Origin of the sequence: Enterobacteriaceae endosymbiont of Donacia cincticornis, from assembly GCF_012568845.1 — a bacterium.
GTDB lineage: Bacteria > Pseudomonadota > Gammaproteobacteria > Enterobacterales > Enterobacteriaceae.
Genome location: NZ_CP046194.1, coordinates 241,728 through 299,398, shown reverse-complemented (window position 1 = coordinate 299,398; position 57,671 = coordinate 241,728). Strand labels below are relative to the sequence as shown.

The following is a 57,671-nucleotide window of genomic DNA, read 5'->3' as shown; positions in this document are numbered from 1 at the left end:
AAAGATGCATTTAAATTACTAAAATCTTTTATTAACAATAAATTTATTATAAGTTTATTGTTAAAAACATTTAAAAATGGGAAATGGGAATTTAATTTACCTATTTTAAAAAATGAATATAATAATATATTAGATTGGGATCCAATTAATTTTATATGGAAAGGAAATATTTTTTTTTTAAAAGGAGAAAAATCAAATTATATAAATACAATTTACTATAAAAATATATTTTCTCAATTTCCTAATGCTAAAATATATAATATTCCTAATGTTGGTCATTTGTTACATATTGAAAATATAAAATTAATATTTAATTTAATTAAAAAATTATGTTATAAATAATATTTTTAGATAAAATAAAAATGTCAAAAATAGGTATTTTTTTTGGTAGTGATACAGGAAATACTGAAAATGTTGCTTTTAATATACAAAAACAATTAGGTAATAATATTACTTCAGTATTTGATATTGCTAAAGTAGAAAAAAAAGATATTGAACAATATAATACACTTATATTTGGAGTTCCTACATGGTATTATGGCGAAGTTCAATGTGATTGGGATGATTTTTTACCTACTTTACAAAAAATTAATTTTAAAAATAAGAATTTAGCTTTATTTGGTTGTGGAGATCAAGAAGATTATGGTGAATATTTTTGTGATGCTATAAGTATTATTTATAATATAGTTAAAACTAATAAAGGAAATATTGTAGGATATTGGCCAACAAAAGGTTATTATTTTTCCAATACAAAAAGTTTAAAAAATAAAGATTATTTTTTAGGATTAACTATAGATGAAGATAGACAACCAGAATTAACTAATTCTCGTATTATAACTTGGACTAAAAAAATTTCTATTGAATTAAATCTTTAATTATTTAAAATCAATTATATTATTATTAATATAATTGATTTAAAATAGATTATTATCTCATTGATAATATTTGATTAAAAATTATTTTTTTTTTATTAGAATTTTTTTTATCAAAATAAAAATATCCTTCTCTTTCAAATTGAAAATGTTGTTGTTTTTGATCTTGTAATAATTTTTTTTCTATAAAACCATTATATATTAATAATGATTTTTTATTTACATAAGATAAAATATTATTTATATTGTTAATTTTTTTTTTTCTAAATAAATTATTATATAAATAGAATAAAACTGGTTGAGTACTAGAACAAGATATCCAATGAATTATTCCTTTTATTTTTGGATCTTTTTTATTAATTTTAAGTCCTAATGTTTTTTGATAATATATACAGTGTATACAAATAATATTTCCATTATTATCCTTTATAACTTTATTTGCTTTAATTACAAATGAATATCTTAATTTTATTTTTTTCCCTAAAATTAATCTTGTATAATTTTTTTTTTCTTTTTCTGAAAAATCTAAAACATCTATATATATCTCTTTTGTAAAATAAATAATTTTATAACCCATATTTTTATTAGACGGATGATTAGGAATTTTTAATTTTATTTTTTTTGTAATAGGAAAATTATCAATAATAATTTTTAAAGGTCTAAGTATTGCCATTGTTCTTGGAGCAATTTTATTTAATTCTTTTTTTATGAAAGATTCTAAATAAGATAGTTGTATAATATTATTTTGTTTTGTTACACCTATATGATAACAAAAATTTCTTAATGATGAAGCTGTATATCCTTTTCTACGCAAACCAGAAATAGTTAATAAACGGGGATCATCCCATCCTTTAACTATTTTTTTTTTAATTAATAATCTAATAATTCTTTTTGAAGTTATTCCATATTCAATTTGTAATTTTGAAAATTCATATTGTTTAGGATGATTTTTAATACTAATATTATTAAGTATCCAATTATATAATATTTTATTATCTTGAAATTCTAAAGTACATAGAGAATGTGTTATTCCTTCTATTGCATCAGATATACAATGACAAAAATCATAAGTGGGATATATACACCATTTCCCACCTGTTTGATGATGTTTTTGAAATTTAATTCTATATAAAACAGGATCTCTCATTATAATTATTTTGGATTTCATATCTATCTTTGCACGTAAAGACATACTTCCTTCAGGAAATTTACCTAAACGCATATTATGAAATAATTTTAAATTTTCTTTTATTGAACGATCTCTATAAGGACTATTTTTACCAGGTAATAATAAAGTACCTCTATAGGATTTAATTTCTTGTGTATTTAATTCATCGACATAAGCTAAATTTTTATTAATTAATTCTATCGCATATTCGTATATTATATCAAAATAATTTGATGAATATTTTACTTTTTCATCCCATTGAAACCCTAACCATATTAAATCTTTTTTTATAGAATTAATATATTTAATATTTTCAGTTGTTGGATTAGTATCATCAATTCTTAAAAAAAAATTTCCTTTATAAAATTTTGCTATAAAAAAATTTAAACATATAGATTTAATATGTCCTATATGTAAATAACCATTAGGTTCTGGTGGAAATCTAGTACATATAAAATTATATTTTTTATTTTTTAAATCATTTTGAATAATCTTAAAAATAAAATTTTTTTTATAAAAATTATTGTTATTGTACATATTTATTTTACTCTTTTCGTAAGTTTAATTTTAAATTTATATTTAATTAACAAACTAGTTGACGTTATACTTTATTATAATACATAATACAAACATAACTGCTAGAGCTACGTAGCTTAGTTTGGTTAGAGCACAGCACTCATAACGCTGAGGTCATGGGTTCAATTCCCATCGTAGCTAAAATAATTAGCGGAAGTGGCGGAATTTGGTAGACGCACCAGATTTAGGTTCTGGTTATAAAAATAAAATATAGTACGAGTTCAAGTCTCGTCTTCCGCATAAAAAAAATATGGGGTATAGCCAAGTGGTAAGGCACCGGTTTTTGATACCGGCATCCCTGGTTCAAATCCAGGTACCCCAGTTTTTTTCATTTTTCTAAAAATTAAAAATAAAAAAATTATTTTATTTAGAACATTATGTTAAAAAATAAATTATATATTAAAACTTGGGGCTGTCAAATGAATGAATATGATTCTTCTAAGATAGCTGATATTATGAAAAATGAATTAAATTGTAAAATTACTACATCAGTAACAAATGCCAATATTTTAATATTAAATACTTGTTCTATTCGAGAAAAAGCACAAGAAAAACTTTTTCATCAATTAGGAAGATGGAAAAATTTAAAAAAAAAAAATCCTAATATTATTATAGGTGTAGGTGGATGTGTTGCTTCACAAGAAGGTAAAAAAATTTTAGAAAGAGCATATTATATAGATATTATTTTTGGTCCTCAAACATTTCATAGATTACCTAAAATGATATATAAAGTACGTCAATTTAAAAAATATTTAATTGATATTAGTTTTCCTAAAATTGAAAAATTTAAATTTTTTCCTTTAAGTAAAATAAATACAGTAAGTTCTTTTGTTACTATTATAGAAGGATGTAATAAATATTGTACTTATTGTATAGTACCTTATACAAGAGGAAAAGAAATAAGTAGACCTTATAAAGATATTATTTTAGAAATTAAATATTTAGCTACTCAAGGAGTAAGAGAGATATATTTATTAGGACAAAATGTTAATGCTTATAAATATTTTGATAAAGAAAAGAAAGAATATTATACATTTGTAAAATTATTAAAATTAATTACAAAAATAAAAAATATAAAAAGAATTAGATTTACTACAAATCATCCAAAACATTTTTCTGATGAATTAATAAATATATATAAAAAAATTCCTCAATTAGTAAATTTTATACATTTACCAGTACAAAGTGGTTCTGATAAAATTTTATATCTTATGAAAAGACAATATAATATTGAAGAATATACACAAATTATACATAAATTAAGAAATGTTAGACCATTAATACAAATTAGTTCAGATTTTATTGTTGGTTTTCCAGGGGAAAATAAAGAAGATTTTAATAAAACTATTTCTTTAATATTAGATCTAGATTTAGACATGAGTTTTAGTTTTATTTATTCTTCTAGACCTGGAACTCCAGCAAGTAAAATGAAAGATAATGTGAGTATTATAGAAAAGAAAAAAAGGTTATATTTACTTCAATACTATATTAGACAACAAACTAAAAAATTTAGTTTAAAAATGATTAATACTATTCAAATAATTTTAGTTGAAGGTGTATCTTCGCAAAATTATAAATATTTTGGAAAAACTGAAAATAATAGAATAGTTTTTTTTACAAGTTCTAAAAATTATATTGGCAAATTTGTTAAAATAAAAATTATTGATTCAAATATCTATTCTTTATATGGAAAATTTATATCCATATATGATATATAATGTTGTAATTATTTATAATTTATGAAATTAAATATTCTTTTGAATTATTATAATTTTTGTAAAAATTGTTATCGAATACCATATAAAAATGATATTTTATATTGGTTAAGTATAATATTTCTGAAAACTAAGATAAAAAAAATTGAAATTACTATTTCTATAGTAGAAAAATATTATATCCAACAACTTAATAAAAAACATTTTCAAATTTCTAAACCTACAAATGTTTTATCTTTTTTAGAAAAAAACAATTCTTTTGAAAAAAAATTATCAGGAGAAATAATTTTATGTAAAGAAATTATTGAATATGAATCTTTTTTACAAAAAAGATCATTAAATGCTCATTGGGCTCATATGATTATACATGCATGTTTACATTTATTAAAATATGATCATAAAAATATTCAAGAAGCATGTATAATGCAAATAAAAGAAATTAACATACTTAATTTACTGGGTTATAAAAATCCATATTATTAGTTATAATTAATATAAAATATTATATTTATAACGAAATTTTTTTAAAATATATTCAGGAATTATCTTGATATGAAAAAAGAATATTCTCCTAAAAAAATAGAATCTTATGTACAAAAAAAATGGCATTTAGAAAAAACTTTTAAAGTAACTGAAGATCATAACAAACCTAAATTTTATTGTCTTTCTATGTTGCCTTATCCGTCAGGAAAATTACATATGGGTCATGTGCGTAACTATACAATAGGAGATGTTATAGCAAGATATCAACGTATGCAAGGAAAAAATGTTTTACATCCAATTGGTTGGGATTCTTTTGGATTACCGGCTGAAATAGCAGCAAATGAAAAAAATATTTCTCCTTATTTATGGACTAAAAACAATATCATAGATATGAAAAAACAATTAAAATTATTAGGATTTAGTTTTGATTGGGATAGAGAAATTACAACATGTGATCCCAATTATTATTGTTGGGAACAATGGTTTTTTCTAAAATTATACAAATTAGGTTTAGCATATAAAAAAAATTCTTTAGTTAATTGGTGTAGTATAGATAAAACGATTTTAGCAAATGAACAAGTTATCAATAATTGTTGTTGGAGATGTAATAATATTGTACAAAAAAAATTAGTTAAACAATGGTTTTTAAAAATTACTAATTATGCTGAAGAATTACTTGATGATTTAAAAAAATTAAATGGATGGCCTAAAAAAGTAAAAGATATGCAAAAAAATTGGATTGGTAAAAAAGATGGTATAGATCTTTATTTTAAGATTGAAAATATTAATTATCAATTTAATGTTTTTATAGAAAAAAAATATATTAATTATATTAATAATATTGTTTTTATTAAAATTTTATATAATCATCCTATATGTAAAAAATTTATAAATGATATAAATATTAAAAATTTCATTACAAAATGTTCATTAAATAATCCTATTAAAAATAATAAATTTTCATCTATTATAATAAAAGATATTAATAGTAAATTATTTGCATATAATATTTTTATAAAAAAAAGAATACCAATAATAATTGTTAATTATTTAACAAATATTACAACAATTAAAGCAATAGCTGGGATACCAATATCTAATAAAAAAGATTTCATACTTATAAAAAAATATGATTTTTTTGTTTTTAAATTTAAAAAATTATTAAGTATTAAAAAAAATAATAAAGATAATAGTAAATTAATTGATAATTTAATTAAAAATAATGTTGCATGTTTTAAAAAACATTATCATTTGCAAGATTGGAGTATTTCTAGACAACGTTTATGGGGGACACCGATACCTATTATTATACAAAATAATAAAAAACTTTTACCTTTTGAGAAAAGTGATTTACCTTTAGTTTTTCCTAAAAAATTTTTTAATGAAGATATAAATAAAAGTTATAATCAAAAAATTAAAAAAAATTTAAAATGGTTTTCTTACCATAAAAATGGTATAAAAGGACAAATAGAAACTGATACATTTGATACATTTATTGAATCTTCATGGTATTATGCAAGATATACTTCAAATAATGAAAAAAATAGTATGTTAAATAAAAAAAAGGCTAAATATTGGTTACCTGTTGATCAATATATTGGAGGTATAGAACATGCTATAATGCATTTAATGTATTTTCGTTTTTTTCATAAATTAATGAGAGATATTGGTTTATTACAGACTGATGAACCTGTAAAAAATTTATTGTGTCAAGGAATGGTTTTGTCTGATTCTTATTATTATATAGATGATAAAAAAAAATATCATTGGGTTAAATCAAAAGATGTTATTTTTGATAAAAAAAATAATATTTTTTTTAATAAAAAAGGAAAAAAATTAATTTATAATGGCATGATAAAAATGTCAAAATCTAAAAATAATGGTATTGATCCTCAAGATATAATTGAAAAATATGGAGCTGATACTTTACGTATGTTTATTATGTTTGCAGCACCTCCAACTATGAATTTAGAATGGAAAGAATCTGGGATAAAAGGAATGTATAGATTTTTAAATAAATTATGGAAATTTATTTATAAATATAATAAAATATATAAAAATTATCAAAAAATAGAAAAAAATCAAGAAATTTCCCAATATAATACACAACAATTAATTATTCAAAATGATATAAATAAAACAATTATTAATGTAACAAATAATTTTGAAAAATATCAGTCTTTTAATACTATAATTTCTTCTATAATAATTTTATTTAAAAAAATTATGAAATATAAAATATATAATAATATTGATTATATTATTATTTTTAATGGATTATTAATTGTATTAAAAATGTTATATCCTTTTGCACCTCATATTTGTTTTGTATTATGGAAATATATGGGGAAAGATAATAATATAGATTTTCAATCATGGCCAGTAATTAAAAATATTAATACAAAAATAGAACAAAATTTTAATATTATTATACAAATTAATGGAAAAAAAAAATATATTCTTCCAATTCCTGAAAAATATTATAACAAAAATAATAATATTAAAAAATATATATTATTACATGAAAAAATTTCTAATTTTTTAGTTAATCTTAAAATAATAAAAACAATATATATACCACATAAAATTTTTAATATAGTTACAAAAAATAAAAAAATTTATTTTACTAAATAAAATAAAATGAATAAAAAATTATTGAGTAGTTTTTATAAAGAAATTTATAATAAAAAATATTATTGCTATATTGTAGCTGGTAATGAATTTTTTTTTTTAAAAAAAAATTTACATTTATTATTTAATAAATTATTAAGTTTAAATTATATTAAAAATAATGTTATTATTATAGATAATGATACTAATTGGGAAAATATTTTTTTAAAATTTACTGTAAATGATTTTTTTTGTAAAAAAAAAGTAATACATTTACTTTTTTTAAAAAAAGATATTTTTTTACAATTTAGAAATTATATTTTATTTTTATTAAGATATATAGATATTAATAATATTCTTGTTTTAGAAATTCATGATAATATTAATTATAATATAGAAAAAATATTAAAAAATATTACTGATAATAATAATGGTTTTTTTTTAAAAAATATTAAATTAAATAGTAATCAATTATTAAATTGGATTTATTTACGTTTTAAAAAATTAAATTTATTTGTAGATAAAGAAATAATTTCTATATTAAAAAATTCTTATTCACAAAATTTAACTTTGTTAAATCAAGTAATTAATGATTTTTTTATACAAAAAAAGAATTATAATTGTAAAAATAATTTAATTTATAGATATGATTTTAATAATCTAATTATATTAAAAGAAAATAAATTTATTGATTTTATTTTATTAGGTGATTTAAAAAAGAGTCTCAAATTAATTATACAAATGAAAAATAATAAACAAAATATTTTTTTAATTTTAAATAAATTACAAAAAAATATTTTTTTAATTTTAGAATTATATAGAAATTATCAAAAAAAATCTATAAATTTAATTTTTAAAAAATTTTTAATACCTACGATAAGACAAAAAATTTTTATTAAAATATTAAATAGAATAAATTCTAAAAAATTATATTTAATCATTAAATTATTGTTAGAAATTGAAATAAATCTTAAAAGTTTTATAATAAAAAATTATATAGAAAAATATTGTTGGATAGATTTAGAAAGATTAATTTTATTAATGTCATAAAATATTTTTAATTATATAGGTATAAAATAACTATGAATTTAAATTATAATTTTTTAGATGATCATACAATAAAATCAAAAATTCTTTTAAAAAGAATTAAAATATTAATTAGAATATTTTCAATATTTATAGTTATTATAATATATAATTTATATTATTTACAAATCAAAAATTATAAAAAATATAAATTACAAGCTGAACAAAATTATATTAGATTTTTTTTTTTAAAACCTAATAGGGGATTAATATATGATAGAAATGGTATCGTTTTAGCTAAAAATAAAAATTTTTATCAAATTACAATTAAATATAATAATCTAAAAGATTTTTGTGCAAATTTTTTTATTTTTCAAAAAATACTAAGACTAGATATTAATCAATGTGATATTTTAAATTTTATAAAAAAACAAAAAAAAAACAATCCTTTAAAAAAAATTAAATTAAAAATTAATTTAGATAATGTACAAGTATCAAAATTTTTAGTAAATAAATTTAGATTTCCTAAAATATCATTAAAAATTTATCAAAAACGTTATTATCCTCAAAGTGATGTTTTTGCTCATATAATAGGTTATATTAATCTGATACATCATAAAAAAAAAATTATTTTTAAAAATAAAGAGGATGTAAAAAATTACAATGATATTTCAGGTAAAGGTATTAATGGTATCGAAAAATATTATGAAAATATATTATATGGTATTCCTGGTTATCAAAAAATTGCAGTAAATAATAAAGGTATATATTCATATGATATATATCAAAAAAAAGCTTATACAGGTAGTGATATTTATTTAACTATTGATTATTATTTACAAAATTATATTCACTCATTAATGAGTGATAAAAGAGGTGCTGTTATTATTAGTGATACAAGAAATGGAGAAATTTTAGCTATGGTATCAACTCCAAGTTTTGATCCTAATATTTTTGTAAATAATTCTGAAAAAAATAATATAACTTTTTTATTGAAAAGTAATGATGATCTTTTAATTAATCGAGCTATTCAAGGGATTTATCCACCTGCTTCTACTGTAAAACCATATATTGCTTTAGTAGCATTAAATTTAAATTTAATAAATGAACATACAATTTTATTTGATCCTGGATGGTGGAAAATTCCTAAATTAAATACAATTTATAAAGATTGGAAAAAATCTGGTCATGGATATTTAAATATTACTAAAGCATTACAAGAATCATCCGATTCTTTTTTTTATAAATTAGCTTATAATATTGGTATTAATAAAATACATAAGTGGATGACTAAATTTGGTTATGGTAAATTAACAAACGTTGATCTTTTTAATGAAAAAATCGGTAATATGCCTACAAAAAAATGGAAACTTAAAAATATACAAATACCCTGGTATATAGGAGATACTATTTCAGTAGGTATAGGACAAAGTTACTGGAATGCTACTCCTATACAAATACATAATGCATTAACTATATTAGTTAATAATGGTATTAGTGTTCCTTTACATCTTTTTAAAAAAAAAAAATTAAATAATATTTTTTCTTATTATTTATCACCAAAATATAAAAAAGTAATTAATTTTCCAATAAAATATTGGAATATAATAAAAAAAGGAATGTATAATGTAGTTAATAAAAAAAATGGGACTATTTATAATTATTTTTCTACAGCGATAAAATATCAAGTAGCTGCTAAAACAGGAACTGCACAAGTTTTTAATCTTAAAAAGAAAAAAAATTATAATATCAATACAATAGAAAAAAAATTAAGAGATCATAAACTTTTAATATCTTTTGCTCCGTTTAATAATCCTAAAATTGCTATGACAATAATTATCGAAAATAGTGATAATAGTATTTCAGTTGGAGAAATTTCAAGAAAAATTTGGGATTATATTTTTATACATAAAGAAAAATTTTTAAATTAAAACATTAAATTATATATTTTAATTATGAAAAAAAAAAATTTTAATTATTTTATTCATTCTATATTGCATTTAGATTTAATTTTATTAATATTAATAACAATTATTTTAATAATTAGTATATTTACAACATGGAGTTCAACAGGTATATATCATCATACTTTTATAAAACATAAATTAATACAAATTTTTATAGGTTTTATAACTATGTTTGTTGCAGTACAAATACCTCCAGATATTTATAAAAAATATTCTTTTTTATTTTATTGGCTTTGTGTTATTTTATTAATTGCTGTAGAATTTAATGGATATATTACAAAAGGTGCACAAAGATGGTTAAATGTATATTTTATTAAATTTCAACCATCTGAAATAGCAAAAATAGCTGTTCCTTTAGTAATCGCTAATATTATTAATAAAACTAAATATCCTATTAATATAAAAACATTTTTAAAAATTATGGTACTTATATTAATACCTACAATATTAGTAGCAAAACAACCAGATTTAGGTACTGCAATATTAATTAGTTTATCTGGACTGATGATTTTATTTTTATCTGGATTATCTTGGAAAATAATCATAAATAGTACTATTGTATTTATAATGTTTCTTCCTTTCGCCTGGATATTTTTATTACATGATTATCAAAGAGAAAGAATGTCAATGTTATTAAGATCACATTATGACCTATTAAGAGTAGGGTATCATATTTTCCAATCGAAAACTACAATTAGTTCTGGAGGTTTATTAGGTAAAGGATGGTTACATGGGACACAAACACAATTAAATTTTTTACCAGAAAAACATACTGATTTTATATTTTCTGTATTAGCAGAAGAATTTGGTTTTATAGGTATATTATTAATTATTTTTTTATATTTATTAATAATAGGAAGAAGTTTATATTTATCTTTTCAATGTTATCATTTTTTTAATAGATTAATAATTAGTGGAATAACATTTATGTTATTTTTATCCATTTTTATTAATATAAGTATGGTAAGCGGACTATTACCAATAGTAGGGATTCCTTTACCATTACTTAGTTATGGTGGCACATCTCTTGTAGTTATTATGGCTAATTTTGGAATTATAATGTCTATGTATACTCATAATAGTAAAATATAATTTGAATAAAATTTTTATTTTTAATAAATTAAATTAAGGATTATAAATATGAAAAAAATATTTAATTTTAGTCCTGGACCTGCTACTTTACCATATGAAGTTTTAAAACAAGCACAAAATGAATTAATAAATTGGAATAATTTAAATGTTTCAGTTATGGAAATTAGTCATCGTAGTAACGATTTTATAAATTTACTGGAAAATCTTAAACAAGATTTACGTGAATTAATTAATATTCCATCACAATATGATATATTATTTTGTCAAGGAGGAGCTAGAACACAATTTGCAGCAATACCTATGAATTTATTATTCTATAATGAAATAGCTGATTATGTAAATATTGGTCATTGGTCTTTACAAGCGATAAAAGAAGCAAAAAAATATTGTGTACCTAATATTATTAATCCATTAAAAAAAAAAAATGGTATTTTTTATATAAAAAAAATGGAAAATTGGTCTTTAAATAAAAATTCAAAATATGTACATTATTGTCCTAATGAAACTATAGAAGGTATCGCAATTAATGAAGAACCTATGTTAAAAAATAAAATTATTATAGCAGATTTATCATCTTTAATTCTTGCAAAAAAAATAAAAGTAGAAAATTACGGATTAATATATGCCAGTACGCAAAAAAATATTGGTATTGCTGGATTAACTCTAATAATTATAAGAAAAGATTTAATATTTAATAATAATAAAAAACGTCAAGAAATACCTTCAGTATTAGATTATAAAATAATTTCTCAACATAATTCAATGTTTAATACACCTCCTACATTTACATTATATTTATCTGGATTAATCTTAAAATGGTTAAAAAAAATAGGTGGAATAAAATATATTAGTAAAATTAATAAAAAAAAAGCAAAATTACTCTATTCTACTATAGACAATAGTAATTTTTATATAAATAAAATAAAACCTTGTAATAGATCTATAACAAATATTACTTTTTTTTTGAAGGATAAAAAAAAAGAAAATCTTTTTTTACAAAAAGCTAAAAAACATGGATTATATTATTTAAAAGGACATAAAATTATAGGAGGTATGAGAGCATCTATATATAATGCTATGCCTATAGAAGGCGTAAAAATATTAATAAATTTTATGAATGATTTTGAAAAAAATTATATATAAATGTTATGATTATTTTTAAATTTAATTAATTAATTAATATATTATGAAAAATATTTTAATTTTAAAATCAGTACATAAAATTCAAGGTTCTATCACTTTACCAGGATCAAAAAGTATTTCTAATAGAGTATTATTATTATCTGCTATAGCAAAAGGAAATACTAAATTAGTAAATTTATTAAATAGTGATGATGTAACATATATGTTAAAAACATTACAACAATTAGGAATTAATTATAAATTATCAAATAATAGAACACGTTGTTTAATCATCGGTAATAATGGACATTTTAAACCTAAAAAAAAAATAAAATTATTTTTAGGAAATGCAGGAACTGTAATGAGACCATTAACAGCATTATTATCATTAAATGATAAATGTAATGTTATCTTAACTGGAGAACCTCGAATGAAAGAACGACCTATTAAACATCTTGTAGATACATTAAAAAGTGGAGGTGCTAAAATTAAATATTTAGAAAAAAAATATTTTCCACCTATAAATCTGAAAGGAGGTTTCCAAAATTATTTTAATAATAACCTTATAATAGATGGATCTATTTCTAGCCAATTTTTAACTTCTTTATTAATAATAAGTCCATTATTACATAATGATACATTAATTAATGTTAAAGGTAATTTAGTATCTAAACCATATATAGATTTAACTATTAAATTAATGAAAATTTTTGGTATTAATGTACATAATAAAAATTATAAACAATTTAAAATTATTGGAAAACAAACATATCTTTCGCCAAAAGAATATATTATAGAAGGAGATGCATCTTCCGCATCATATTTTTTAGCTGCAGCTGCAATAAAAGGAGGTACAGTAAGATTAAATAACATAAATAAAAATAGTATTCAGGGAGATATAAAATATGTTAATATTTTAAAAAAAATGGGTGCCATAATATTTTATGGTTCAAACTATATTAGTTGTACAAAAAATACTTTAAAATCCATTAATATGGATTTAAATGATATTCCAGATGTAGCTATGACACTAGCTGTAGTTAGTTTATTTGCTAAAGGAACTACAACTATTAAAAATATATATAATTGGAGAGTAAAAGAAACTGATCGTCTAGTAGCTATGTATAATGAATTAAAAAAAACTGGAGCTCATGTTATTATAGGTAAAGATTTTATCAAAATTACACCTCCTAAATATATTAAAAAAGTTATTATTGAAACTTATAATGATCATCGTATAGCTATGTGTTTTTCACTATTATCATTATCTAATAATTCTGTAGGTATTATAAATCCTGAATGTACTACTAAAACATATCCAAATTTTTTTACAGAATTTAAAAAAATTAGTATTTATAATTAATATAATAATTTTTCATTAAATATTTTAGAATATTTAAAATAACAATATATTATATATATAGTTGCAGAAAAAAAATATTAATGTTATATACATATATATTATGTATATAATATCTCATTTTCTCATAAAAGGAATATATGAGTTTTCTAATAAATAATACTTAATATGATTTAAGATAATATTTATTTTAATATATTTAAAAGTTGCTAATATGAATGAATGTTTTGCTGAATTATTTAAAAAATCCTCAAAAAATAAAATTATTAATTTAGGATCAATTGTTTCTGGAGTTGTTATTGCTATTGAAAAAGATATTGTTGTAGTTGATGCAGGATTAAAATCAGAATCTTATATTCCAATTACACAATTTAAAAATATAAAAGGTGAACTTGAAATTAAAATAGGAGATGTTGTAGATGTAGCACTAGATTCAATAGAAAATGGATTTGGTGAAACAATTTTATCTAGAGAAAAAGCAAAAAGACATGAAGCATGGTTATTTTTAGAACAAGCTAATATAAATAAAAATAATATTAAAGGTATTATCAATGGTAAAGTTAAGGGCGGATTTACAGTAGATTTGAATAGTATTAGAGCTTTTTTACCAGGTTCTTTAATTGATATCAGACCAATTAGAGATACTTCTCATTTAGAAGGTAAAGAATTAGATTTTAAAGTAATAAAATTAGATAAAAAAAGAAATAATGTAGTTGTATCTAGAAAAGCTGTAATAGAATCAGAACATAGTGTTGAAAGAAATTTATTACTTAATACTATTTATGAAGGAATGGAAATAGAGGGATTAGTAAAAAATCTTACTGACTATGGAGCTTTTGTTGATTTAGGTGGTGTTGATGGACTTTTACATATTACAGACATGGCATGGAAAAGAGTAAAACATCCTAGTGAAATTGTAAATATTGGAGATAATATTAAAGTTAAAATATTAAAATTTGATAAAGAAAAAATACGAGTTTCATTAGGATTAAAACAATTAGAAGAAGATCCATGGAAATCTATATCTAAACGTTATCCAGAAAATAGTAAATTAATAGGACGTGTAACTAATTTAACAGATTATGGATGTTTCGTAGAAATCGAAGAAGGTATTGAAGGATTAGTACATGTATCTGAAATGGATTGGACAAATAAGAATATACATCCTACTAAAATAGTATCTGTTAACAACAAAATTGAAGTTATGGTATTAGATATTGACGAAGCAAAAAGAAGAATTTCCTTAGGAATCAAACAATGTACTGTGAATCCTTGGTTAGAATTTGCAAAAAATTATAATAAAGGTGACCATGTTAATGGTAAAATTAAATCAATTACAGATTTTGGAATTTTTATCGGTTTAACTGGTGGTATAGATGGTTTAGTACATTTATCTGATTTATCATGGATAAATAATGGAGAAGATGAAATACAAAAATATAAAAAAAATGAAAATATTACTGCTATACTTTTACAAGTAGATCCAGAAAGAGAAAGAATTTCTTTAGGAATTAAACAATTGATAGAAGATCCTTTAAATTATTATTTTATAGAACATAAAAAAAATCATTTAGTTACAGGTACTATTACTAGTATAGATAATAAAAATATTAAATTAAAATTTAATAATGGAATATTAGGTAATATTAAATTAAATGAATATAAAAATCATAAAATTGAAAATATTATAAAATATTTTAAAATAGGACAGAAAATAGAAGGGAAAATTAGTAATATTGATCGTAAAAATAGAATTGTTAATATAATAATTAATATTAAATTAATAGAAAATAAAATTATAAAAAAAAATAAAAACAATAATAATTTTTCTAATGTTATGGCAGAAGCTTTTAAAGCAGCAAAAAAGTATGAGTAACATTACGAATATGAGATATAAAATTATTTCTGTTACAGATTTTTATCAAAATTGTTATTTAATATGGTGTAAAAAAACATTCGATGCAGCACTTGTTGATCCTGGAGGAGAATATCAAAAAATTTTAAATGTATTAAAAAAATATAAGTTAAAAATAAGAAAAATTTTAATTACTCATTGCCATCTAGACCATATTGGTGCAGCTTATATTTTATCTAAAATATTAAGTATACCTATTTTAGGACCTCATAAACATGATATTTTTTGGTTAAAAAATATAAAATTACAAAGTAAACTTTTTAATCTTCCATATTGTGTATATAAAAATAATATATGGTTGAAAAATAATCAAAATATTTCTATAGGAAAAATTAATTTTAAAATATATCATTGTCCCGGCCATACTCCAGGTCATATAGTTTTTTTTAATAGATTTGATAAAATGTTAATATCAGGTGATACTATTTTTAAAAATAGTATAGGCAGAACAGATTTACCAAAAAGTAATTTTTATATTTTAAAAAATTCTATAAAAAAAATATTCTTTTTTTTTAAAAAAAGAAATATTACTATATTGCCAGGTCATGGAGAAAAAACTACTTCTTATAGAGAGATAAAAAATAATATTTATTTAAAATAATAAATGAACTAACTATCTCTCTAGATTTTTTTTTAAAAAAAAATTTTAAAATTTAAGAAATAGCTAGCATTACATAAATTAAATATATTTTAATTAAAATTTATAAATTAGACCAATTCCAAATAAATTATGATGGAAAATATGATTTGTATTTACGTATCTATTATTTTTACTTAATAAATTAATACGATAGCTTATATAAGCGGATAAATTTTGATTAAATTCATATACTGTATCAATTGATACATACTTGATAAAATTTATATTTCCTCCAGTGAAATGTCTTCCAACAGGTATATTATTTCCTTCTGATTGAATATAAGATATTATAGTTTTTAATTCATTACTGAATTTATATTGGCCAACAATTTCTAAGTTTTTAATTTTATCAGCAAATAAATATTTATAATCAGAAAAATATATTAATGAATTTTGTGCTTCACTAAATACAACAGCTAAATAAATATTATTTTTTTCATATTTAGCTCCAATAGAAAAAGCTTTTACTGCATTATTTTTTTTAGAATTTTCTTGTTCATAATTAATATCTTTTTCTTTTACAAAAAGAATTTTATTATAACTTTTATTATTTATTTTTAAAGCATTAAAATAAGCACCTATAAAACTTATTCCAGAATCACCTAACTTATATTCAATAGAGGTTCCCCATCCTTGTCTATATTTTTCTTGATTTATAAACGAATTTTTTTCTGAATCTTCAGCATAATTATTATCTTTTATAGGTAAGAATAATCCTTTATATTGAAGAGCAAAATTTAGTCCTTTAATTAAATTAAAAAAATTTCTATTTCTATATGTTATTAAATTATTTGTTCTCCCAAACATAAATTTATCATTATTATTATACATAAAATCATCTGTAAAAAATAAACCTTTTTTTACATAAGAAGTTGCGTCATATAATATTCCATAATTTCTTCCAAAATCTATAGAATTATTATTATTATTAAAACTTAATCCTATTAGACCTAATCTTATTGATGGAAAAACATTATTATCTATTTCTTTTTGATTTATTGGTAAACTATATTCAAATTGAGTATAACCATAAATATTATTAAATATATTTGTTACTCCTTTAAATCCTAAAATAATATTTGATATAGTATTTTGATATTTTTTTAAAATATTTGCATTATTATTAGCATAAGTTTTAGTAATTTCTAAAGATCCATATAAATTTATTTTTTGTCTATTTTTATTATAATAAATGTCATTAGCATAAACAAAATTAATTGAAAATAATAAAAGCATTAAAATTTTAAATATATTACACTTCATAATTTTTTATCCTTATTAATAATAATTATTTATTGTAAATTCAGTTAGTAATAAAATTAATAAAAAATTATCTTATATCTTGTTAAAAATTTTAAAATTTTGCATTATATGGAGTTCTTGGAAATGGAATAACATCTTTTATATTATGTAAACCAGTCATATAAGATAATAATCTTTCGAAACCTAAACCAAATCCAGAATGAGGTACTGTACCATATTTTCTTAAATCACGATACCACCAATAATCATCTTTACTTAAATTTAATTCTTTTAATCTTTTATCTAAAAATTGTATTCTACTTTCTCTTTGTGAACCTCCTATAATTTCACCTATATCAGGTAATAATACATCCATAGATGCTACTGTTTGATTATCATTATTTAAATACATATAAAATGCTTTAATATTTTTAGGATAATTAAATATTATTACTGAATTATTAAAATAATTATTTGTTAAATATTTTTCATGTTCTAAAGAAAGATCATCACCCCATGTAATAAAATGTGAAAATTTTTCTTTACAATTTTTTAAAATATTAATAGCTTCAGTATATTCAATTATATCAAATTTATTTAATAAAACTTTTTCAATTTTATTAAATAAATTTTTTTCTATCTTATTAGATAAGAAAATAATTTCATCTTTATGAAAATTAAGAAAATATTCAAAAATTTTTTTTAACATTTTTTCAGCAAACTTCATAAGAGATTTTAAATTAGTAAATGCTATTTCTAATTCTAACATCCAAAATTCTGCTAAATGACGTGTAGTATTCGAATTTTCAGCTCTGAAAGTAGGACCAAATGTATAAACCTTAGACATAGAACAAGCATAAGTTTCTAAATTTAGTTGTCCTGAAACAGTTAAAAAAGATTCTTTACCAAAAAAATCTTTTTTAAAAAAATTTATATTTTTTTGATATCTAAAATTTTTCAAATCTAAAGTAGATACTCTAAACATTTTACCTGATCCTTCAGTATCTAAAGTTGTAATTAACGGAGTACTAATCCAAAAAAAATTTTTTTTATGTAAAAAATTTTGTATAAATAAAGCTATATTATGCCTAATTCTTGTTATACAATTAATGATTGTAGTTCTAGAACGTAAATGGCATACTTTCCTTAAGTATTTTAAACTATGTTTTTTAGGAGAAATAGGATATTCACCTGGGTTTTTAACCCAACCTAAAATTTTTATTTTTGTAGCATATATTTCATATTTTTGTATATTTTTAAGTGAAATTTTTAATTGTCCTTTAACAGTTAAAGAACATCCACTAGTAATAGATAAAATTTCATTTTTATAATTATCTAATTTATTATTAGCAATAATTTGTATATCATTTATACATGATCCATCATATAAATTAATAAAAGAAATACCTAATTTAGAATGTCTTCTATTACGTACCCATCCTCCTATAGATATTATTTTATTAACTTTAATTTTTCCAGTTATTAAATCTGATATACTAGCAATTAAACACATTATTATTTTCTCTTCACTTATATATTCTTTATAAAAATATATCTTAGATATTAAGATATTTATTTAGTATATTTTAGTTTATAAAAAATATAATTTCAATTATTTTTATTTAAATATAAAATATTTTCTATAATTGTTTTTATTTTAAAAAAAAAGATAACAAAATTTTTTTTATTTTTTAATAAATATTAGAAGATAATTTATATTTCTTTTTTAAAAATAAAGAACGAGATTTACTTTCAATAAAGTCTAAAATTTTAATTTCTAAAAAAATATTTTCATTTTATGATTTATTATAATCAAAAGATATATTAGTTATCATTTTTAAAATGATTATTAATTTTATTTACGACTTCAATACCCAAATTTTCAAAATTCTCAATTTGAGATATTATATTTCCTCTACCTATAAATAATTTTTTCATAACTGAATTATAATTTATTTGTAATTTATCCAAATTTTTTTTTAAAATATACATATCATCAATAAATAATCTAATTTTATTATACAATTTTGTTGTTTTATTAATAATTAATAAAGAATTTTTATTTTGTTTTTCTAAACGCCATAAGTTTTCTATAGTTCTTAAAGAAATTATTAGAGTTGTAGGGCTAACTAACATAATATTTAATTTTAAAGCTTCATATAATAAAGATGGTTTATAATTTATAGCTAGAGATAATGCAGATTCGATAGGAACAAACATTATAATATAATCTAAAGTTTTTAAATTAGACAAATAATGATATTGTTTATTACTTAATAATTTTAAATGATTACGAATAGCGATGATATGATCATTTAATGCTTTTTTTTGTTTTATTTTATTATCAGTATTAAAATAACGTTCATATGCTATCAAAGTCATTTTAGAATCTATAATAATTTTTTTGTTATAAGGTAAATTAATTATTACATCCGGTTGTATTTTTTCTGTACTATTTAATTCAATTTTTTTTTGTACTTCGTATTCATAACCATTTCTTAATCCAGAAGATTCTAAAATTTTATTTAATACTAGTTCTCCCCAAATTCCTTGAATTTTATTATTTCCTTTTAATGCATTTGTTAAATTAATAGCTTCTTTTGAAATATTGATGTTTAATTTTTGTAAATTTTTAATTTCATAAGTTAATATATTTCTTTCTAAAGATTCTTGATGTAAATTTTTTTGTAACTGATTTGTTAATGATTCTAATTTTTCATTAAAAGGATAAATAACATTTTTTAAATTTTGATTATTGTATTGATTAATTCTATTTTCACTTTTTTCTAAAATTTCATTAGCTAAATTTTCAAATTTTATATTTAAATAATTATTATTTTTAATAATTATTTTTTCTTTTTTTTGAAAAAAAATAATAGTATCATTTAATTTAACTTCTAATCCTTTAATTTTAATTTTTAAATCTAAAATTATCTCTAATTTATTTAAAATTATTTTATTTAAATTTTTATTTTCAATTTTTAATTTTTGTAAAAAATCTATTTTTTCATTTTTTTTTATTAATTCAAATTGTAATCTTTTATTTTCTTTTATTATTTTACTTAAATATTTTTTATTTTTTTTTTGTTTTTTTTTATATAAAAAAAATATTATCATAAATAAAAATAATATAGAAAAAAATATATAATTTTGATAAAAAAACATTTTTTGTTATTAACTCCTAAAATTTTTAGTTCAGTTTTGTAAAATTATTTTAATCTTTTAAAGAAAAAATTATATTTTAATTGACATTTATTTATAAATATGAATTAATTACAATATGTTTGTATCTTTTATATACAGGCTTGTAGCTCAGATGGTTAGAGCACACCCCTGATAAGGGTGAGGTCGGTGGTTCAATTCCACTCAAGCCTATTATAATAAAATGATAGGGGCTATAGCTCAGATGGTAGAGCGTCTGCTTTGCACGCAGATGGTCAGCGGTTCGATTCCGCTTAGCTCCATAAAATATTTTTTACTTATTTAAAAATAAAAAGTTAACCATTTTTTCTTTTAAAAAAGAAATATGTTTTTTATTAGTCATATTTAATTTTTTTTCATTAATAATTTTAGTTTGATATATTATCCATTTTTCCCAAGCATTTTTTGATATATGATTATATATAATATTTCCTATGTTACCTGGATATACTTTTTCATTTAATTTTTCTAACTTAGTTTTAAAATAAATACAAAATATTTTTTTTGCCATAGATTTTTCTTTGTATTTTAAATATTATATATAATAATATATTAATTAATAATTAATACATATATAAATTATATGAATTTTCATATTAGAAGTTTTAATTGTCGTTTTAGAAAATTAAAAAAATCTAAAAAAATATTTTTTGATCAATATTTTAATTATTTTAGTATTAATTATAAAAATAAATTAATAAATTTTAATAAAATATTTAATAATACATTACCAATAATAATTGATATTGGTTTTGGAATGGATAATAATATGATTGATATTGTTATGAATAATATTCAATATAATTTTATTGGAATAGAAGTATACTTACCAAGTATCGTTAAATGTTTAAAAAAAATTATTCAATATAAAATTAAAAATTTAAAATTAATTTATTATGATGTGTTTTTTGTATTAAAAAATATGATACCAAATTATTCAATTAAAATAATTCAATTATATTTTCCTGATCCATGGCCAAAAATAAAACATCAAAAAAGAAGATTATTAAAAAAAAATTTCTTAAAAATTATTTATTCAAAATTAATAGATAACGGTATATTATATATAGTCACCGATTGTGATAATTATAAAAAAAAAATTATTTCTGATATAGAAGATTTAAATAAAAATTATTTTTTTTTAAAAAAATCTAGTTGTTATAAACATATGTATAAGAATTTTAATTTATTTTCATTAACTACTAATTTTTCAAATAAAGCAAAAGAAAAGAAAAAAAATATTTACCACATAGAATATAAAAAAAAACTAATTTTTTAAATAAAAATTTCTAATAAATCATTTAAATATAAGTGACCTTTATTTGTTATATACCAAAAATTATCATCTTCTTTTAAATAAGAAAATTTTAATGCTTTATTAATTAAAGATGTAATATTTTTTATTTTTATACCAGTTAATTCTATAAATTCTTTTTTATAAATTTTTTTGTATAATCTAAAACGATTTAAAAAAAACTCAAATATTTTATCTTTATATAAGAGTGTATGTATAGAACTAATAAAATTTCCATTCATATATTGTTGAATATTATTATTTTTAATAATTCTAATAATTTTATTATTAAATAAAGTTATTTTACTATGTGCATTACATCCAATACCTAAATAATTACCAAAATACCAATAATTTAAATTATGTCTACATCTATATTTATCATCTTTTACAAAAGATGAAATTTCATATTGAAAATATTTATTTCGAGAAAAAATTTTTTTACCTTGCAAAAACATTTTCCATAAAATATCATTATTTAATAAATTTTTTGGTTTTTTTTTTTCAAAAATAGTATTTTTTTCAATAGTAAGTTGATACCATGAAATATGACTAGGTTTAAAAAAAATAGCTTTACATAAATCTTGATATGAATTATTTAATGATTGTCCTGGTATGCCATACATTATATCTATATTAAAATTAGAAATATTATTTTTTTTTAAAATATTAATAGCATTAATTGCTTCTTCTGAAGAATGTAATCTACCTAAATTTTTTAAATTTTTATTATTAAAACTTTGAACCCCAATAGAAAAACGATTAATACCATTATTTATATAATTGATAATTTTATTTTCCGAAATAGAATTTGGATTTATTTCAATAGTGATTTCAACTAATTTAGACATATAAACTTTTTTTCTTATTTCTTGTAAAAGAAAAGATATATATTTTTCATATATTAAACTAGGTGTACCCCCACCAAAAAAAATACTTTTAATATAAATTTTTTTTTTAAAAAAAGATAAAGTTTTTTCTAAATCTAATAATAAACTAGTAATATATTGAAATTGTATTTTTTTATTTTTTCTTAAAAAAATTTTAGAAAAAAAATCACAATAAGGACATTTTTTGAGACACCATGGTATATGAATATACAAACTATAATGTTTATTAAAATTTATCATATTTTAAATTAAAAACCAAAATTGCGGAAATAAATCCATTAATAAATTATTTAATAAATATAATATTATATTAATAATAAATAAAAAAATATTTAAATAATAAATATTAGGACATATTATTTTTATAAATAAATAGATTTGATTTATAAATATTTCTAAAATTTCATTAAGATTTTCAAATCTTAAATTAATAAAGTTTAATATTAAATATATAGTAATTATATAAAATAATAAAAATCCAATAATTTTAAATAAAGTTAATATACTAATAAATATATAAATAATTATATTTTTATGAAATAAATTTCTATGTTGTAAAAATATTAATATTGGATATTTAAAAAATAAAAAAAATAAAATAACTATTATAGTTAATAATTCATTATTTTGTTTTATAGGTAAAAATTTTTTAATATATTTTAATAATATATCTGTAAAAGTAACAATAAACCTTATAAAGGTATTATAGTAATTATTTATAGAATAAAAAATCCATAATCTTAACAAAAAAAACAATATTATAAGTTCCATTAAATGTTTACATAAACATATAATTTTAACCATAAAAACCTCAAATATATAAAGTATATTTATAAGAAAATTTTATTTAATTAGAATTTTTATTTATTATTTTCAAACCAACTTTGTAAAATAATTGATGCTGATAAAGAATTTATATCGCTTTTTTTTAATTTTTTCCAACCTCCTGTAGAAAATAAAATATATTTTGCTTCAATTGTACTTAATCTTTCATCATGAAATTCTATATTATTAATATTAAATTTTCTTCTTATATGAAAAGCAAATTTTTTAACTAATATAGTTATATATTGTTGACTACCATCCATTTGTAATGGTAAACCAATTATAATTTTTTTTGGTTTCCATTGATTAAATAAAACACTAAATTTAGTCCAATTAATAGCTCCTGATTTTTTATTTTTAATGGTTTTTAATGTGTGTGCTATACGTATAAAACTTTGACCTACTGCAACACCTATATTTTTAGTTCCATAATCAAAAGCTAATAGTGTCATATTATTAATATTCTTTTTATGTGTTAAATATATAAATTTTTATAAATAATATTATATTGTATAATTACTAAATTATAAATTATACTGAAATAAAATTTTATTTTAAATAGTTTTTTTTATTTTATAAATGAAAAATATTGCTTTATTTATACTTTATCAGTCATAATATAATTATTTTTGGTAACATCATAATAGGTTCTCTCAATATATATATTTTATAGAGAGTTATTTTAATATTTAAAATAGGAGATTCTGGTCTAATGCAGAACCAAAGGATCCGTATTCGTCTTAAAGCTTTTGATCATCGTTTAATTGATCAATCAACAGCGGAAATCGTTGAAACTGCTAAGCGTACTGGTGCTCAAGTTCGTGGTCCTATACCTTTACCTACTCGTAAAGAAAAATTTACAATATTGATTTCTCCTCATGTAGATAAAGATGCTAGAGATCAATATGAAATTCGTACTCATAAACGTTTAGTCGATATTATAGAACCCACAGAAAAAACTGTAGATGCATTAATGAGATTAGATTTAGCAGCTGGGGTTGATGTACAAATTAGTTTAGGTTAATAAAACATATTAAAACTATAATAATGGAGTGGAGTATATAATATATGATTGGATTAATGGGTAAAAAAATGGGAATGACTAGAATTTTTACTAAAGAAGGTTCATCTATTCCAATAACTGTTATACAATTTGAAAATATACGTGTAACTCAAATTAAAACTGTTTTAAATGATGGATATAATGCGATTCAAATGACTACAGGTTTTAAAAAAACTAGTCATGTTAAAAAATCTGAAATAGGACATTTTTTAAAAGCAAAAACTACAGCTGGTTCTATTTTATGGGAATATCATATTCAAGAATATAATATAAACAAATTTTTTGTAGGTCAAAATATTAATATTGATATTTTTAAACAAATAGTTAAAGTAGATGTTACTGGTATATCAAAAGGAAAAGGATTTTCAGGTACTGTTAAAAGATGGAATTTTAAAACACAAGATTCTAGCCACGGAAATTCTCTCTCACATAGAGTTCCTGGATCTATTGGACAAAATCAAACTCCAGGTAAAGTATTTAAGGGTAAAAAAATGGCGGGTCAATTAGGTAATAAAAAAATTACTATACAAAATCTACATATTATAAAATTAGATTTTATTAAAAACTTATTACTTATAAAAGGTGCTGTACCTGGTTACACTGGTAGTAATGTTATTGTAAAACCAGCAATAAAAACTTAATCAAATAATAAAATATATTAATTTTAGGATCAAAATGGAAATTATAACAGAAGATACAAAAGATACAGTTATAGTTTCAAATATTATTTTTAATAGGAATTATAACAAAACACTAATACATCAGGTTGTAGAATCTTATAGGACAATAGGTAGACAAGGTACTAAATCACAAAAAACAAAAGGAGAAGTTAAAGGATCTAATAAAAAACCATGGAAACAAAAAGGAACAGGAAAAGCAAGAGCAGGATCTGTAAAAAGTCCTATTTGGCGTTCTGGAGGTGTAACTTTTGCAGCAAAAAATAAAATTTATAATAAAAAAATTAATAAAAAAATGTTTCGTAATGCACTAAAAAGTATTTTTTCAAAATTAATTAAAGAAAATAGAATAATTTTAGTAAAAAATTTTCTTATAAAAGAACCGAAAACTAAAACTTTAATTGTGAAATTAAAAAAATATTCATCAAAAAAAATAATGATTATTACAACATTAATTAATCAAAATTTATTTTTAGCATCTCGTAATTTATATAATATTAAAATTACAAATTCAATTAATATTAGTCCTATTGATTTAATTAATTATCATAAAATAATTATAACTGTTAGTGCAATTAAACATATAGAAGAGATATTAAAATGAATTTAAAAGAATCTGATTTTAAAATTATTCAAGGACCATATACATCTGAAAAATCTTCTTTTATTGCAGAAAAAACAAATACAATAGTTATTAAAGTTTTAAAACAAGCAAATAAAATAGATATTAAAAAAGTAATACAAAAAATGTTTAATATAAAAGTAAAAAATATTAATACTTTAATTGTTAAAGGGAAAAGTAAAAAAAATAAAAAATATATATTTAAAAAAAAAAGTTGGAAAAAAGCATATATAATGTTAGAAAAAAATCAAAAAATTAATTTTAATACAAATAAAAATTTTTAAGGATTAAATTTTTAAAAAATGACAATTAAAAAATATAAACCTACATCTCCTGGTAGAAGACATATGGTTAAAGTTGTTAATAACCTTTTATATAAAGGAAAACCATTTTATCCTCAACTAGAAAAAAAATATAAATCAGGGGGAAGAAATAATAATGGTAGAATTACAACTCGTCATATTGGAGGAGGACATAAAAAATTATATCGTATTATAGATTTTAAAAGAAATAAAGATAATATTCCTGCTATAGTAGAACATATAGAATATGATCCAAATCGTTCTGCTAATATTGCGTTAATTAAATATAAAGATGGTGTAAGAAAATATATTTTATCTCCCAAAAATTTAAAAATTGGTGATATAGTCAAATCGGGAAAAAATATTAATATTAAAATAGGTAACACTTTACCTATGAAAAATATTCCAGTAGGTACTATTTTACATAATGTAGAAATGAAACCTGGAAAAGGTGGACAAATAGCTAGAGCTGCCGGAACATATGTACAATTAATAGCAAAAGAAAAATCTTATATAACTTTAAGATTAAAATCTGGAGAAATTCGTAAAATTAAATCTGATTGTCGAGCTACACTAGGTGAAATTGGTAATAATGAACATATGTTAAAATCATTTGGTAAAGCAGGAGCAAAACGTTGGAAAGGTATAAGACCTACAGTTAGAGGAACTGCAATGAATCCTATAGATCATCCCCACGGGGGGGGAGAAGGTAAAAATTTTGGTAAACATCCTGTTACTCCTTGGGGAGTTAAAACAAAAGGTAAAAAAACCAGAAAAAATAAAAGAACAAATAAATATATTATAAAACATCGTACTATTTAATATAAAAAAGGTAATCAGTAATGTCTCGTTCCTTGAAAAAAGGTCCTTTTATAGATAAACATTTATTTAAAAAAATTGAAAAAGCAATAATAAATAAAGATAAAAAACCATTAAAAACATGGTCTAGACGTTCCACTATATTTCCAAATATGATCGGATTAACTATAGCAGTACATAATGGTCGTCAACATATTCCAATATATATTACTAATGAGATGGTTGGCCATAAATTAGGTGAATTTTCTCCTACACGTACATATAGAGGACATACAGCTGATAAAAAAATAAAAAAAACTTTAAAAAAATAAAAATATAAATTTTGTTTATAAAATGAGTAAAAAAAATGGAAATTTTATCAAAATATAAATATGCTCCTTCTTCTGCACAAAAATTAAGACTTATAGCTAATCTTATTAGAGGAGAAAAAATATCTAAAGCTCTGGATATTTTAAATTTTTCAAATAAAAAATCTGCTTTTTTAATAAAAAAAACATTAAATTCAGCTATATCTAATGCCGAACATAATTATGGATTAGATATTGATAATTTATTTATAAAAAAAATATATATAGATTTAGGTACAAATATGAAACGTATTATGCCTAGAGCTAAAGGTAGATCAGATAGAATTTTAAAATACACAAGTCATATTACTATTATTTTAACAGATAATTCTTAATTAAGGAAAATATAAATGGGACAAAAAACACATCCTAATGGTTTAAGATTAGGAATAACAAAAATATGGAATTCTATTTGGTACGCCAATAAAAAAGATTATGCTAATTATTTATATAGTGATTTTCAAGTAAGAAAATTTTTAAAAAAAAAATTAGCAAAAGCATCTGTTTCTAAAATTATAATAGAAAGACCATCTAAAAGTATTAGAGTAAATATTCATACAGCACGTCCTGGAATAGTTATAGGAAAAAAAGGTGAAGATGTAGAAAAACTTAGGAAAATAATATATAAAATTACTAAAGTACCTGTGCAAGTGAATATAACAGAAGTTAGAAAACCAGAATTAGAAGCAAAATTAGTAGCTGATATTATATCTGCACAACTAGAAAAAAGAATTATGTTTAGAAGAGTTATGAAAAGAGCAGTACAAAATTCTATAAGATTAGGAGCAAAAGGTGTCAAAGTAGAAGTTAGTGGTCGTTTAGGAGGAACAGAAATCGCACGTACAGAATGGTATAGAGAAGGTAGAGTACCATTACATACTTTAAGAGCAGATATCGATTTTAGTTTATCAGAAGCACATACTACCTATGGTATAATAGGAGTAAAAGTTTGGATTTTTAAAGGAGAAATATTAGAAAATACTTTTAAAAAAAAAACAACTTTTACAAAAAGTATTACACATCATTCTTATAAAATACAAAAAAATAAGGGACGAAAATAAAAAAAGGAGATTAATATAATGTTACAACCAAAACGTACAAAATTTAGGAAAATGCAAAAGGGAAGAAATCGTGGAGTTATAAACATGAATATTCATTTTGGTATTTATGCTTTAAAAGCTATTGAAAGGGGGAGAATTACTTCTAAACAAATAGAATCTGCAAGAAGAGCTATTAGCCATGCTATGAAAAGACAAGGAAAAATATGGATTAGAATTTTTCCTGATAAACCTATTACAGAAAAACCTTTAGAAGTAAGAATGGGGAAAGGTAAAGGTAATGTCGAATATTGGGTAGCTTTAATTCAACCAGGAAGAATTTTATATGAAATTGACGGAATTACAGAAGAAATTGCACATAAAGCTTTAAGATTAGGTGCAGCAAAATTATCTGTTCAAACAATTTTTTTAAAAAAATAAAATATATATTATATGAAAATAAGTGATCTTTTAAAACTAAAAAATAAAGAATTAAAAAATGAACTATTAAGTTTATCTAGAGAACAATTTAATTTAAAAATACAATTAGCATCAAAAAACTTAAAACATACTCATTTATTAAAAAAATCAAGAAAAAATATTGCAAGAATAAAAACAATTCTATCACAAAGAAAAAAAGGATTAAAAATTTATGCAAAAAAGAATGAAAACCTTAAAAGGTAAGGTTATAAGTAATAAAATGCAAAAATCTATCGTTGTTCACATTACTAAATTAGTAAAACATCCTGTATATGGAAAATATATTAATCGTACTACAAAATTACATGTACATGATGAAAAAAACAAATGTAATATCGGAGATTTAGTTGAAATTAAAGAATCTCGTCCACTATCTAAAACCAAATCTTGGATTTTAATTAAAATTATTAAAAAATCTATAATTTGATTATAAAATTCTATTTTAAACAAATTTTTATAAAATTTATAATGTATATTATTGTAACAATTTCATAAAATTATTTACAGTAAAAAAAGATAAAAAATATATGATACAAGAACATACAATATTAAATGTTGCAGATAATTCTGGTGCTAAAAATGTTATGTGTATTAAAGTATTAGGTGGATCAAGACGTCGTTATGCTAATATTGGAGATATTATTAAAGTTACTATAAAAGATGCAATTCCTAGAGGTAAAGTAAAAAAAGGTGATGTATTAAAAGCAGTCATTGTTAGAACTAAAAAAGGCATAAGACGTTTTGATGGTTCAATAATACGTTTTGACCATAATTCATGTGTATTATTAAATGATACTAATGAACAATTAATTGGTACAAGAATTTTTGGTCCAATTACTAGAGAGTTAAGAAATGAAAAATTTATGAAAATTATTTCATTAGCTCCAGAAGTTATTTAAATCAATGAGTAAATATATGAATAAATTACATTGTAATGATGAAGTAGTTATTCTAAAAGGAAAAGATAAAGGGAAAAGAGGTTTAATTAAATGTTTTATAAAAAAAAAATTTGTAATAGTAAAAGGTATAAATATTATAAAAAAACATAGTAAACCTAATCCTGCAATATCACATACAGGTGGAATTATAGAAAAAGAAGCTGCAATTCATATTTCTAATATAGCTATTTTTAATATTGAAAAAAATAAAGCAGATAAAATAAAAATTAAATATGAAAAAGGGATTAAAAAGAGATTTTTTAAATCTAATAATAAAAATTTAAAATAAATTAAAGATGATATTAAATGTTAAAATTATATAGTTTTTATAAAAAAAAAATCATTAAAAAATTAATACTAGAATTTAAATATACTTCTGTTATGCAAGTTCCTTGTATAAAAAAAATTACTTTAAATATGGGAGTAGGTAAAGCTATTCTTGATAAAAAAAATTTAGATAATGCTATCAACGATTTAACACTTATTAGTGGACAAAAACCTATAATAACAAAAGCACGTAAATCTATAGCTAGTTTTAAAATAAGAAAAGGATATCCTATCGGATGTAAAGTTACGTTAAGAAAAAAAAAAATGTGGAGTTTTTTTGATCGTTTATTATTAATAGTTCTTCCTAGAATTAGAGATTTTAGAGGTTTATCTAAAAAATCTTTTGATAAAAATGGTAATTATAGTATTGGTATAAAAGAACAAATAATTTTCCCAGAAATTAATTTTGATAAAATAGATTATATTAGAGGTTTAGATATTACAATAACTACTAATAAAATTTCGAATCAAGAAAGTTATGCATTATTTAATGCATTTAATTTTCCATTTAAATTATAAATTAAGGATTTTAAATGACAAAAAAATCTATTCAAATGCGTGAATTAAAACGTATAAAATTAGGAAAGAAATTTTTTTTAAAAAGGCAAAAATTAAAAAAAATAATTTCTAATATAAATACATCTAATAAATCTCGTTTAGATGCTATTTTTAAACTACAATCTCTTCCTAGAGATTCTAGTTTATCAAGACAAAGAAATAGATGTAAATTAACTGGTCGTCCCCATGCATTTTTAAGAAAATTTGGATTGAGCAGAATTAAATTAAGAGAAGCTGCGATGAAAGGAGATATTCCAGGATTAAAAAAATCTAGTTGGTAATTTTATAATATTTTTAAAAACATAGGATTATATTAATATGAGTATACAAAATCCAGTAGCAGATATGTTTACACGTATACGTAATGGACAACTATCAAATAAATCTAAAATTATTATGCAATATTCAAAATTTAAAAATGCTATTGCCCAAATTTTAAAATCAGAAGGATATATAAAAAATCTTAGTATTATTAATAAAAATAATATTTTATTAGAAATTCATTTAAAATATTTCAAAGGAAAAGGTGTAATAGAAAAAATAAATTGCATTAGTCGTCCAGGATTAAGAATCTATAAAAAAAAAAGATTTTTACCTAAGGTAATAGCTGGTTTAGGTATTGCTATAGTTTCAACATCTAAAGGATTAATGACTGATTATTATGCAAGACAGTATGGATTAGGTGGTGAGATTATATGTTATGTTTCTTAAGAGGTATATGAAATAATGTCTAGAATAGCAAAAAAATTAATTATTATTCCAGATAATATAAAAATTATTGTGAATAAACAAACAGTAAGTGTATTAAGTAATAATAAAATATTAAAAAATACATTTAATAAAAATGTTAATATTATTTTAAATAATAATAAAATATCATTTAAACCAAAAATAAAATGTAAAAATGGATGGGCACAAGCAGGAACAGTTCGTTCTTTAGTAAATTCAATGATTATTGGAATTATAAAAGGTTTTCAAAAAAAATTAATATTATTTGGAGTAGGTTATAAATTTTCTCTTGAAAAAAATATATTACATTTAATGATAGGTTTTTCACATACAATATTGTATACCATACCTAATGGTATTATTGGCAAATGTTTAAATCAAAATGAAATTATTTTAAAAGGAATAGATAAACAATTATTAGGTCAAGTAGCAGCAAATATCAGGTCTTATCGTCCTCCAGAACCATATAAAGGAAAAGGTATTCGTTATAGTTATGAAATAATAAAAATAAAAGAAGCCAAAAAAAAATAATATTTAAAATAAGGTTTTTAAAATATAATTATGAATACAAAAAAAATTTCTCGTATGCGTAGAGCTACTAAATTTCGTAAAAATTTACAAAAATTTAAACATATACGTTTATCAGTACATCGTACTTCACGCCATATATATGCACAAATAATTTCTATAGATAATAAAATTTTAATAACAGCTTCAACATTAGAAAAAAAAATAAAAAAAAAATTAACTTATACTGGAAATATTAAAGCTGCAATTTTAATTGGGACCAAAATAGCAAAAAGATCTATTAAAAAAGGTATTTTAAGTGTATCATTTGATCGATCTGGATTTAAATATCACGGACGTATTAAAGCATTGGCAAATTCTGCACGTGATACAGGTTTAAATTTTTAATTAATTTTTAAAAGAAAAATATTTATGAATATTTATAATGATAAAAATAAAAATAATGAATTAAAAGAGAAATTAATTACTATTAATAGAGTTTCTAAAACTGTAAAAGGGGGACGTATTTTTTCTTTTACAGCTCTAACAGTAGTAGGTAATGGTAAAGGAAGAATTGGTTTTGGATATGGTAAAGCAAAAGAAGTACCTAGTGCGATACAAAAAGCTATGGAAAAAGCTAAAAAAAATATGATTAATATTTTTATAAAAAATAATACGATACAATATCCTATTAAAGGACATCATACTGGTTCATTTGTTTTTATACAACCTGCATCAGAAGGAACTGGTATTATAGCAGGAGGAGCAATGAGAGCAGTATTAGAAGTTGTAGGAATTTATAATGTTTTAGCTAAAGCATATGGATCAACTAATCCAATAAATATCGTTAAAGCAACAATTAAAGGTTTATCTAATATACATTCATTAAAAATGATTGCAGCTAAAAGAAATAAAACTATAGAAGAAATAAAAAGGAATATAAACAGTGTTAAAAAAAATTAAAATTATACAAATTAAAAGTGCTATAGGTAGATTACCTAAACATAAAGCAATTTTAATTAGTTTAGGACTAAAACATATTGGACATACTATTATAAAAAATAACACATCTAGTATTTTAGGTATGATTAAAAAAATTTCTTACATGATTAAGGTTATACATTAATATGTATTTAAATAATTTATTTTCTAAAATTAAAAATAATAAAAAAAGATTAGGAAGGGGAATAGGTTCAGGTAAAGGAAAAACTAGTGGAAGAGGTCATAAAGGACAAAAATCTCGTTCTGGTTATAATATTAATAAATCTTTTGAAGGAGGACAAACTCCATTACATAGAAGATTACCTAAATTTGGTTTTAGATCAAAAAAAAAAATTTTTTCTCAAGAAATTAGATTAAGTGATTTAAATAAAATAGATGGAAGTTATGTTGATTTAAATATTTTAAAATCAGCTAAAATAATTAAGAAAAAAATTAAATATATTAAAATTATTAATAAAGGAAATATAAATACTCCTAAAAAAATTATTAAATTAAATTGTACAAAAAATGTCAAAATAATTATTAAAAAATTAGGCGGAATAATTGAGGAATAAAAAGTAAATGATTAAATCATTTAATCAAATAAATTTCCAAAGTACTAAAAATGGTTTTATTGAATTAAGAAAAAGATTTATTTTTTTTATAAGTTCTATTATTATTTTCCGAATAGGTTCATTTATACCAATTCCAGGAATTAATACAAGTGTTTTACATGCACTAATTCTTAAACAACATGGTACTATTATTGATATGTTTAATATGTTCTCTGGTGGAGCATTAAGTAGAGCTTCAATTTTCGCTTTAGGAGTTATGCCTTATATATCTGCATCTATTATAATACAAATCCTAACATCAATTAATCCCTTTTTTATAGCTTTAAAAAAAGAAGGTGATGCTGGTAAAAAAAAAATTAATAAATATACCAAATATAGTACATTAATTTTATCTATAATTCAAGCAATTGGAATAACTATTGGATTATCTCATATTCCAGGTATGAATAATTTAGTAATACATATAGATTTTTATTTTTATATAATTTCTATTTTAAGTTTAATTACTGGTACTACATTTCTAATGTGGTTAGGTAGACAAATTACAAAAAGAGGTATTGGTAATGGAGTTTCCATTATCATAGTAGTAGGAATATTAGCTGCTTTACCTTCTACAGTAAATCAAATTATTTCACAAATAAAAATAGGAAATTTAAATTTTTTTACTATTTTAGTATTATTATTATTTATATTTTTTATTACTTTATTTATTGTTTTTATAGAAAAGGGACAAAGGAAAATAGTAGTACAATATGCTAGAAGATATTATGGAAGACAAATGTATAATACACAACAAAATACTCATTTACCATTAAAAATTAATATGTCTGGAGTAATACCTGCAATATTTTCTTCTAGTATTATTTTATTTATTTCTACAATATTTGCATGGTTTAGTAATATTACTGATTATAGTTGGATAAAAAATATTTCTATTTCTTTACAACCAAAACAACCTATTTATATGATATTATATATATCAGCAATTGTATTTTTTTGTTTTTTTTATACTCTTTTAGTTTTTAATCCTGAAGAAACTTCAGATAATTTAAAAAAATCAGGAGCTTATATTTCTGGTATTCGTCCAGGAAAACAAACGGCTAAATATATTAAAAAAATACTTATGCGATTAACATGCACTGGAAGTTTGTATATCACATTTATATGTCTCTTTCCTGAATTTTTACGTAGTATTATTACTATCCCGTTTTATTTTAGTGGCACATCATTACTTATAGTAATAGTTGTAATTATAGATTTTATAACACAAATTCAAACATTAATTATGTCTACTCAGTATGAGTCTATACTTAAAAAAATAAATTTTAAAAGTTAATTTTATAAAAAAAATATAATAATATTTTGGAAATATAATAAAATGAAAGTTCGTACTTCAATTAAAAAAATATGTCGTAATTGTAAAATTATTCGTAGAAAAAGAATAATACATGTTTTTTGTAAAACAGATCCTAAACATAAACAACGTCAAGGATAACTAAATCAATTTTATAATTTCATATATGTACAATAATTTATAATATTAAAGGATATAAAATGATTCGTATAGCTGGAGTTAATATTCCTGATAATAAACGCATAATAATTGCTTTAAAAAATATTTATGGTATTGGGACATCTAATGCGATTTATATATGTAAAATAACAAATATTTCTCAAAATATTAAAATTAATAATCTTACAAAAGAAAAAATAGATTTATTAAGAAATGCTATATCTAAATTTAAAATAGAAGGAGATCTAAGAAGAAGTATCAATTTAAATATTAAAAGATTAGTTGATCTAGGATGTTATAGAGGATTACGTCATAAAAAAGGATTACCTGTTCGAGGACAACGTACTAAAACTAATGCACGTACTAGAAAAAAGATACATAAATATATAAAAAAATAAAATTATTATAGGTATATACAATGAAAAAAAAAAATTTAAAAAAACAAATATTAGATGGTATAGCACATATACATGCTTCTTTTAACAATACTATTGTTACTATTACAGATAGAAAAGGTAATTCTTTAGGATGTGCTACAGCTGGAGGATCTGGTTTTAGAGGATCTAGAAAATCTACTCCTTTTGCAGCACAAGTAGCTGCAGAAAAATGTGCTGAAATTGTTAAAAATTATGGTATTAAAAATTTAGAAATTATAGTAAAAGGTCCTGGTCCAGGGAGAGAATCTACTATTAGAGCATTAAATAATGCTGGTTTTAAAATTACAAATATTACAGATGTTACACCTATACCACATAATGGATGTAGACCACCAAAAAAAAGAAGAGTATAAAATAACTTATTGTTTTATAATTACATTTTAAATTTAATTTAAATATTTTAGGAAAATATAATGGCTAAATATTTAGGACCAAAATTAAAATTATGTAGACGAGAAGGAACTGATTTATTTTTAAAATCTAATGCACGTTCTATTGATACTAAATGTAAATTAGAACAAGCTCCAGGACAACATGGTTTTAAAAAATCTAGATTATCTGATTATGGTATTCAATTAAGAGAAAAACAAAAATTACGTAGATTATATGGTATATTAGAACGTCAATTTCACAATTATTATAAAAAAGCATCAAGTATTAAAGGAAATACTGGATTTAATTTATTATGTTTACTAGAAAAAAGATTAGATAATGTAGTTTATAGAATGGGTTTTGGAGTAACAAGAGCTGAATCTAGACAATTAATTTCTCATAAATCTGTAAAAGTTAACGATAATATTGTTAATATAGCTTCTTATCAAGTATCTATTAATAATAAAATTTCTATATGTGAAAAATCTAAAAAACAATTAAGAATTAATGCATCATTAGATTTATTTTCTCAAAGAGAAAAATCTAGTTGGTTAGAAGTTAATAGTAAAAAAATGGAAGGAATTTTTAAACGTCTTCCTGAACGTTCTGATTTACCTGCAGATATTAATGAACATTTAATTATTGAATTATATTCAAAATAATTTTAAATAAGAGAAAGAGAGTATATAAATGGATCAAAATTCCGTAACAGAATTTTTAAAACCTAAATTAGTAGATATACAACATATTAACAAATCTACTGTAAGAATTATTTTAGAACCTTTAGAACGTGGTTTTGGTCATACATTAGGAAATGCATTAAGACGTATTTTATTATCTTCTATGCCTGGATATGCAATAACAGAAGTAGAGATAGAAGGAATATTACATGAATATAGTACTAAGGAAGGTATTAAAGAAGATATTATTGAAATATTATTGAATTTAAAACAATTAGCTTTTAAAATAGAAAATAATAAAAAAAAAGTAATTTTAACCTTAAATAAAACAGGTATTGGTGTAGTTAAAGCATCTGATATTGAATATGGTAGTGATATTAAAATTATTAATAAAAATCATATTATTTGTCATATTACTAATATAAATACGTCTCTGAATATAACAATGAAAATAGAATTAGGTAGAGGATATATAGCTGCTCATACAAGAATAGAGAATGATATTCAAAACAATACTAAAATAGGTAAATTATTGTTAGATGCATCATTTAGTCCTATCAAAAGAATAATATATAATGTAGAATCAGCAAGAGTAAAACAAAGAACTGATTTAGATAAGTTAATAATAGAAATAGAAACAAATGGAACTATAGATCCAGAACAAGCAATTAGAAAAGCAGCTACAATTTTAGCTAAACAATTAGAGTCTTTTGTAAACTTAGAAGATATTAAAAAAGAAAAAAAAATAAAAAAAGAAAAACCTAAATTTGATCCTATTTTATTACGTTCAGTAGATGATTTAGAATTAACAGTCCGTTCTGCAAATTGTTTAAAAACTGAATTTATTCATTTAATTGGTGATTTAGTACAAAAAACAGAAGTAGAATTATTAAAAACTCCAAATTTAGGTAAAAAATCTTTAACAGAAATAAAAGATATATTAGCTTCTAGAGGATTATCATTAGGAATGAGATTAGATAATTGGCCTCCAGAAAATACAAATAATAAATAATTAATTTAATTGGATGAAATAAATATGCGTCATCGTAAAACAGGTCGTTATTTTAATAGAAATAGTTCTCATCGTATTGCAATGCTATATAATATGACTAATTCATTAATTTACTATGAAATTATTAAAACAACTTTAAGTAAAGCTAAAGAACTTAGAAAAATTATAGAACCAATTATTACTATTGCGAAAAAAAATACTATTACTAGCAAACGATTAATACGTTCTAAATTAAATAATAAAAAAAACATTAATAAACTTTTTAAAGTTATTGTTCCTCAATTTTATAAAACATCAGGTGGTTACACACGTATTATTAAATGTGGTTTTCGTAATGGAGATAAAGCACCTATGGCTTATATAGAATTAACAATAAGAAAAATAATTATAAAAAATAAAAAAATTAAATAATGATATCATTTTTTATAAATAAATTTTTATATTGATTAAAATTTAAAAAATTTTGAATATTCATTTGTTTTTTACCACTAGGTTGAATGATTTGAATATTTAAAATTCCATTTATAGTATTTATTTGTATACCGTACCTATTTATTGATAAAATTGTTCCAGGTGTTTTATTAATATAATTATTATTAAAATTAGCAATAACTTCTGCTTGCCATACTTTAAATCTTTTATCTTTTACAAAGAAATATGTTCCCGGATAAGGATTAAACGCACGAATCATACATTCTAATTTTTTAGCTGGTAATAACCAATCTAATTTACATTCTTTTTTAGATATTTTTTCTGCATATGTAGGTTTTATTATATTAATATTTTGAGATTTAAATTTTATTTTTGTACCTTTTGCAATTTTATTTAAAATAAATAATACTCCTTGTAATCCAAGTATTGCTAATTTTTTATATAATGATCCATATGTATCATATAATAAAATATTATATTCTATTTGATAAATAATATCCCCCTGATCTAAAAAATTATTCATTTTGATAATACTAATACCTGTTTTTAAATCATTAGCTAATAATGCTCTTTGTATAGGAGCTGCACCTCTCCATCTAGGTAATAATGAAGCATGTACATTCATACAAAATAATTTAGGAATATTTAATATTGGATTAGGAATTAATAATCCATAATCTACAACAATAATTATATCACATTTATAATTTTTAATTTGCTTAATTAAAGATAAAGAACTTAAAGATTCTGGTTGTAAGATATCAATTCTATATTTTAAAGCTAATTTTTTTATAGGATTAAAAATTAACTTATGTCCTCTATTAGCACGAGTATCTGGTTTTGTAATAATACAAGATATTTTATGGATACTATTTATTAAACCTTTTAAATGATAAGCAGAAAATTTTGAAGTACCTATAAAAATAATTTTGATTTTTTTTTTATTCATTTTATATGATTATGTTTTTTTATAAATATTATTTTTTTATTAAGTTTTTTTATTTTATCATAAATTCTTTGATATTTTAAATTTGATAAATAATCAATAAATAAAATTCCATTTAAATGATCTATTTCATGTTGTATACAATAAGATAATAAATATTTTGCTTCTAATTCAATATTTTCATTCATTAAATTTTTAGCTTTAATTTTTATTTTTTTATATCTTAAAATAAAATATTGTTGTTTAATAGGTATAGAAAGACAACCTTCTTTATTACTAATTTTAGATTTATCAATTACTATAATTTTTGGATTAATTAATATTAAAGGATTATTTCTTTTTATGGTTATATCAATAACTATAATTTTTTTATTTATTCCTATTTGTGTAGCTGCTAATCCAATGCCATTGTAAAAGTACATTGTTTTAAGCATATTATTAACTAATAATTTAATGTTGTCATCTATTTTTTTTATAGATCTTGCTTTTTTTCTTAATTTTTTATTAGGAAAATATAATAATTTCATTATAGACATAGTAATAATTTTTTTATTATAAAATAATTATTTTTATAATATAACAGAAATTTTTAAAATTTTTTATAAATAAATTATTTATATATAATTTATTTATAATTTTATATAAAAATAAAAAAAGATTATGGATATTAAAATTTTATTAATGTATTTAAAATAGATAAAATTATAAAAAATTCTACTGAATCTTTATTTAATTTAGAATGATGTTATACAGATAATAAAAAAACGATATATAAATTTTTAATTATAAAAAAACATAATATAAAAAAAAGATTAATTTTAATTATTTTTAAATATAATTAATTATTAAATTATATAAATAAAAAAAATTATTTAATGTAGAAAAAAAAAATTTTATTTACTTAAAATATTATGGATTATGATGTCTATTAAAACTATATTGATTAAAAATTTTAATTTTATTACTGTATATGTAATTGTTACTAATTATTATTTAATACAAAAAATTTATAATTATTTTAAAAAATTTATTATTTCTATTAGTAAAAATATTTTATAGATGAAACTATGTCTACTTTTTTAAAAAAACATGTAATTTTTATAATATAAAAAAATATATTTTAATTTTACCTAGAAAAAAAGAAAGATATTCAAAACTTTCTAAAATTAAGGATAGTTTTATTAATTTAATTATTTGTAAAGGATAAATATGAAATTATTTGCAGTATTTGGAAATCCTATAAAACATAGTAAGTCTCCAATTATACATAAATTATTTGCTAAACAAACAGGAATATTACAGAATTATATAAAAATTAATGTACCAATAAATTTTTTTTCTAAATCTATTAGAAATTTTTTTCAAAATGGAGGTTTAGGAGCTAATATTACTATTCCTTTTAAAAAAGAAGCATATAAAATATGTGATATACTAACTAGTAGAGCAAAATATTCTGGAGTTGTTAATACGATAAAAATTACAAGTTCTAAAAAAATTTTAGGTGATAATACAGATGGAATAGGATTATTAAAAGATTTAAAAAATTTAAATTTTATTACTACTAAAAGTAATATACTATTACTAGGTGCTGGAGGTGCTGCACAAGGAGTTATATATTCATTAATTCATTTTGGTTGTAATATTACAATTGTAAATCGTACTTATCAACATGCTAAAGATATTGTTCGATATTTTAAAAATATTAAAAAAATAAATTATTTAAAAATTGAAGATTTATCATATCATTCAATAAATAATATAAATTATGATATAATTATTAATGCTACTTCTAGTAGCATGAAAAAAAAAATTCCTAATATTCCTTCATCTATTATTAAGCCAAATATTTTTTGTTATGATCTTTTTTATAATAAAGGCAACACACCATTTTTAAAATGGTGTGTTGAACATGGTGTTAAAAATGTATCAGATGGTACTGGAATGTTAATTGAACAAGCAGCATATTCTTTTTATTTATGGCACGGTATTATACCTAATACAAAAAAAATTATTAGAAAATATATTTAATATCAGCAATCTATCTTTTTAAAAAGGTTTATTATATGAATTATAAATTACCAAAATTATTATATAAATATTCTGATTTAGAACCATTTTTTGATACAAAAACAATGGAAATACATCATACTAAACATCATCAAAATTATATTAATAATACTAATTTAATACTTAAAAAAAATAATATTAAAATTTTAAAGATAAATGAATTAATATCTAATTTAGATAATCTTTTAATTCCTATATCACAAAAAACGTTATTACGTAATAATGCAGGAGGTCATGCTAATCATAGTTTTTTTTGGAAAATTTTAAAAAAAAATACTAAACCTAATAATATTATATTAAATATTTTAAAAGATGAGTTTTCTAATTTTGAAAATTTTAAAAAAATTTTTGAAGAAAAAGCTTTAAAATTTTTTGGTTCAGGATGGATATGGTTAGTTAAAAAACAAAATTCTTTAAAAATAGTTACTACAGTAAATCAAGATAATCCACTTATGTTATTAAATAATCAAAAAGAATCTTTAGGATATCCCCTTATAGGATTAGATTTATGGGAACATGCATACTATTTAAAATATCAAAATAATAGAAATTTATATATTCAATCTTTTTGGAATGTTTTAAATTGGGATAAAGTATTACAAATATTTTTAAATAAATAAAAATATGATGTATTTTATTTATATAAATAAAATACATCTATTTATAGATATTAAAATATTTTAAAAAATTATTTTATAATTTTTGTTTTTATAAGGAAAATATTATTATGTCTTATGCATTAGAAATTAAAAATTTATCTAAAAATTATCCAAATAATTTTAAAATTTTTGAAAATTTTAATTTAAATATAAAAAAAGGAGATTTTTATGCTCTATTAGGTCCTAATGGTGCTGGTAAAACAACAATTATTAATATAATTACTTCTTTAATAAGTAAATTTTCTGGAAAAATAAAAATTTTTGGATTAAATATTACAACAAATACTCTACAAGTAAAAAAAATAATAGGATTAGTACCACAAGAATTTAATTTCAATCCATTTGAAACAGTATTACAAATATTATTTAATCAAGCAGGGTATCATGGTCTAAATAAAAAAAAAGTTGTAAATAAAATTTTGGAATATTTAAAAATTATAAAATTATGGAAATTAAGAAATCAAAAAGCTAAAAATTTATCAGGTGGTATGAAACGATGTTTAATGATTATTCGATCATTAATTCATAATCCTAAATTATTAATTTTAGATGAACCTACTACAGGAATTGATATTGAATCACGTTATAATATGTGGAATTTTTTTAAAAAACTAAATAATAAAAAAGGGATAACTATTATTTTAACAACTCATTATTTAGAAGAAGCTGAATTTTTATGTAATCATATTGGAATTATTAATAATGGTAAATTAATAAAAAATTGTACTATAAATAATTTATTAAATAAATTAAAATTTGAAACATTTATATTAGAGTATATAAATTTAAATAAAATTTTTCCTAAAATTCATGGATATAAATATACTATTATTAATAGTTCTAAACTAGAAATTATAGTTTTTCAAAATCAAAATTTAAATAATATTTTTATACAATTAACAAAACAAAATATTCAAGTTATGAGTTTAAAAAACAAGTATAATAAATTAGAAAAATTATTTATAGATTTTATTTCTAATTAAATTTTAACTATAAAAAAATCATAACAATGATAATACATCCCTATTTAATCGCATTATATACTCTTATAAAAAAAGAAATAAATAGATTTATTCGTATTTGGATACAAACTTTAATACCTCCTATAATGACAATATTACTATATTTTATAATATTTGGTAATTTTATTAGTAATAATATTAATAAAATATCTGGTTTTAGTTATGTACAATTTATTACACCTGGTTTAATCATGATGAGTATTATTAATAACTCATATTCTAATGTCGCATCATCATTATTTAATGCTAAATTTAATCGTTCTATAGAAGAACTATTAATAGCACCAATACCTACTAATATTATTATTTTAGGATATATCAGTGGAGGTATTTTAAGAAGTATTATTATTTGTATTTTTTTAACTATTACTGCTACTTTTTTTATTTCTTTACATATATATTCATGGTTATTTTTTATAATTTTTATATTTTTAACATCTGTTTTATTTTCTTTATTAGGTTTATTAACTGCTATTTTTGCAAAAAATTTTGATGATATTAATTTTATTCCCACATTTATATTAACTCCGTTAACATATTTAGGAGGTGTTTTTTACACTACTAATATTTTATCTTCTTTTTGGCAAAAAATATTAAAAATAAATCCTATATATTATATTATTTCTGTTTTTCGTTATAGTTTTTTAGGTATACATACAGTATCTTTATTTTTAACTATAAAAATTTTATTTTTTTTTATTGTTATCTTATATCTATTAATTTTTATTTTAATTGAAAAAAAAATATGTTTATTATATTAATAAATATGAGTTATTTAATAATATTTTTTTATCCTGCAATTTGTTTAGCACGTATTTCTGCTAAAGTTTTACAATCAATACATAAATTTGCAGTAGGTTGTGCTTCTAATCTTTTTAATCCAATTTCAATTTCACAACAATCACAATAACCAAAATTTTTTGTATTAAATTTTTTTAATGTTATTTCAATTTTTTTAATTAATCTTCTTTCTCTATCTCTATTACGTAATTCTAAATTAAATTCCTCTTCTTGTGTCGCTCTATCTATAGGATCAGGGAAATTAGACGTTCCGTCTTTAATATAAGTAACTGTATTATTAATTTTTTTATTTATTTTTTTTTTCCATGATTCTAATATCTTTTTAAAATGTAATAATTGTTTTTTATTCATATATTTTTCATTAGGTTTTAATTTGTATGGAGATACTCCAGCAAAAGATAAAATATTTAAAGATGATAAAAAATTATTATTTTTTTTCATTATTTTTCCAATAATTTAATAAATATTTTTATTTAAAATTAAAATTTAATAAGTATATTATACTTGATATAAGTTATCAAATTTATTAACTTGTTACTATTAATTTTAAATATTATTTATTTTCTTGTAAAAAGAATATAATTATTATATAATAGTAAAAATTAAAATATAGTTAAATAAGTTTTTTATCAAATTCATTAAAATAATTTAAATAATATTTATTTATATAGGAATCTTAAATTTATGCAGTATAAGAATAATATTATAATAAATTTAAATGATAAAAATTTTCAACAAGAAATAAATAAAAATAATTTAGTTTTAGTTGATTTTTGGGCTGAATGGTGTAATCCATGTAAAATTTTTTCTAAAGTTTTAGAAGAAGTATCACTGGAATATAAAAATATTGTTTTTGCTAAATTAAATATTGAAAATTATAAAACTATAACAGAAAAATATAATATTCGTAGTGTACCTACAATTTTATTATTTAATAATGGAAATATTATTGACAAAATAATTGGTTCTATAACTAAAATACAATTAAAAAATTTTTTAAACAAAAATTTAAAATAATATTTTAAATGAGTTATAAAATTTTTTAAAGGAGATAATATTATTATGAGTATTTTATTAATTAATAATAAAATAATAAAGTAAAATTTTAATTAAAATATATAAATGTTGTAATTATAACAATTATTTAATTAAAATTTATTCGTGTTAGTATTTTATAAATAAATTTTATATAAAAATATTTAAGAACCACTAAAGTTAAGACCTCACCATTATGAATCTTACCGAATTAAAAAATAAACCTATATCTGATTTAATAGATTTAGGTGAAAGTATTTATCTAGAAAATTTAGCTAGAATGCGTAAACAAGATATTATTTTTACTATATTAAAACAACATTCCAAAAGTGGTGAAGATATTTTTGGTGATGGAGTATTAGAAATATTACAAGATGGGTTCGGATTTTTACGTTCTTCTGATAGTTCTTATTTAGCAGGTCCTGATGATATATATGTGTCTCCAAGTCAAATTAGACGTTTTAATTTACGTACAGGAGATACTATTTCAGGTAAAATTCGTCCTCCCAAAGAAGGAGAAAGATATTTTGCTTTATTAAAAGTTAATCAAGTAAATTTTGATAAACCTGAAAATGCTAGAAATAAAATTTTATTTGAAAATTTAACACCATTACATGCAAACTCTAGATTAAGTATGGAAAGAGGTAATGGTTCTACAGAAGATTTAACTGCTCGCGTATTAGATTTAGCTTCACCTATAGGAAGAGGACAAAGAGGTTTAATAGTAGCACCTCCAAAAGCTGGGAAAACTATGTTGTTACAAAACATAGCACAAAGTATTGCATATAATCATCCTGATTGTGTATTAATAGTTTTACTTATTGATGAACGTCCAGAAGAAGTTACAGAAATGCAAAGACTAGTAAAAGGTGAAGTAATTGCATCAACTTTTGATGAACCTCCTTCTCGACATGTTCAAGTCTCAGAAATGGTTATTGAAAAAGCAAAAAGATTAGTAGAACATAAAAAAGATGTTATTATTTTATTAGATTCTATGACTAGATTAGCAAGAGCATATAATACTGTTGCACCTGCATCTGGTAAAGTTTTAACAGGAGGAGTTGATGCAAATGCATTACATCGTCCTAAACGTTTTTTTGGAGCTGCAAGAAATGTTGAAGAAGGAGGAAGTTTAACAATTATAGCAACAGCATTAATTGATACAGGATCAAAAATGGATGATGTTATTTATGAAGAATTTAAAGGAACTGGTAATATGGAATTACATTTATCACGCAAAATAGCAGAAAAAAGAGTATTTCCTGCCATAGATTATAATAGATCTGGGACAAGAAAAGAAGAATTATTAAGTTCACCTAAAGAATTACAAAGAATGTGGATTTTAAGAAAAATAATTCATCCTATGAATGAAATAGATGCAATGGAATTTTTAATAAATAAATTATCAATGACAAAAACTAATCATGATTTTTTTAACATGATGAAAAGATCTTAAATTAATTATATTAATATTTTTTTATTAAAATTTTTTTAAAAAAAATTTTTTAATATTAACAAATATTTATTTAAATATATTAATTAAAAAATTTTTATAAAAAAAACTAGACATTTAAGAAATGAATTTGTAATATTAATGTAATATAAATTACACTCGTATTTAGTTACGATAAAATATTTTTTCTAAAAATAAAAATTTAAAGTCCTTATTTTTATTGAATATATAAATAAATTATTGATTTTTATATTAAAATTAAATGTGGTGGTTATAGCTCAGCTTGGTAGAGCACTGGATTGTGGTTCCGGTTGTCATGGGTTCAATTCCCATTAACCACCCAAAATTTTTACGGCGAGTAGCGCAGTTTGGTAGCGCAACTGGTTTGGGACCAGTGGGTCGGAGGTTCAAATCCTCTCTCGCCGATAAAAATAACTTTAGTTTTTATAAATTTTTACTTGAAAAATTGTTTTTCATAAAATATTGTTTTATATCATTAATTGTAATTACTATCATTTTATTTTTTTTTGCAAAAGATATAGTATCAAATTTATTTGCCATGGTACCGTTTTTATTAGTTAATTCACATAATACACCCACAAGTTGCATTTTTGCAATTTTTAATAAATCTATTGTTGCTTCAGTATGTCCTTGTCTTTTAAAAAGACCTCCATCTACAGCTCTTAATGGGAAAACATGTCCTGGTTTATTTAAGTCTGTAGGAATTACATTATCAGAAATAGCAGTTTTTATAGTTGTAAATCTATCTTTTGCAGAAACACCAGTAGAAATACCTTTAGCTGCTTCAATACTAACAGTAAATCCTGTTTTATAAAAATTAGTGTTTTTTTTTACCATCATAGGTAATTTTAATTTTTTACGTAAATACTCTGTAATGCATAAACAAATAATACCACTACCATATCTAATAGAAAAAGCAATATTTTCTATAGAAATATTTTCTGCTGCAAAAACAATATCACTTTCATTTTCTCTTTTTTCATCATCTAAAATTAAAATACCTTTTCCCTTTTTTAAGAAATTAATAGCATTTTTAATGCGTGTTTCAATATTACCAAATTCTATATCAAGTAAATTCATAAAATAATATTTAAATTATAATTTAATGATATTATATATTAATTTAGTAAAATAAAAAAAATAATATTTTATTTATAAAAAATAAATTTTTTATGTTTTAAAAAAAATTTAGGAGTAATAAATTGAAAATTTATTTAGTTGGTGGAGCTGTTCGCGATCATTTATTAAAAATAAATGTAAAAGATAAAGATTGGGTTGTTGTCGGAGCTGATATAAAATCTATGTTAAAATTAGGTTTTAAATTAGTTGGTAAAGATTTTCCTGTTTTTTTACATCCTAAAACATATGAAGAATATGCATTAGCTAGAACTGAATATAAATCAGGACATGGTTATAAAGGTTTTAAATATTATGTTACACCTAATATTACTTTAAAAGAAGATTTATTACGTAGAGATCTTACTATTAATGCTATTGCGCAAAATAATTTAGGAAAATTTTATGACCCGTATAATGGGTTGCAAGATATCAAAAATCGTATATTAAAACATGTATCTTCATCATTTAAAGATGATCCTTTAAGGGTTTTAAGAGTAGCTAGATTTGCTGCTAAATTAAACTATTTAAATTTTAAAATTCATGATAGTACATTACAATTAATGAAAATTATGAGTAATTCTGGAGAATTATTATATTTAAAACCTGAAAGAATTTGGAAAGAAACATACAGTGCACTTCAATCTAAAGATCCTCAAATATATTTTCAAATATTAAGAAAATGTAATGCTTTGTCTGTAATTTTTCCAGAAATAGATCAATTATATGGTATACCTGCACCAATAAAATGGCATCCAGAAATTGATACTGGAATACATACAATACTTACATTAAAAATTATTTCTAAACTTACAAAGAATGTATCAACAAGATTTGCAGCATTATGTCATGATTTAGGTAAAGGATTAACTCCAAAAAAATTATGGCCTAGACATCCAGGACATGGTATAGCTGGAATACCATTAATTAAAAAATTATGTAAAAAATTAAAAGTACCTAATAATATTAAAAAACTATCTATTTTAGCAGCTAAAGTACATGATATTATTCATGATATATATCATCAAACACCAGAAAACATATTGAATATATATAATATTATTGATGCTTGGCGCAAACCTGAAAGAGTAAAACAAATTGCTTTAATAAGTGAAGCCGATGCAAGAGGTAGATTAACGTTAGAATCAATTAAATATAAACAAGGTAAATATTTTATTAAAATGTATAAATTTATTTCTACATTAAATATTAAAAATATAATTAATAATATTAATTTAAAAGGAGTTAATATAAATAAAGAGATTCAAAAAGAAAGATTAAAATTATTAAAATATTTTTTAAAATTTAAATATTAATTATTTTTTATATTTTAATTAATAAATTAATAATAAAATTAATATTAAAAATATACGATATATACTAAACCATATTAAAGAAATATTATTTATTACATAAATAAATTTTTTTATTATAAATAAACTAATGATAAATGAAAGAAAAAATCCTATAAACAAGATTTTAAGATTATTGGAAGTTATAATTGAATAATTTTTATATAACGTTAATAAATTTGCTCCTAAAATTACAGGTATAGATATAATAAAACAAAAATCTATAGCAATAGAACGTTGTATTCCTAATAATAAACTTATAGATAATGTTGATCCTAATCTAGAAATACCCGGTAATAAGGCTAAACATTGGAAACATCCAATTATAAAATTGAAATAATATGAAATAAAATTAATATTTTTAATATATACTTTAGGTTTATATATTTCAGAAAATAATAATAATAATCCTCCGAAAAATAATCCATATTTAATAAATAATATATTATTAATTTTTATTATTTTATAAAAAAAAATTAACCCTATAAAAATTATTGGTGATGTAGATATTATTATATTAAATATATTAATTTTTTTTTTATTAAAAGAATTATAATAAATTGTATTTAATATAATTTTAATAATTTTTTTCCAATATATAATAAAAATTGCTAATGTTGATCCTAATTGTAGGATAACTTCGAAAATTTGTAAATTTTTATCATTAATAATATTTAGTATTTTAGAAAAAATAATTATATGAGCACTTGAAGATATTGGTAAAAATTCAGTTAAGCTTTGTATCATACTTAATATTATAATAGAAAAAAAATCTAATTTTATCATAAAAACCTCAAATATTAAAATTTTACAATAAAAAATTATCTTCTAAAGAAAGTTTAGAATTTACAACTATATTAGTTAATATATATTTTTTTTCTTTTTTAAGAAGTTTTTTTGATCCAATATAAGCAATCATTCCAGCATTATCTGTACATAATTTTTTATTACTATAAAATAATTTAATATTATACTTTTGAAAATTTTGATAAAAAATTTTTCTTAATTTTTTGTTTGCACTAACTCCTCCAGCAATAACTAATTGATTTATATGATATTTTTTTAAAGCCCATAAACTTTTTATATATAAAGTATCAATAATTGCATCTTCAAATGCAAGTGCAATATTTGCCCTAACTTGAAAATTTTTTAAATCTTGTTTTTTTATAAAATTTTGGATAAAAGTTTTTAATCCAGAAAAACTAAAATCTAAATTATTTTTTTTAGATGTCATTGGACGAGGAAAAATAAATTTTTTTGGTATACCGTATTTAGATAATTGAAATAAATTTTTACCTCCAGGATATTTTAATCCTAATAATTTAGATACTTTATCTAAAGTTTCACCTACAGCATTATCTATATGTTTTCCTAAAATTTTATATTTTCCAAATTTATATACATATATTAATTGTGTATGTCCACCAGAAATTAATAAACCAATAAAAGGAAAATATGGTTTTTTTTTTTGTAACATGATTGAAAATAAATGACCTTCCATATGATTTACTGGAATAATAGGAATGTTTAAGGCAAATGCTAAAGTATGTGAAACAGTAGCTCCTACTATTAAAGAGTTTATTTGTCCTGGCCCTGCAGTATAAGCTATAGCATCAATATTATTTAAATTTTTATTAATTTTTAATAAAGATTTTTTAATTAATGGGATAATTTTTTTTAAATGATTTCTAGCAGCTATTTCAGGTACTATACCTCCATATTTAGAATGAATTTTTTGTGTACAAACATTATTACATAATATACCTTTTTTATCATCATAAATAGATATTGATGTATCATCACATGATGTTTCTATACCCATAAAAAGCATATTTTTCCTTAAAATTATAATTTTTTTATGAATAAAATAAAAAATTATTTATATAATTTAAATATTATATTATAATATAATATATGATTATAATATAGTAAATATTATATATTCTAAACTAAAGGATATTATATGCCAATCATTAAAATACGTGATAATGAACCATTTGATTTAGCTTTAAGACGTTTTAAACGTTCATGTGAAAAAGCAGGAATTTTATCAGAAGTTAGACGTAGAGAATTTTACGAAAAACCAACAACAGCAAGAAAAAGAGCAAAAGCTTCTGCAAAAAAAAGACATATTAAAAAAATATTAAGAGAAAATTCTAAAAGAATTCGTTTATATTAAAAATTATCTTTTTTTATAAAAATAATAAATTCAAAAATTAATTTTATGATTAAATATGTATCTCGTATATTTATTAATAATTTATTAAATCAAGTTGACATTGTAAAATTAATTATAGATAAAATTAAATTAAAAAAAAAAGGTAAAAATTTTTTTGGAATTTGTCCTTTTCATATAGAAAAAAATCCTTCATTTGTTGTTAATTCTGAAAGACAATTATACCATTGTTTTGGTTGTGGTGCACATGGTAATATTATTGATTTTATTATAAATTATGAAAATTTATCTTTTCTTGAAAGTATAAAATTATTATCAAATATATTTAATATACCTATTGAAGATAATAATAAATCTTTTCTTTTTAGAAAGAGAATAAAAGATAATATTTATTATCAATTAATGTTTAATTTAAGTTTTTTTTATAAAAATTATTTATTTAAATCTTTAGGTAAAACGGCATTAAAATATTTATTAAACAGAGGATTTAATTTATATATTATAAAATATTTTTCTATTGGTTTTTCTCCCTTATATTGGGCTAATAAAAGATTCCGTAATACAAAAAATATAGAAATTTTACATAAAAAATTAAAAATTTTAAAATTAAATAAACATAACCATAATTATTATGATATTTTTTATAATCGTATCATATTTCCTATTAAGAATATACATGGATTTATAGTTGGTTTTGGAGGAAGAGTTTTTGATAATAAAGAACCTAAATATTTAAATTCTTCAGAAAATAATATTTTTTATAAAAGTAATGAATTATATGGATTATTCGAAATAAAAAAAGAAAATAATATTTTAAAAAAAATAATTGTAGTAGAAGGTTATATTGATGTAATTAGTTTATTCCAATTTAATATAAAATATGCAGTTGCTATACTAGGAACTGTTATAACTAGTGTTCATATAAAAAAGTTATTTAATATAACCAATAACATTATTTATTGTTTTGATGGAGATCAAGCAGGCATAGAAGCACAATGGAATTCGTTAAAAAAAAGTTTACCTTTTTTAGTAAAAGGAAAACAAATATTTTTCATGATTTTACCTAAAGGAGAAGATCCTGATAGTTTAATTAGAAAAGAAGGAAAAAATCTTTTTGAAAAAAGAATAAATAATACTTTATCATTTTCACATTTTTTTTTTAAAACATTATTTTTAAAAAATTTGTTTTCTTCTTGTGAAGAAAAAACTAATTTCATATACAAAGCTTTATCTTTTATAAAATTGATTCCTGATAATTTTTTTCAAATTAATTTAATACAAAAATTAGGAGAAAAAATAGGAATATTAAATTTTTTAGATATATATAATTTTTTATATAATCAAAAAGAAACTATTATAAATAATAGTTTTAAAAAAACTACTGTTCGTAGATTATTAAGTTTATTAATACAAAATCCTAAATTAATTAAATTAGTACCTAAATTTAAATATTTTAAAAATTCGAATATAAATGGTTTATTTTTTTTTATAAAATTTGTAAATTTTTATAAAAATAAACATATTACGACAGCTGAAATATTAAAACAATATAAAGGAACAAAGTTAAATAAAATCATTAAAATGTTAATTACATGGGATCATATGATTCCTGATCATCAAATAAAAACATTTTTTATATATTTAATAAACAAATTAAAAATAAATATATTGGAAAATAGACAAGATTATTTAATATCTTTAGATAGAAAACAAGGATTAAGTAATGAAAAAAAAAAAGAATTATGGTCTTTAAATAAAATTTTAATTAAAAAAAAAAATAATTTAAAAATTTAAATAAAAAATTATTAAAATATTATAAGTAATATATTTTTTAAATAAAAAATTTATTTAAATATTAATAAATAATATTATGGAACTATTTATGGATTATAACTCAAAATTACAGTTTAAACTTCTTGTAACTAAAGGTAAAGAACAAGGTTATTTAACTTTTTCAGAGATCAATGATCATTTACCTGATAATATAATTAATTCTGATCAATTAAAAAATATTATTCAAATGATAAATGATATGGGTATCCAAGTCATGGAAGAAGCTCCTGATGGTGATGATTTAATTTTAAATAATAATGAAAATAATACAACAGAAGCAGAAGACGCAGTACAAGTATTATCTAATGTAGAATTAGAAATGGGTAAAACTACAGATCCAGTAAGAATATACATGAGAGAAATGGGTACTGTAGAATTATTAACAAGAGAAGGAGAAATTAATATTGCGAAACGTATAGAAGAAGGTATTAATCAGATGCAATCTGCAATAGCTGAATATCCTAAATCAATTAAATATTTATTAGAAAAATATGAAAAAGTTAAATCTGGAAATATTCGTTTATCAGATTTAATACATGGTTTTATCAATAATAATTTTAAAGAAAATATCGTATTTTCTTCTAATGTTAACTTATCTAATAATATACAAATAGAAAATAATGAAAATATTATAGATTGTAAATTTGCTAAAAAAAAATTTTCAGAATTAAAAAAACAATATTATAAAACATTAGTCTTAGTAAAAAAAAATGGTAGATATCATAATAAGTCAATAAATGAAATTAAAAATCTTTCAAAAATTTTTAAACAATTTCGTTTAATATCTAAAGAATTTAATTATTTAGTAAAAAAAATGCGTTCTATAATATTTAAAATACATATAGAAGAACGTAATATTATGAATTTAATACTTAAAAATTATTATATATCAAAAAAAAAATTTATTTCAATTTTTTATGGTAATGAAACAAATAAAAAATTATTTTTAAATAAAATAAAATATTTTCAATATAAAAAAAAATATAATATATATGAAAAAAATTTATTTTTAAATCAATTTCATAATTATATAACTAAATTAATTAATATTGAAAAAAAAACTGGATTAACTATTTCACAAATTAAAAAAATTAATAAAAAAATTACTATAGGTGAAATAAAAGCTAAAAAAGCAAAAAAAGAAATGATTGAAGCTAATTTAAGATTAGTTATTTCTATAGCTAAAAAATATACAAATAGAGGATTACAATTTCTTGATTTAATTCAAGAAGGAAATATAGGCTTAATGAAAGCAGTTGATAAATTTGAATATAGAAGAGGTTATAAATTTTCTACATATGCCACATGGTGGATTAGACAAGCTATAACAAGATCAATTGCTGATCAAGCAAGAACTATAAGAATTCCTGTGCATATGATTGAAACTATTAACAAACTTAATCGAGTTTCTAGAAAAATATTACAAGAATTAGGTAGAGAACCTACACCAGAAGAATTATCAGAACATATGCTTCTTCCTGAAGATAAAATTAGAAAAGTATTAAAAATAGCAAAAGAACCTATTTCAATGGAAACTCCTATAGGAGATGATGAGGAATCACATTTAAGTGATTTTATTGAAGATAATAATTTAGAATTACCCTTAGATTCTGCAACTTCAGAAAGTTTAAAAGTAGCTACATATAATATTCTTTCTAGTTTAACACCAAGAGAAGCAAAAGTATTAAGAATGAGATTTGGTATTGATATGAATACAGATCATACTTTAGAAGAAGTAGGTAAACAATTTGATGTAACTAGAGAAAGAATTAGACAAATAGAAGCAAAAGCATTAAGAAAATTACGACATCCTAGTCGATCTGAAATATTAAAAAGCTTCTTAGATAATTAATTAATATTATTTAATATGATTAAGTAATTAATATTTTAATTACTTAATCATATCAAATTTATTTTTTTATAAATATATTTTCTTCTTTTCTAATAGTTAATACTTTACTCCCTCCATCAGTAATAAGTACTGTATGCTCATATTGAGCTGAATTAGTTTTATCTATAGTTTTTACAGTCCAATTATCATTCATTACATATACACCATGATGTCCTATATTAATCATAGGTTCAATTGTAAATATCATACCAGATTTTAAGATTATACCATAATCATATGATTTATAATGTAATATTTGAGGATCTTCATGAAAATTTTTACCTATACCGTGACCACAATAGTTTCTAACTACAGAAAAATTTTTAGATTCAACATATTTTTGTATTGTCTGCCCAATTTTATATAATCTTATACCAGGTTTTAAAATATTAATAGCTTTATATAAACTTTTTTGGGCAGTTAAACATAATAATTTAGATTTTTTAGAAACATTATTGCCTACTAAAAACATTTTTGATGTATCTCCATAATAATTTTTATATAATACTGTTACATCTATATTTACAATATCTCCATTTTTTAAAATTTCTTTTTTATTTGGTATTCCGTGACACACAACATCATTTATAGAAATACATACTGATTTTGGAAAACCTTTATATCCTAGAGTAGCTGATTTAGCTTTTTGAATATTTGTAATATAATTATGACATATATTATTTATCTCTTCAGTACTAATTCCCGGTATAATATAATTTTTAATCATTTCTAATACTTCAACTGCTAATTGACAAGATTTATAAATTTTTTTTATTTCTTTAGAATTTTTAATGAATATTTTCATTATTTTCTTTTTATAAAATATTAATTATATAATATATAATGTTATATTATATACATAATTTTAATAACTTTAAAAATAATTAAATTAAATTTATTTAAGAAAATTTTTGTATAAATATTAATTATATAATATGATTTTATTTATATATAAAATAAGGATAATATAATGTCTATATCTATTAATGAAATGTTTAAAGTAGGAGCTCATTTTGGACATCAAACACGTTATTGGAATCCAAAAATGAAAAGATTTATTTTTAATGATAAAAACAAAATACATATTATTAATTTAGATAAAACTATTCAAATGTTTAATATTGCATTAAAAGAATTAAAAAAAATTACTTCTCGTAAAGGGAAAATTTTATTTATTGGAACAAAGAAAGCAGCTTCTTCTCTTATAAAAGAAACAGCTATTAATTGTAATCAATTTTTTATTAATCATCGTTGGTTAGGAGGAATGTTAACTAATTGGAAAACTGTTAAAAAATCTATTAAAACATTAAATGAATTAGAATTACAAAGTAAAGATGGAACGTTCAAAAAGTTAATAAAAAAAGAAGCTTTAACACGTAATAGAAAATTATTAAAATTAGAAAAAAGTTTAGGTGGTATTAAAAATATGGGAGGATTACCTGATGCCATATTTGTAATAGACGCAAATCATGAAAAAATTGCAATAAGTGAAGCTCGAAAATTAAATATTCCTATTTTTGCAATAATAGATACTAATTCTAATCCTGAAGGTATTAATTTTGTTATCCCTGCTAATGATGATGCTGTCCGTGCTATAAAATTATATTTATATTATATAACTCAAACTATATCAAATAATAAACTTAAATTAAATAATAATTTAAATTAAAAAAAGGAGATAATATTGAAAATTAATATTAATAAAATTAAAGAATTGAGAAATATAACAGGTATTAGTATTATAAAATGTAAAAAAGCATTAAAAGCAACAAAAGGTAATATACAGAATGCAATAAGTTATATAAGAGAACATTTTGAAATAGAATCTATTAAAAAAGAAAATTGTGAAACAAAAGAAGGATTAATTTTTGATTATATAACAAAAGATTTCGGAATATTATTAGAAATAAATTGTCAAACTGATTTTGTTGCAAAATCAATGCATTTTATTAATTTTGGACATGAAATTTTAAAATATGTTATAAAAAATAATCAAAAAAATATAAATATAATAAAAGAAATTTTTAATCATAAAAGAATAGAACTAATTAGTCTTTTAAAAGAAAATATATTTATTCATCATCTAGAATATATTAAAGGTGAATTTATAGGAGAATATATACATCATAATAAGCATCTTGGTATTATTATTAAATCTAATATTAATAATCGATCATTAATGAAAAAAATTTCTATGCATATAGCTATGTTAAGGCCAAAATATATACAAGAAAAAAATATTCCTTCTATTATTATCAAAAAAGAATATGAATTACAAAAAAATATTGCAATTAAAGAAAATAAACCTAAAATTATTATAAAAAAAATTATAGAAGGACGTATAAAAAAATTTATAAATAATGTTACACTATATAATCAAAAATTTTTATTAAATAATAATAAAACAGTATTTGATATTTTAAGTGAAAATAAAATGAAAATTTTAAATTTTTTATGTTTAGAAATTGGTAGTAATATAATTAAAAATTAATTATTTTATTTATATAACTAATTAATTTTATATGTATAAAGTATATAAAAAATAAATATCTTATGAATAATACTACAAAAAAAACAGTTTATAATCGGATCATACTAAAAATTAGTGGAGAATTTTTGCAAGGTAAAAATCTATCTGGTATAGATAATAAATTATTAGATTATATTATACAAGAAATAAAAAGTATTTTACCTTTAGGTGTTGAAATCGGTATAGTAATAGGGGGTGGTAATTTATTTAGAGGTAGATATTGTAACAAAAATAATAATATAAAAAGAGTTTTAGGTGATCAAATTGGTATGATATCAACTATAATTAATGGTTTATTATTATATCATTCTATTAAAAATAAATTAATTAATGTATATTTAATGTCTTCTTTACCAATACAGG

Annotated in this window: 69 protein-coding genes and 7 tRNA genes (2 of these 76 cut by a window edge); 61 read left to right on the top strand and 15 right to left on the bottom strand. The window is 20.2% G+C overall.

The window, feature by feature from the left end:
- Positions 1 to 342: the 3' end of an alpha/beta fold hydrolase gene (locus GJT99_RS01500; protein WP_168893952.1), read on the top strand. 441 nt of this gene lie to the left of the window's left edge; the window shows 342 of its 783 coding nt (coding positions 442–783); the start codon falls outside the window, past its left edge; the stop codon is at positions 340 to 342.
- A 20-nt stretch (positions 343 to 362) separates the two neighbouring features.
- A complete protein-coding gene (gene fldA, locus GJT99_RS01495; RefSeq protein WP_168893951.1) occupies positions 363 to 875 on the top strand; it encodes a flavodoxin FldA in 513 nt (170 codons plus the stop codon).
- Between the two features lie 52 nt (positions 876 to 927).
- On the opposite strand, the gene glnS is transcribed toward fldA, so the two are convergent.
- Positions 928 to 2,577: a glutamine--tRNA ligase gene (gene glnS / locus GJT99_RS01490; protein ID WP_168893950.1), complete on the bottom strand. Its 1,650-nt coding sequence runs from the start codon at positions 2,575 to 2,577 to the stop codon at positions 928 to 930.
- Between the two features lie 105 nt (positions 2,578 to 2,682).
- Here glnS and GJT99_RS01485 point away from each other — a divergent pair.
- The 13 genes from GJT99_RS01485 (at position 2,683) to GJT99_RS01425 (ending at position 16,507) form a co-directional block, all read left to right on the top strand.
- A tRNA-Met gene (locus tag GJT99_RS01485) sits at positions 2,683 to 2,757 on the top strand.
- Between the two features lie 9 nt (positions 2,758 to 2,766).
- Positions 2,767 to 2,856 (top strand) — tRNA-Leu (locus GJT99_RS01480).
- Between the two features lie 11 nt (positions 2,857 to 2,867).
- A tRNA-Gln gene (locus GJT99_RS01475) sits at positions 2,868 to 2,938 on the top strand.
- Between the two features lie 55 nt (positions 2,939 to 2,993).
- Positions 2,994 to 4,334, top strand: a complete 1,341-nt coding sequence (gene miaB / locus GJT99_RS01470) for a tRNA (N6-isopentenyl adenosine(37)-C2)-methylthiotransferase MiaB (protein WP_168893949.1) — start codon at positions 2,994 to 2,996, stop codon at positions 4,332 to 4,334.
- Positions 4,335 to 4,355: 21 nt separating this feature from the next.
- The gene (gene ybeY / locus GJT99_RS01465) at positions 4,356 to 4,814 is read left to right on the top strand and encodes an rRNA maturation RNase YbeY (RefSeq protein WP_168893948.1); all 459 of its coding nucleotides are present in this window, start codon (positions 4,356 to 4,358) and stop codon (positions 4,812 to 4,814) included.
- Between the two features lie 69 nt (positions 4,815 to 4,883).
- The gene (gene leuS, locus GJT99_RS01460; protein ID WP_168893947.1) at positions 4,884 to 7,448 is read left to right on the top strand and encodes a leucine--tRNA ligase; all 2,565 of its coding nucleotides are present in this window, start codon (positions 4,884 to 4,886) and stop codon (positions 7,446 to 7,448) included.
- A 6-nt stretch (positions 7,449 to 7,454) separates the two neighbouring features.
- Positions 7,455 to 8,474: a DNA polymerase III subunit delta gene (locus tag GJT99_RS01455; protein WP_168893946.1), complete on the top strand. Its 1,020-nt coding sequence runs from the start codon at positions 7,455 to 7,457 to the stop codon at positions 8,472 to 8,474.
- Positions 8,475 to 8,506: 32 nt separating this feature from the next.
- Positions 8,507 to 10,381: a penicillin-binding protein 2 gene (gene mrdA, locus GJT99_RS01450; RefSeq protein ID WP_168893945.1), complete on the top strand. Its 1,875-nt coding sequence runs from the start codon at positions 8,507 to 8,509 to the stop codon at positions 10,379 to 10,381.
- A 24-nt stretch (positions 10,382 to 10,405) separates the two neighbouring features.
- Positions 10,406 to 11,509, top strand: coding sequence for a rod shape-determining protein RodA (gene rodA / locus GJT99_RS01445; protein ID WP_168893944.1), 1,104 nt, complete (start codon positions 10,406 to 10,408; stop codon positions 11,507 to 11,509).
- 48 nt (positions 11,510 to 11,557) lie between these two features.
- Positions 11,558 to 12,652, top strand: coding sequence for a 3-phosphoserine/phosphohydroxythreonine transaminase (gene serC, locus GJT99_RS01440; RefSeq protein ID WP_168893943.1), 1,095 nt, complete (start codon positions 11,558 to 11,560; stop codon positions 12,650 to 12,652).
- Positions 12,653 to 12,695: 43 nt separating this feature from the next.
- A complete protein-coding gene (aroA, locus tag GJT99_RS01435) occupies positions 12,696 to 13,994 on the top strand; it encodes a 3-phosphoshikimate 1-carboxyvinyltransferase (protein WP_168893942.1) in 1,299 nt (432 codons plus the stop codon).
- 211 nt (positions 13,995 to 14,205) lie between these two features.
- The gene (gene rpsA, locus GJT99_RS01430) at positions 14,206 to 15,867 is read left to right on the top strand and encodes a 30S ribosomal protein S1 (RefSeq protein ID WP_168893941.1); all 1,662 of its coding nucleotides are present in this window, start codon (positions 14,206 to 14,208) and stop codon (positions 15,865 to 15,867) included.
- The gene (locus tag GJT99_RS01425; protein WP_168893940.1) at positions 15,824 to 16,507 is read left to right on the top strand and encodes an MBL fold metallo-hydrolase; all 684 of its coding nucleotides are present in this window, start codon (positions 15,824 to 15,826) and stop codon (positions 16,505 to 16,507) included. Before rpsA ends, GJT99_RS01425 begins: the two co-directional genes overlap by 44 nt.
- 93 nt (positions 16,508 to 16,600) lie before the next feature.
- Here GJT99_RS01425 and GJT99_RS01420 read toward each other — a convergent pair whose 3' ends face one another.
- The 3 genes from GJT99_RS01420 to rmuC form a co-directional block, all read right to left on the bottom strand.
- Positions 16,601 to 17,809, bottom strand: a complete 1,209-nt coding sequence (locus GJT99_RS01420; RefSeq protein WP_168893939.1) for a porin — start codon at positions 17,807 to 17,809, stop codon at positions 16,601 to 16,603.
- 91 nt (positions 17,810 to 17,900) lie between these two features.
- The gene (gene asnS, locus GJT99_RS01415) at positions 17,901 to 19,301 is read right to left on the bottom strand and encodes an asparagine--tRNA ligase (RefSeq protein WP_168893938.1); all 1,401 of its coding nucleotides are present in this window, start codon (positions 19,299 to 19,301) and stop codon (positions 17,901 to 17,903) included.
- 311 nt (positions 19,302 to 19,612) lie between these two features.
- Positions 19,613 to 20,905 carry a DNA recombination protein RmuC gene (gene rmuC / locus GJT99_RS01410; RefSeq protein ID WP_168893937.1) on the bottom strand — a complete coding sequence of 431 codons (1,293 nt, stop codon included), beginning with the start codon at positions 20,903 to 20,905 and terminating at the stop codon, positions 19,613 to 19,615.
- A 184-nt stretch (positions 20,906 to 21,089) separates the two neighbouring features.
- Between rmuC and GJT99_RS01405 the strand changes: the two genes are divergently transcribed.
- Both GJT99_RS01405 and GJT99_RS01400 read left to right on the top strand, forming a co-directional pair.
- Positions 21,090 to 21,163: transfer RNA gene (locus GJT99_RS01405), tRNA-Ile, on the top strand.
- Between the two features lie 16 nt (positions 21,164 to 21,179).
- Positions 21,180 to 21,252 (top strand) — tRNA-Ala (locus tag GJT99_RS01400).
- 11 nt (positions 21,253 to 21,263) lie between these two features.
- Here GJT99_RS01400 and GJT99_RS01395 read toward each other — a convergent pair.
- Positions 21,264 to 21,500, bottom strand: coding sequence for an oxidative damage protection protein (locus GJT99_RS01395; protein ID WP_168893936.1), 237 nt, complete (start codon positions 21,498 to 21,500; stop codon positions 21,264 to 21,266).
- 72 nt (positions 21,501 to 21,572) lie between these two features.
- Between GJT99_RS01395 and trmB the strand changes: the two genes are divergently transcribed.
- Positions 21,573 to 22,268: a tRNA (guanosine(46)-N7)-methyltransferase TrmB gene (gene trmB / locus GJT99_RS01390; RefSeq protein WP_168893935.1), complete on the top strand. Its 696-nt coding sequence runs from the start codon at positions 21,573 to 21,575 to the stop codon at positions 22,266 to 22,268.
- Here trmB and hemW read toward each other — a convergent pair.
- From hemW to ruvX, 3 genes are read right to left on the bottom strand one after another with little or no spacing between them, the layout of a single operon-like run.
- Complete coding sequence (gene hemW / locus GJT99_RS01385; RefSeq protein WP_168893934.1) at positions 22,265 to 23,413, bottom strand: radical SAM family heme chaperone HemW; 1,149 nt, start codon at positions 23,411 to 23,413, stop codon at positions 22,265 to 22,267. The genes trmB and hemW overlap by 4 nt on opposite strands.
- A gap of 3 nt (positions 23,414 to 23,416) precedes the next feature.
- On the bottom strand, positions 23,417 to 23,977 hold the full coding sequence (locus GJT99_RS01380) for a YggT family protein (protein WP_168893933.1): 561 nt from the start codon (positions 23,975 to 23,977) through the stop codon (positions 23,417 to 23,419).
- Between the two features lie 56 nt (positions 23,978 to 24,033).
- Positions 24,034 to 24,450 carry a Holliday junction resolvase RuvX gene (gene ruvX / locus GJT99_RS01375; protein WP_168893932.1) on the bottom strand — a complete coding sequence of 139 codons (417 nt, stop codon included), beginning with the start codon at positions 24,448 to 24,450 and terminating at the stop codon, positions 24,034 to 24,036.
- Positions 24,451 to 24,710: 260 nt separating this feature from the next.
- Here ruvX and rpsJ point away from each other — a divergent pair, with 260 nt between their 5' ends.
- From rpsJ to rplQ, 28 genes are all read left to right on the top strand, one after another.
- Positions 24,711 to 25,022, top strand: coding sequence for a 30S ribosomal protein S10 (gene rpsJ / locus GJT99_RS01370; RefSeq protein ID WP_168821827.1), 312 nt, complete (start codon positions 24,711 to 24,713; stop codon positions 25,020 to 25,022).
- Between the two features lie 44 nt (positions 25,023 to 25,066).
- A complete protein-coding gene (gene rplC / locus GJT99_RS01365; RefSeq protein WP_168893931.1) occupies positions 25,067 to 25,702 on the top strand; it encodes a 50S ribosomal protein L3 in 636 nt (211 codons plus the stop codon).
- 34 nt (positions 25,703 to 25,736) lie between these two features.
- Positions 25,737 to 26,342 (top strand): 50S ribosomal protein L4, encoded by a 606-nt coding sequence (gene rplD, locus GJT99_RS01360; RefSeq protein WP_168893930.1) that lies wholly within the window; start codon positions 25,737 to 25,739, stop codon positions 26,340 to 26,342.
- Entirely contained in the window at positions 26,339 to 26,644 is a 306-nt protein-coding gene (gene rplW, locus GJT99_RS01355; protein WP_168893929.1) for a 50S ribosomal protein L23, read from the top strand. Before rplD ends, rplW begins: the two co-directional genes overlap by 4 nt.
- Positions 26,645 to 26,662: 18 nt before the next feature.
- Positions 26,663 to 27,484 carry a 50S ribosomal protein L2 gene (gene rplB, locus GJT99_RS01350; RefSeq protein WP_168893928.1) on the top strand — a complete coding sequence of 274 codons (822 nt, stop codon included), beginning with the start codon at positions 26,663 to 26,665 and terminating at the stop codon, positions 27,482 to 27,484.
- 20 nt (positions 27,485 to 27,504) lie between these two features.
- Positions 27,505 to 27,792 carry a 30S ribosomal protein S19 gene (gene rpsS / locus GJT99_RS01345; RefSeq protein WP_168893927.1) on the top strand — a complete coding sequence of 96 codons (288 nt, stop codon included), beginning with the start codon at positions 27,505 to 27,507 and terminating at the stop codon, positions 27,790 to 27,792.
- A gap of 35 nt (positions 27,793 to 27,827) precedes the next feature.
- Positions 27,828 to 28,163, top strand: a complete 336-nt coding sequence (rplV, locus tag GJT99_RS01340) for a 50S ribosomal protein L22 (RefSeq protein WP_168893926.1) — start codon at positions 27,828 to 27,830, stop codon at positions 28,161 to 28,163.
- Between the two features lie 15 nt (positions 28,164 to 28,178).
- Positions 28,179 to 28,889, top strand: coding sequence for a 30S ribosomal protein S3 (gene rpsC, locus GJT99_RS01335; RefSeq protein WP_168893925.1), 711 nt, complete (start codon positions 28,179 to 28,181; stop codon positions 28,887 to 28,889).
- Between the two features lie 18 nt (positions 28,890 to 28,907).
- Positions 28,908 to 29,306 (top strand): 50S ribosomal protein L16, encoded by a 399-nt coding sequence (gene rplP, locus GJT99_RS01330; protein ID WP_168893924.1) that lies wholly within the window; start codon positions 28,908 to 28,910, stop codon positions 29,304 to 29,306.
- 12 nt (positions 29,307 to 29,318) lie between these two features.
- Positions 29,319 to 29,549: a 50S ribosomal protein L29 gene (rpmC, locus tag GJT99_RS01325; RefSeq protein ID WP_168893923.1), complete on the top strand. Its 231-nt coding sequence runs from the start codon at positions 29,319 to 29,321 to the stop codon at positions 29,547 to 29,549.
- A complete protein-coding gene (gene rpsQ, locus GJT99_RS01320) occupies positions 29,518 to 29,772 on the top strand; it encodes a 30S ribosomal protein S17 (protein WP_168893922.1) in 255 nt (84 codons plus the stop codon). Before rpmC ends, rpsQ begins: the two co-directional genes overlap by 32 nt.
- 100 nt (positions 29,773 to 29,872) lie before the next feature.
- Positions 29,873 to 30,244, top strand: a complete 372-nt coding sequence (gene rplN / locus GJT99_RS01315; RefSeq protein WP_168893921.1) for a 50S ribosomal protein L14 — start codon at positions 29,873 to 29,875, stop codon at positions 30,242 to 30,244.
- Between the two features lie 16 nt (positions 30,245 to 30,260).
- On the top strand, positions 30,261 to 30,572 hold the full coding sequence (gene rplX, locus GJT99_RS01310) for a 50S ribosomal protein L24 (RefSeq protein ID WP_168893920.1): 312 nt from the start codon (positions 30,261 to 30,263) through the stop codon (positions 30,570 to 30,572).
- 17 nt (positions 30,573 to 30,589) lie between these two features.
- Positions 30,590 to 31,129: a 50S ribosomal protein L5 gene (gene rplE / locus GJT99_RS01305; protein ID WP_168893919.1), complete on the top strand. Its 540-nt coding sequence runs from the start codon at positions 30,590 to 30,592 to the stop codon at positions 31,127 to 31,129.
- Positions 31,130 to 31,143: 14 nt separating this feature from the next.
- Positions 31,144 to 31,449, top strand: coding sequence for a 30S ribosomal protein S14 (gene rpsN / locus GJT99_RS01300; protein WP_168893918.1), 306 nt, complete (start codon positions 31,144 to 31,146; stop codon positions 31,447 to 31,449).
- A 37-nt stretch (positions 31,450 to 31,486) separates the two neighbouring features.
- Entirely contained in the window at positions 31,487 to 31,879 is a 393-nt protein-coding gene (gene rpsH, locus GJT99_RS01295; protein ID WP_168893917.1) for a 30S ribosomal protein S8, read from the top strand.
- A gap of 15 nt (positions 31,880 to 31,894) precedes the next feature.
- Positions 31,895 to 32,428 (top strand): 50S ribosomal protein L6, encoded by a 534-nt coding sequence (rplF, locus tag GJT99_RS01290; protein ID WP_168893916.1) that lies wholly within the window; start codon positions 31,895 to 31,897, stop codon positions 32,426 to 32,428.
- A 30-nt stretch (positions 32,429 to 32,458) separates the two neighbouring features.
- Positions 32,459 to 32,812, top strand: coding sequence for a 50S ribosomal protein L18 (gene rplR / locus GJT99_RS01285; RefSeq protein ID WP_168893915.1), 354 nt, complete (start codon positions 32,459 to 32,461; stop codon positions 32,810 to 32,812).
- A 24-nt stretch (positions 32,813 to 32,836) separates the two neighbouring features.
- Positions 32,837 to 33,367: a 30S ribosomal protein S5 gene (gene rpsE / locus GJT99_RS01280; protein ID WP_168893914.1), complete on the top strand. Its 531-nt coding sequence runs from the start codon at positions 32,837 to 32,839 to the stop codon at positions 33,365 to 33,367.
- Entirely contained in the window at positions 33,351 to 33,530 is a 180-nt protein-coding gene (rpmD, locus tag GJT99_RS01275; protein WP_168893913.1) for a 50S ribosomal protein L30, read from the top strand. The genes rpsE and rpmD overlap by 17 nt, the downstream gene beginning before the upstream one ends.
- Before the next feature lies 1 nt (position 33,531).
- Positions 33,532 to 33,960, top strand: coding sequence for a 50S ribosomal protein L15 (gene rplO, locus GJT99_RS01270; protein ID WP_168893912.1), 429 nt, complete (start codon positions 33,532 to 33,534; stop codon positions 33,958 to 33,960).
- Between the two features lie 7 nt (positions 33,961 to 33,967).
- Entirely contained in the window at positions 33,968 to 35,296 is a 1,329-nt protein-coding gene (gene secY / locus GJT99_RS01265) for a preprotein translocase subunit SecY (protein ID WP_168893911.1), read from the top strand.
- 42 nt (positions 35,297 to 35,338) lie between these two features.
- Entirely contained in the window at positions 35,339 to 35,455 is a 117-nt protein-coding gene (gene rpmJ / locus GJT99_RS01260; protein ID WP_168893910.1) for a 50S ribosomal protein L36, read from the top strand.
- 59 nt (positions 35,456 to 35,514) lie between these two features.
- A complete protein-coding gene (gene rpsM, locus GJT99_RS01255) occupies positions 35,515 to 35,871 on the top strand; it encodes a 30S ribosomal protein S13 (protein ID WP_168893909.1) in 357 nt (118 codons plus the stop codon).
- A gap of 20 nt (positions 35,872 to 35,891) precedes the next feature.
- Positions 35,892 to 36,263: a 30S ribosomal protein S11 gene (gene rpsK, locus GJT99_RS01250; RefSeq protein ID WP_168893908.1), complete on the top strand. Its 372-nt coding sequence runs from the start codon at positions 35,892 to 35,894 to the stop codon at positions 36,261 to 36,263.
- A 60-nt stretch (positions 36,264 to 36,323) separates the two neighbouring features.
- Complete coding sequence (gene rpsD / locus GJT99_RS01245) at positions 36,324 to 36,944, top strand: 30S ribosomal protein S4 (protein WP_168893907.1); 621 nt, start codon at positions 36,324 to 36,326, stop codon at positions 36,942 to 36,944.
- Between the two features lie 28 nt (positions 36,945 to 36,972).
- Positions 36,973 to 37,974 carry a DNA-directed RNA polymerase subunit alpha gene (locus GJT99_RS01240; RefSeq protein WP_168893906.1) on the top strand — a complete coding sequence of 334 codons (1,002 nt, stop codon included), beginning with the start codon at positions 36,973 to 36,975 and terminating at the stop codon, positions 37,972 to 37,974.
- 24 nt (positions 37,975 to 37,998) lie between these two features.
- Complete coding sequence (gene rplQ, locus GJT99_RS01235) at positions 37,999 to 38,385, top strand: 50S ribosomal protein L17 (RefSeq protein ID WP_168893905.1); 387 nt, start codon at positions 37,999 to 38,001, stop codon at positions 38,383 to 38,385.
- Here rplQ and fmt read toward each other — a convergent pair.
- Together fmt and def are read right to left on the bottom strand one after the other, a co-directional pair.
- Entirely contained in the window at positions 38,378 to 39,355 is a 978-nt protein-coding gene (fmt, locus tag GJT99_RS01230) for a methionyl-tRNA formyltransferase (protein ID WP_168893904.1), read from the bottom strand. The two genes, rplQ and fmt, sit on opposite strands and share 8 nt — an antisense overlap.
- A complete protein-coding gene (gene def, locus GJT99_RS01225) occupies positions 39,352 to 39,888 on the bottom strand; it encodes a peptide deformylase (RefSeq protein WP_168893903.1) in 537 nt (178 codons plus the stop codon). The genes fmt and def overlap by 4 nt, the downstream gene beginning before the upstream one ends.
- Positions 39,889 to 40,561: 673 nt before the next feature.
- Between def and aroE the strand changes: the two genes are divergently transcribed.
- From aroE to GJT99_RS01205, 4 genes are all read left to right on the top strand, one after another.
- Entirely contained in the window at positions 40,562 to 41,380 is an 819-nt protein-coding gene (aroE, locus tag GJT99_RS01220; protein ID WP_168893902.1) for a shikimate dehydrogenase, read from the top strand.
- 35 nt (positions 41,381 to 41,415) lie between these two features.
- Positions 41,416 to 42,039: a Fe-Mn family superoxide dismutase gene (locus GJT99_RS01215; protein ID WP_168893901.1), complete on the top strand. Its 624-nt coding sequence runs from the start codon at positions 41,416 to 41,418 to the stop codon at positions 42,037 to 42,039.
- A gap of 107 nt (positions 42,040 to 42,146) precedes the next feature.
- The gene (locus tag GJT99_RS01210; protein ID WP_168893900.1) at positions 42,147 to 43,061 is read left to right on the top strand and encodes an ABC transporter ATP-binding protein; all 915 of its coding nucleotides are present in this window, start codon (positions 42,147 to 42,149) and stop codon (positions 43,059 to 43,061) included.
- 29 nt (positions 43,062 to 43,090) lie between these two features.
- Positions 43,091 to 43,861 carry an ABC transporter permease gene (locus GJT99_RS01205; protein ID WP_168894093.1) on the top strand — a complete coding sequence of 257 codons (771 nt, stop codon included), beginning with the start codon at positions 43,091 to 43,093 and terminating at the stop codon, positions 43,859 to 43,861.
- 28 nt (positions 43,862 to 43,889) lie between these two features.
- Here the strand turns inward: GJT99_RS01205 and dksA are convergent, their stop codons facing one another.
- Positions 43,890 to 44,342: an RNA polymerase-binding protein DksA gene (dksA, locus tag GJT99_RS01200; protein WP_168893899.1), complete on the bottom strand. Its 453-nt coding sequence runs from the start codon at positions 44,340 to 44,342 to the stop codon at positions 43,890 to 43,892.
- A gap of 243 nt (positions 44,343 to 44,585) precedes the next feature.
- Here dksA and trxA point away from each other — a divergent pair, with 243 nt between their 5' ends.
- The 4 genes from trxA (at position 44,586) to GJT99_RS01180 (ending at position 46,815) form a co-directional block, all read left to right on the top strand.
- The gene (gene trxA, locus GJT99_RS01195; RefSeq protein ID WP_168893898.1) at positions 44,586 to 44,918 is read left to right on the top strand and encodes a thioredoxin; all 333 of its coding nucleotides are present in this window, start codon (positions 44,586 to 44,588) and stop codon (positions 44,916 to 44,918) included.
- A 214-nt stretch (positions 44,919 to 45,132) separates the two neighbouring features.
- Positions 45,133 to 46,392, top strand: coding sequence for a transcription termination factor Rho (rho, locus tag GJT99_RS01190; protein WP_168893897.1), 1,260 nt, complete (start codon positions 45,133 to 45,135; stop codon positions 46,390 to 46,392).
- A 264-nt stretch (positions 46,393 to 46,656) separates the two neighbouring features.
- Positions 46,657 to 46,730, top strand: a tRNA-His gene (locus GJT99_RS01185).
- A gap of 11 nt (positions 46,731 to 46,741) precedes the next feature.
- Positions 46,742 to 46,815: transfer RNA gene (locus GJT99_RS01180), tRNA-Pro, on the top strand.
- 18 nt (positions 46,816 to 46,833) lie between these two features.
- On the opposite strand, the gene ribB is transcribed toward GJT99_RS01180, so the two are convergent.
- Positions 46,834 to 47,490 carry a 3,4-dihydroxy-2-butanone-4-phosphate synthase gene (gene ribB / locus GJT99_RS01175; protein ID WP_168893896.1) on the bottom strand — a complete coding sequence of 219 codons (657 nt, stop codon included), beginning with the start codon at positions 47,488 to 47,490 and terminating at the stop codon, positions 46,834 to 46,836.
- A gap of 122 nt (positions 47,491 to 47,612) precedes the next feature.
- Between ribB and GJT99_RS01170 the strand changes: the two genes are divergently transcribed.
- Positions 47,613 to 48,842 carry a multifunctional CCA addition/repair protein gene (locus GJT99_RS01170; protein ID WP_168893895.1) on the top strand — a complete coding sequence of 410 codons (1,230 nt, stop codon included), beginning with the start codon at positions 47,613 to 47,615 and terminating at the stop codon, positions 48,840 to 48,842.
- Between the two features lie 18 nt (positions 48,843 to 48,860).
- On the opposite strand, the gene GJT99_RS01165 is transcribed toward GJT99_RS01170, so the two are convergent.
- Complete coding sequence (locus GJT99_RS01165; protein ID WP_168893894.1) at positions 48,861 to 49,664, bottom strand: undecaprenyl-diphosphate phosphatase; 804 nt, start codon at positions 49,662 to 49,664, stop codon at positions 48,861 to 48,863.
- A 22-nt stretch (positions 49,665 to 49,686) separates the two neighbouring features.
- Entirely contained in the window at positions 49,687 to 50,709 is a 1,023-nt protein-coding gene (gene tsaD / locus GJT99_RS01160) for a tRNA (adenosine(37)-N6)-threonylcarbamoyltransferase complex transferase subunit TsaD (protein WP_168893893.1), read from the bottom strand.
- Between the two features lie 132 nt (positions 50,710 to 50,841).
- Here tsaD and rpsU point away from each other — a divergent pair, with 132 nt between their 5' ends.
- From rpsU to rpoD, 3 genes are all read left to right on the top strand, one after another.
- Positions 50,842 to 51,057, top strand: a complete 216-nt coding sequence (rpsU, locus tag GJT99_RS01155; protein ID WP_168893892.1) for a 30S ribosomal protein S21 — start codon at positions 50,842 to 50,844, stop codon at positions 51,055 to 51,057.
- 45 nt (positions 51,058 to 51,102) lie between these two features.
- On the top strand, positions 51,103 to 52,848 hold the full coding sequence (gene dnaG, locus GJT99_RS01150) for a DNA primase (RefSeq protein WP_168893891.1): 1,746 nt from the start codon (positions 51,103 to 51,105) through the stop codon (positions 52,846 to 52,848).
- 88 nt (positions 52,849 to 52,936) lie between these two features.
- Positions 52,937 to 54,739, top strand: a complete 1,803-nt coding sequence (gene rpoD / locus GJT99_RS01145) for an RNA polymerase sigma factor RpoD (RefSeq protein WP_168893890.1) — start codon at positions 52,937 to 52,939, stop codon at positions 54,737 to 54,739.
- 58 nt (positions 54,740 to 54,797) lie between these two features.
- Here rpoD and map read toward each other — a convergent pair whose 3' ends face one another.
- On the bottom strand, positions 54,798 to 55,583 hold the full coding sequence (gene map / locus GJT99_RS01140; protein ID WP_168893889.1) for a type I methionyl aminopeptidase: 786 nt from the start codon (positions 55,581 to 55,583) through the stop codon (positions 54,798 to 54,800).
- 162 nt (positions 55,584 to 55,745) lie between these two features.
- Between map and rpsB the strand changes: the two genes are divergently transcribed.
- The 3 genes from rpsB to pyrH form a co-directional block, all read left to right on the top strand.
- Entirely contained in the window at positions 55,746 to 56,447 is a 702-nt protein-coding gene (gene rpsB / locus GJT99_RS01135; protein WP_168894092.1) for a 30S ribosomal protein S2, read from the top strand.
- 15 nt (positions 56,448 to 56,462) lie between these two features.
- The gene (gene tsf, locus GJT99_RS01130; RefSeq protein ID WP_168893888.1) at positions 56,463 to 57,269 is read left to right on the top strand and encodes a translation elongation factor Ts; all 807 of its coding nucleotides are present in this window, start codon (positions 56,463 to 56,465) and stop codon (positions 57,267 to 57,269) included.
- A 62-nt stretch (positions 57,270 to 57,331) separates the two neighbouring features.
- On the top strand, positions 57,332 to 57,671 hold the beginning of the coding sequence (gene pyrH, locus GJT99_RS01125) for a UMP kinase (RefSeq protein ID WP_168893887.1). Its footprint extends 392 nt past the window's final position; 340 of the gene's 732 nt are visible here — the first part of the coding sequence; the start codon lies at positions 57,332 to 57,334; its stop codon lies off the right edge, out of view.

Bases quoted from the DNA above. Each gene is read 5' to 3' on its own strand.
- dksA (WP_168893899.1), bottom strand. From the start codon at position 44,342: ATGAAAAAAAATAATAATTTTTTATCATCTTTAAATATTTTATCTTTT.
- rpsA (WP_168893941.1), top strand. From the start codon at position 14,206: ATGAATGAATGTTTTGCTGAATTATTTAAAAAATCCTCAAAAAATAAA.
- GJT99_RS01240 (WP_168893906.1), top strand. From the start codon at position 36,973: ATGGATCAAAATTCCGTAACAGAATTTTTAAAACCTAAATTAGTAGAT.
- rplP (WP_168893924.1), top strand. From the start codon at position 28,908: ATGTTACAACCAAAACGTACAAAATTTAGGAAAATGCAAAAGGGAAGA.
- rho (WP_168893897.1), top strand. From the start codon at position 45,133: ATGAATCTTACCGAATTAAAAAATAAACCTATATCTGATTTAATAGAT.
- rplB (WP_168893928.1), top strand. From the start codon at position 26,663: ATGACAATTAAAAAATATAAACCTACATCTCCTGGTAGAAGACATATG.
- glnS (WP_168893950.1), bottom strand. From the start codon at position 2,577: ATGTACAATAACAATAATTTTTATAAAAAAAATTTTATTTTTAAGATT.
- ruvX (WP_168893932.1), bottom strand. From the start codon at position 24,450: ATGACACTATTAGCTTTTGATTATGGAACTAAAAATATAGGTGTTGCA.
- aroA (WP_168893942.1), top strand. From the start codon at position 12,696: ATGAAAAATATTTTAATTTTAAAATCAGTACATAAAATTCAAGGTTCT.
- rplV (WP_168893926.1), top strand. From the start codon at position 27,828: ATGGAAATTTTATCAAAATATAAATATGCTCCTTCTTCTGCACAAAAA.
- GJT99_RS01425 (WP_168893940.1), top strand. From the start codon at position 15,824: ATGTTATGGCAGAAGCTTTTAAAGCAGCAAAAAAGTATGAGTAACATT.
- leuS (WP_168893947.1), top strand. From the start codon at position 4,884: ATGAAAAAAGAATATTCTCCTAAAAAAATAGAATCTTATGTACAAAAA.
- serC (WP_168893943.1), top strand. From the start codon at position 11,558: ATGAAAAAAATATTTAATTTTAGTCCTGGACCTGCTACTTTACCATAT.
- rpoD (WP_168893890.1), top strand. From the start codon at position 52,937: ATGGATTATAACTCAAAATTACAGTTTAAACTTCTTGTAACTAAAGGT.
- map (WP_168893889.1), bottom strand. From the start codon at position 55,583: ATGAAAATATTCATTAAAAATTCTAAAGAAATAAAAAAAATTTATAAA.
- rplF (WP_168893916.1), top strand. From the start codon at position 31,895: ATGTCTAGAATAGCAAAAAAATTAATTATTATTCCAGATAATATAAAA.
- rplO (WP_168893912.1), top strand. From the start codon at position 33,532: ATGTATTTAAATAATTTATTTTCTAAAATTAAAAATAATAAAAAAAGA.
- aroE (WP_168893902.1), top strand. From the start codon at position 40,562: ATGAAATTATTTGCAGTATTTGGAAATCCTATAAAACATAGTAAGTCT.
- GJT99_RS01455 (WP_168893946.1), top strand. From the start codon at position 7,455: ATGAATAAAAAATTATTGAGTAGTTTTTATAAAGAAATTTATAATAAA.
- rpsU (WP_168893892.1), top strand. From the start codon at position 50,842: ATGCCAATCATTAAAATACGTGATAATGAACCATTTGATTTAGCTTTA.
- ribB (WP_168893896.1), bottom strand. From the start codon at position 47,490: ATGAATTTACTTGATATAGAATTTGGTAATATTGAAACACGCATTAAA.
- rpsN (WP_168893918.1), top strand. From the start codon at position 31,144: ATGACAAAAAAATCTATTCAAATGCGTGAATTAAAACGTATAAAATTA.
- trxA (WP_168893898.1), top strand. From the start codon at position 44,586: ATGCAGTATAAGAATAATATTATAATAAATTTAAATGATAAAAATTTT.
- rpsQ (WP_168893922.1), top strand. From the start codon at position 29,518: ATGCAAAAAAGAATGAAAACCTTAAAAGGTAAGGTTATAAGTAATAAA.
- GJT99_RS01165 (WP_168893894.1), bottom strand. From the start codon at position 49,664: ATGATAAAATTAGATTTTTTTTCTATTATAATATTAAGTATGATACAA.
- rplQ (WP_168893905.1), top strand. From the start codon at position 37,999: ATGCGTCATCGTAAAACAGGTCGTTATTTTAATAGAAATAGTTCTCAT.
- rpmJ (WP_168893910.1), top strand. From the start codon at position 35,339: ATGAAAGTTCGTACTTCAATTAAAAAAATATGTCGTAATTGTAAAATT.
- GJT99_RS01215 (WP_168893901.1), top strand. From the start codon at position 41,416: ATGAATTATAAATTACCAAAATTATTATATAAATATTCTGATTTAGAA.
- rpmC (WP_168893923.1), top strand. From the start codon at position 29,319: ATGAAAATAAGTGATCTTTTAAAACTAAAAAATAAAGAATTAAAAAAT.
- rplE (WP_168893919.1), top strand. From the start codon at position 30,590: ATGTTAAAATTATATAGTTTTTATAAAAAAAAAATCATTAAAAAATTA.
- rplW (WP_168893929.1), top strand. From the start codon at position 26,339: ATGAATTTAAAAGAATCTGATTTTAAAATTATTCAAGGACCATATACA.
- rodA (WP_168893944.1), top strand. From the start codon at position 10,406: ATGAAAAAAAAAAATTTTAATTATTTTATTCATTCTATATTGCATTTA.
- miaB (WP_168893949.1), top strand. From the start codon at position 2,994: ATGTTAAAAAATAAATTATATATTAAAACTTGGGGCTGTCAAATGAAT.
- GJT99_RS01420 (WP_168893939.1), bottom strand. From the start codon at position 17,809: ATGAAGTGTAATATATTTAAAATTTTAATGCTTTTATTATTTTCAATT.
- GJT99_RS01395 (WP_168893936.1), bottom strand. From the start codon at position 21,500: ATGGCAAAAAAAATATTTTGTATTTATTTTAAAACTAAGTTAGAAAAA.
- rpsD (WP_168893907.1), top strand. From the start codon at position 36,324: ATGGCTAAATATTTAGGACCAAAATTAAAATTATGTAGACGAGAAGGA.
- trmB (WP_168893935.1), top strand. From the start codon at position 21,573: ATGAATTTTCATATTAGAAGTTTTAATTGTCGTTTTAGAAAATTAAAA.
- rplC (WP_168893931.1), top strand. From the start codon at position 25,067: ATGATTGGATTAATGGGTAAAAAAATGGGAATGACTAGAATTTTTACT.
- rplX (WP_168893920.1), top strand. From the start codon at position 30,261: ATGAATAAATTACATTGTAATGATGAAGTAGTTATTCTAAAAGGAAAA.
- fmt (WP_168893904.1), bottom strand. From the start codon at position 39,355: ATGAATAAAAAAAAAATCAAAATTATTTTTATAGGTACTTCAAAATTT.
- tsaD (WP_168893893.1), bottom strand. From the start codon at position 50,709: ATGCTTTTTATGGGTATAGAAACATCATGTGATGATACATCAATATCT.
- def (WP_168893903.1), bottom strand. From the start codon at position 39,888: ATGTCTATAATGAAATTATTATATTTTCCTAATAAAAAATTAAGAAAA.
- fldA (WP_168893951.1), top strand. From the start codon at position 363: ATGTCAAAAATAGGTATTTTTTTTGGTAGTGATACAGGAAATACTGAA.
- rpsC (WP_168893925.1), top strand. From the start codon at position 28,179: ATGGGACAAAAAACACATCCTAATGGTTTAAGATTAGGAATAACAAAA.
- hemW (WP_168893934.1), bottom strand. From the start codon at position 23,413: ATGATAAATTTTAATAAACATTATAGTTTGTATATTCATATACCATGG.
- rpsK (WP_168893908.1), top strand. From the start codon at position 35,892: ATGAAAAAAAAAAATTTAAAAAAACAAATATTAGATGGTATAGCACAT.
- dnaG (WP_168893891.1), top strand. From the start codon at position 51,103: ATGATTAAATATGTATCTCGTATATTTATTAATAATTTATTAAATCAA.
- ybeY (WP_168893948.1), top strand. From the start codon at position 4,356: ATGAAATTAAATATTCTTTTGAATTATTATAATTTTTGTAAAAATTGT.
- rmuC (WP_168893937.1), bottom strand. From the start codon at position 20,905: ATGATAATATTTTTTTTATATAAAAAAAAACAAAAAAAAAATAAAAAA.
- secY (WP_168893911.1), top strand. From the start codon at position 33,968: ATGATTAAATCATTTAATCAAATAAATTTCCAAAGTACTAAAAATGGT.
- rpsS (WP_168893927.1), top strand. From the start codon at position 27,505: ATGTCTCGTTCCTTGAAAAAAGGTCCTTTTATAGATAAACATTTATTT.
- rplD (WP_168893930.1), top strand. From the start codon at position 25,737: ATGGAAATTATAACAGAAGATACAAAAGATACAGTTATAGTTTCAAAT.
- rpsH (WP_168893917.1), top strand. From the start codon at position 31,487: ATGAGTATACAAAATCCAGTAGCAGATATGTTTACACGTATACGTAAT.
- rplR (WP_168893915.1), top strand. From the start codon at position 32,459: ATGAATACAAAAAAAATTTCTCGTATGCGTAGAGCTACTAAATTTCGT.
- GJT99_RS01210 (WP_168893900.1), top strand. From the start codon at position 42,147: ATGTCTTATGCATTAGAAATTAAAAATTTATCTAAAAATTATCCAAAT.
- rpsE (WP_168893914.1), top strand. From the start codon at position 32,837: ATGAATATTTATAATGATAAAAATAAAAATAATGAATTAAAAGAGAAA.
- rpsJ (WP_168821827.1), top strand. From the start codon at position 24,711: ATGCAGAACCAAAGGATCCGTATTCGTCTTAAAGCTTTTGATCATCGT.
- mrdA (WP_168893945.1), top strand. From the start codon at position 8,507: ATGAATTTAAATTATAATTTTTTAGATGATCATACAATAAAATCAAAA.
- asnS (WP_168893938.1), bottom strand. From the start codon at position 19,301: ATGTGTTTAATTGCTAGTATATCAGATTTAATAACTGGAAAAATTAAA.
- rpsM (WP_168893909.1), top strand. From the start codon at position 35,515: ATGATTCGTATAGCTGGAGTTAATATTCCTGATAATAAACGCATAATA.
- rplN (WP_168893921.1), top strand. From the start codon at position 29,873: ATGATACAAGAACATACAATATTAAATGTTGCAGATAATTCTGGTGCT.
- GJT99_RS01380 (WP_168893933.1), bottom strand. From the start codon at position 23,977: ATGGTTAAAATTATATGTTTATGTAAACATTTAATGGAACTTATAATA.